The sequence below is a fragment of the Rhizobium sp. RM genome (assembly GCF_013390595.1).
Lineage (GTDB): Bacteria > Pseudomonadota > Alphaproteobacteria > Rhizobiales > Rhizobiaceae > Agrobacterium.
The window spans coordinates 1074818-1132488 of the sequence record NZ_JACAWV010000022.1; the positions used below are offsets into that span (position 1 = coordinate 1074818).

The 57671-nt window shown below is 57.2% G+C and carries 56 protein-coding genes and 1 pseudogene (2 of these 57 running past the window's edge); 26 read left to right on the plus strand and 31 right to left on the minus strand.

Annotated elements, in window-relative coordinates; genetic code table 11:
* On the minus strand, positions 1-798 hold the 5' portion of the coding sequence (locus tag HWX89_RS21725) for an O-antigen ligase family protein (protein WP_178340862.1). It extends 573 nt beyond the left edge of the window; only the first 798 of its 1371 coding nucleotides appear in the window; its start codon is at positions 796-798; the stop codon falls past the left edge of the window.
* Between the two features lie 425 nt (positions 799-1223).
* Between HWX89_RS21725 and HWX89_RS21730 the strand changes: the two genes are divergently transcribed.
* On the plus strand, positions 1224-2381 hold the full coding sequence (locus HWX89_RS21730) for a GNAT family N-acetyltransferase (protein ID WP_353505712.1): 1158 nt from the start codon (positions 1224-1226) through the stop codon (positions 2379-2381).
* A gap of 6 nt (positions 2382-2387) precedes the next feature.
* Here the strand turns inward: HWX89_RS21730 and HWX89_RS21735 are convergent, their stop codons facing one another.
* A complete protein-coding gene (locus tag HWX89_RS21735) occupies positions 2388-2606 on the minus strand; it encodes a hypothetical protein (RefSeq protein WP_138791208.1) in 219 nt (72 codons plus the stop codon).
* A 263-nt stretch (positions 2607-2869) separates the two neighbouring features.
* Here HWX89_RS21735 and HWX89_RS21740 point away from each other — a divergent pair, with 263 nt between their 5' ends.
* Complete coding sequence (locus HWX89_RS21740) at positions 2870-3709, plus strand: WecB/TagA/CpsF family glycosyltransferase (RefSeq protein WP_246705227.1); 840 nt, start codon at positions 2870-2872, stop codon at positions 3707-3709.
* A 233-nt stretch (positions 3710-3942) separates the two neighbouring features.
* The gene (locus tag HWX89_RS21745) at positions 3943-4218 is read left to right on the plus strand and encodes a hypothetical protein (RefSeq protein ID WP_138791210.1); all 276 of its coding nucleotides are present in this window, start codon (positions 3943-3945) and stop codon (positions 4216-4218) included.
* Positions 4219-4231: 13 nt separating this feature from the next.
* On the opposite strand, the gene HWX89_RS21750 is transcribed toward HWX89_RS21745, so the two are convergent.
* Positions 4232-4984, minus strand: a complete 753-nt coding sequence (locus tag HWX89_RS21750) for a polysaccharide deacetylase family protein (protein ID WP_138791211.1) — start codon at positions 4982-4984, stop codon at positions 4232-4234.
* 24 nt (positions 4985-5008) lie between these two features.
* Complete coding sequence (gene uppY, locus HWX89_RS21755; protein ID WP_138791212.1) at positions 5009-6304, minus strand: Wzy-type polysaccharide biosynthesis protein UppY; 1296 nt, start codon at positions 6302-6304, stop codon at positions 5009-5011.
* Between the two features lie 319 nt (positions 6305-6623).
* Here uppY and uppX point away from each other — a divergent pair, with 319 nt between their 5' ends.
* Positions 6624-7850, plus strand: coding sequence for a Wzx-type polysaccharide biosynthesis protein UppX (uppX, locus tag HWX89_RS21760; RefSeq protein ID WP_246705253.1), 1227 nt, complete (start codon positions 6624-6626; stop codon positions 7848-7850).
* A 16-nt stretch (positions 7851-7866) separates the two neighbouring features.
* Here the strand turns inward: uppX and uppJ are convergent, their stop codons facing one another.
* The gene (uppJ, locus tag HWX89_RS21765) at positions 7867-8808 is read right to left on the minus strand and encodes a polysaccharide biosynthesis UDP-hexose transferase UppJ (RefSeq protein WP_138791213.1); all 942 of its coding nucleotides are present in this window, start codon (positions 8806-8808) and stop codon (positions 7867-7869) included.
* A gap of 8 nt (positions 8809-8816) precedes the next feature.
* A complete protein-coding gene (uppH, locus tag HWX89_RS21770) occupies positions 8817-9728 on the minus strand; it encodes a polysaccharide biosynthesis endo-1,4-beta-xylanase UppH (RefSeq protein WP_138791214.1) in 912 nt (303 codons plus the stop codon).
* A gap of 179 nt (positions 9729-9907) precedes the next feature.
* Between uppH and uppI the strand changes: the two genes are divergently transcribed.
* Together uppI and uppG are read left to right on the plus strand one after the other, a co-directional pair.
* Positions 9908-10975 (plus strand): polysaccharide biosynthesis UDP-hexose transferase UppI, encoded by a 1068-nt coding sequence (gene uppI / locus HWX89_RS21775; RefSeq protein WP_138791215.1) that lies wholly within the window; start codon positions 9908-9910, stop codon positions 10973-10975.
* Entirely contained in the window at positions 10972-12051 is a 1080-nt protein-coding gene (gene uppG, locus HWX89_RS21780) for a polysaccharide biosynthesis glycosyltransferase UppG (RefSeq protein ID WP_138791216.1), read from the plus strand. The genes uppI and uppG overlap by 4 nt, the downstream gene beginning before the upstream one ends.
* A gap of 39 nt (positions 12052-12090) precedes the next feature.
* Here the strand turns inward: uppG and uppM are convergent, their stop codons facing one another.
* Positions 12091-13713: a polysaccharide biosynthesis protein UppM gene (gene uppM / locus HWX89_RS21785; RefSeq protein ID WP_178340864.1), complete on the minus strand. Its 1623-nt coding sequence runs from the start codon at positions 13711-13713 to the stop codon at positions 12091-12093.
* A gap of 252 nt (positions 13714-13965) precedes the next feature.
* On the opposite strand from uppM, the gene uppO reads away from it, so the two are divergent.
* From uppO to HWX89_RS21800, 3 genes are all read left to right on the plus strand, one after another.
* Positions 13966-15381, plus strand: a complete 1416-nt coding sequence (gene uppO / locus HWX89_RS21790) for a polysaccharide biosynthesis phosphomannomutase UppO (RefSeq protein WP_138791218.1) — start codon at positions 13966-13968, stop codon at positions 15379-15381.
* Positions 15382-15488: 107 nt separating this feature from the next.
* Entirely contained in the window at positions 15489-15890 is a 402-nt protein-coding gene (locus tag HWX89_RS21795) for a group II truncated hemoglobin (RefSeq protein WP_138791219.1), read from the plus strand.
* Positions 15887-16252, plus strand: a complete 366-nt coding sequence (locus tag HWX89_RS21800) for a DUF423 domain-containing protein (RefSeq protein ID WP_138791220.1) — start codon at positions 15887-15889, stop codon at positions 16250-16252. The genes HWX89_RS21795 and HWX89_RS21800 overlap by 4 nt, the downstream gene beginning before the upstream one ends.
* Before the next feature lie 16 nt (positions 16253-16268).
* On the opposite strand, the gene HWX89_RS21805 is transcribed toward HWX89_RS21800, so the two are convergent.
* From HWX89_RS21805 to HWX89_RS21815, 3 genes and pseudogenes are all read right to left on the minus strand, one after another.
* The gene (locus HWX89_RS21805; RefSeq protein ID WP_138791404.1) at positions 16269-16550 is read right to left on the minus strand and encodes a hypothetical protein; all 282 of its coding nucleotides are present in this window, start codon (positions 16548-16550) and stop codon (positions 16269-16271) included.
* Positions 16531-16854 (minus strand): annotated as a pseudogene (locus HWX89_RS21810) (DUF2325 domain-containing protein); the annotation flags it as partial. The gene HWX89_RS21805 and the pseudogene HWX89_RS21810, both read right to left, overlap by 20 nt.
* A gap of 256 nt (positions 16855-17110) precedes the next feature.
* Entirely contained in the window at positions 17111-17752 is a 642-nt protein-coding gene (locus HWX89_RS21815) for a TetR family transcriptional regulator C-terminal domain-containing protein (protein WP_138791222.1), read from the minus strand.
* A gap of 260 nt (positions 17753-18012) precedes the next feature.
* Here HWX89_RS21815 and HWX89_RS21820 point away from each other — a divergent pair, with 260 nt between their 5' ends.
* From HWX89_RS21820 to HWX89_RS21870, 11 genes are all read left to right on the plus strand, one after another.
* A complete protein-coding gene (locus HWX89_RS21820; protein WP_138791223.1) occupies positions 18013-19260 on the plus strand; it encodes a Zn-dependent hydrolase in 1248 nt (415 codons plus the stop codon).
* On the plus strand, positions 19257-19733 hold the full coding sequence (locus HWX89_RS21825; RefSeq protein WP_138791224.1) for a GNAT family N-acetyltransferase: 477 nt from the start codon (positions 19257-19259) through the stop codon (positions 19731-19733). The genes HWX89_RS21820 and HWX89_RS21825 overlap by 4 nt, the downstream gene beginning before the upstream one ends.
* Positions 19734-19867: 134 nt before the next feature.
* Positions 19868-21322: a dihydropyrimidinase gene (gene hydA / locus HWX89_RS21830; protein ID WP_138791225.1), complete on the plus strand. Its 1455-nt coding sequence runs from the start codon at positions 19868-19870 to the stop codon at positions 21320-21322.
* The gene (locus tag HWX89_RS21835; RefSeq protein WP_138791226.1) at positions 21319-21762 is read left to right on the plus strand and encodes an NUDIX hydrolase; all 444 of its coding nucleotides are present in this window, start codon (positions 21319-21321) and stop codon (positions 21760-21762) included. The genes hydA and HWX89_RS21835 overlap by 4 nt, the downstream gene beginning before the upstream one ends.
* Entirely contained in the window at positions 21759-22553 is a 795-nt protein-coding gene (locus tag HWX89_RS21840; protein WP_138791227.1) for an ABC transporter ATP-binding protein, read from the plus strand. Before HWX89_RS21835 ends, HWX89_RS21840 begins: the two co-directional genes overlap by 4 nt.
* 48 nt (positions 22554-22601) lie before the next feature.
* Positions 22602-23477 carry an ABC transporter permease gene (locus HWX89_RS21845; protein WP_138791228.1) on the plus strand — a complete coding sequence of 292 codons (876 nt, stop codon included), beginning with the start codon at positions 22602-22604 and terminating at the stop codon, positions 23475-23477.
* Entirely contained in the window at positions 23474-24346 is an 873-nt protein-coding gene (locus HWX89_RS21850) for an ABC transporter permease (RefSeq protein WP_138791229.1), read from the plus strand. The genes HWX89_RS21845 and HWX89_RS21850 overlap by 4 nt, the downstream gene beginning before the upstream one ends.
* Positions 24347-24368: 22 nt before the next feature.
* A complete protein-coding gene (locus HWX89_RS21855; RefSeq protein WP_138791230.1) occupies positions 24369-25361 on the plus strand; it encodes an ABC transporter substrate-binding protein in 993 nt (330 codons plus the stop codon).
* 368 nt (positions 25362-25729) lie between these two features.
* Positions 25730-26923, plus strand: a complete 1194-nt coding sequence (locus HWX89_RS21860; RefSeq protein ID WP_138791231.1) for an efflux RND transporter periplasmic adaptor subunit — start codon at positions 25730-25732, stop codon at positions 26921-26923.
* A gap of 13 nt (positions 26924-26936) precedes the next feature.
* Entirely contained in the window at positions 26937-30257 is a 3321-nt protein-coding gene (locus tag HWX89_RS21865) for an efflux RND transporter permease subunit (RefSeq protein ID WP_138791232.1), read from the plus strand.
* Positions 30258-30523: 266 nt separating this feature from the next.
* Positions 30524-31207, plus strand: coding sequence for a Crp/Fnr family transcriptional regulator (locus HWX89_RS21870; protein WP_138791233.1), 684 nt, complete (start codon positions 30524-30526; stop codon positions 31205-31207).
* Positions 31208-31274: 67 nt separating this feature from the next.
* On the opposite strand, the gene aidB is transcribed toward HWX89_RS21870, so the two are convergent.
* The 20 genes from aidB to HWX89_RS21970 all read right to left on the minus strand — a co-directional run bounded on the left by aidB (position 31275) and on the right by HWX89_RS21970 (position 47341).
* A complete protein-coding gene (aidB, locus tag HWX89_RS21875; RefSeq protein ID WP_138791234.1) occupies positions 31275-32090 on the minus strand; it encodes an AidB family quorum-quenching N-acyl homoserine lactonase in 816 nt (271 codons plus the stop codon).
* 4 nt (positions 32091-32094) lie between these two features.
* The gene (gene ureG / locus HWX89_RS21880; RefSeq protein WP_138791235.1) at positions 32095-32706 is read right to left on the minus strand and encodes an urease accessory protein UreG; all 612 of its coding nucleotides are present in this window, start codon (positions 32704-32706) and stop codon (positions 32095-32097) included.
* 100 nt (positions 32707-32806) lie between these two features.
* The gene (locus HWX89_RS21885; protein WP_138791236.1) at positions 32807-33478 is read right to left on the minus strand and encodes an urease accessory protein UreF; all 672 of its coding nucleotides are present in this window, start codon (positions 33476-33478) and stop codon (positions 32807-32809) included.
* A 3-nt stretch (positions 33479-33481) separates the two neighbouring features.
* The gene (ureE, locus tag HWX89_RS21890; RefSeq protein ID WP_138791237.1) at positions 33482-33979 is read right to left on the minus strand and encodes an urease accessory protein UreE; all 498 of its coding nucleotides are present in this window, start codon (positions 33977-33979) and stop codon (positions 33482-33484) included.
* Positions 33980-34115: 136 nt separating this feature from the next.
* Entirely contained in the window at positions 34116-34652 is a 537-nt protein-coding gene (locus HWX89_RS21895; RefSeq protein WP_138791238.1) for a peroxiredoxin, read from the minus strand.
* A 181-nt stretch (positions 34653-34833) separates the two neighbouring features.
* Positions 34834-36543, minus strand: a complete 1710-nt coding sequence (gene ureC, locus HWX89_RS21900; RefSeq protein ID WP_138791239.1) for an urease subunit alpha — start codon at positions 36541-36543, stop codon at positions 34834-34836.
* 4 nt (positions 36544-36547) lie between these two features.
* Positions 36548-37192, minus strand: a complete 645-nt coding sequence (locus HWX89_RS21905; protein ID WP_178340866.1) for a glycosyltransferase family 29 protein — start codon at positions 37190-37192, stop codon at positions 36548-36550.
* A gap of 4 nt (positions 37193-37196) precedes the next feature.
* Positions 37197-37616: a lysozyme inhibitor LprI family protein gene (locus HWX89_RS21910; protein WP_138791240.1), complete on the minus strand. Its 420-nt coding sequence runs from the start codon at positions 37614-37616 to the stop codon at positions 37197-37199.
* A 10-nt stretch (positions 37617-37626) separates the two neighbouring features.
* Positions 37627-37983 (minus strand): GFA family protein, encoded by a 357-nt coding sequence (locus HWX89_RS21915; protein ID WP_138791241.1) that lies wholly within the window; start codon positions 37981-37983, stop codon positions 37627-37629.
* A gap of 1 nt (position 37984) precedes the next feature.
* Positions 37985-38290, minus strand: coding sequence for an urease subunit beta (locus tag HWX89_RS21920; protein ID WP_138791242.1), 306 nt, complete (start codon positions 38288-38290; stop codon positions 37985-37987).
* A 35-nt stretch (positions 38291-38325) separates the two neighbouring features.
* The gene (locus HWX89_RS21925) at positions 38326-38583 is read right to left on the minus strand and encodes a DUF1272 domain-containing protein (protein WP_138791243.1); all 258 of its coding nucleotides are present in this window, start codon (positions 38581-38583) and stop codon (positions 38326-38328) included.
* Between the two features lie 9 nt (positions 38584-38592).
* On the minus strand, positions 38593-38895 hold the full coding sequence (locus tag HWX89_RS21930) for an urease subunit gamma (protein WP_138791244.1): 303 nt from the start codon (positions 38893-38895) through the stop codon (positions 38593-38595).
* A 22-nt stretch (positions 38896-38917) separates the two neighbouring features.
* Positions 38918-39748 carry an urease accessory protein UreD gene (locus HWX89_RS21935; RefSeq protein WP_353505717.1) on the minus strand — a complete coding sequence of 277 codons (831 nt, stop codon included), beginning with the start codon at positions 39746-39748 and terminating at the stop codon, positions 38918-38920.
* On the minus strand, positions 39676-40938 hold the full coding sequence (locus HWX89_RS26295; protein ID WP_138791246.1) for a CE1 family esterase: 1263 nt from the start codon (positions 40936-40938) through the stop codon (positions 39676-39678). Before HWX89_RS26295 ends, HWX89_RS21935 begins: the two co-directional genes overlap by 73 nt.
* 254 nt (positions 40939-41192) lie before the next feature.
* Entirely contained in the window at positions 41193-41888 is a 696-nt protein-coding gene (gene urtE, locus HWX89_RS21945; protein WP_138791247.1) for an urea ABC transporter ATP-binding subunit UrtE, read from the minus strand.
* Position 41889: 1 nt separating this feature from the next.
* Positions 41890-42651 carry an urea ABC transporter ATP-binding protein UrtD gene (urtD, locus tag HWX89_RS21950; protein WP_178340867.1) on the minus strand — a complete coding sequence of 254 codons (762 nt, stop codon included), beginning with the start codon at positions 42649-42651 and terminating at the stop codon, positions 41890-41892.
* A gap of 7 nt (positions 42652-42658) precedes the next feature.
* Positions 42659-43837, minus strand: a complete 1179-nt coding sequence (gene urtC / locus HWX89_RS21955; RefSeq protein WP_138791248.1) for an urea ABC transporter permease subunit UrtC — start codon at positions 43835-43837, stop codon at positions 42659-42661.
* Positions 43834-45438, minus strand: a complete 1605-nt coding sequence (gene urtB / locus HWX89_RS21960; RefSeq protein WP_138791249.1) for an urea ABC transporter permease subunit UrtB — start codon at positions 45436-45438, stop codon at positions 43834-43836. The genes urtC and urtB overlap by 4 nt, the downstream gene beginning before the upstream one ends.
* 213 nt (positions 45439-45651) lie before the next feature.
* Positions 45652-46941, minus strand: coding sequence for an urea ABC transporter substrate-binding protein (gene urtA, locus HWX89_RS21965; protein WP_138791250.1), 1290 nt, complete (start codon positions 46939-46941; stop codon positions 45652-45654).
* 202 nt (positions 46942-47143) lie between these two features.
* On the minus strand, positions 47144-47341 hold the full coding sequence (locus HWX89_RS21970; RefSeq protein ID WP_138791251.1) for a DUF2735 domain-containing protein: 198 nt from the start codon (positions 47339-47341) through the stop codon (positions 47144-47146).
* A 490-nt stretch (positions 47342-47831) separates the two neighbouring features.
* On the opposite strand from HWX89_RS21970, the gene HWX89_RS21975 reads away from it, so the two are divergent.
* The 4 genes from HWX89_RS21975 to HWX89_RS21990 all read left to right on the plus strand — a co-directional run bounded on the left by HWX89_RS21975 (position 47832) and on the right by HWX89_RS21990 (position 54301).
* A complete protein-coding gene (locus HWX89_RS21975) occupies positions 47832-48866 on the plus strand; it encodes a glutamine synthetase beta-grasp domain-containing protein (protein WP_138791252.1) in 1035 nt (344 codons plus the stop codon).
* Positions 48867-49118: 252 nt separating this feature from the next.
* Entirely contained in the window at positions 49119-49889 is a 771-nt protein-coding gene (locus tag HWX89_RS21980) for an SDR family oxidoreductase (RefSeq protein WP_138791253.1), read from the plus strand.
* 84 nt (positions 49890-49973) lie between these two features.
* Positions 49974-53375 carry a hybrid sensor histidine kinase/response regulator gene (locus HWX89_RS21985; RefSeq protein ID WP_138791254.1) on the plus strand — a complete coding sequence of 1134 codons (3402 nt, stop codon included), beginning with the start codon at positions 49974-49976 and terminating at the stop codon, positions 53373-53375.
* On the plus strand, positions 53372-54301 hold the full coding sequence (locus HWX89_RS21990; protein ID WP_138791255.1) for a response regulator transcription factor: 930 nt from the start codon (positions 53372-53374) through the stop codon (positions 54299-54301). The genes HWX89_RS21985 and HWX89_RS21990 overlap by 4 nt, the downstream gene beginning before the upstream one ends.
* 18 nt (positions 54302-54319) lie before the next feature.
* Here the strand turns inward: HWX89_RS21990 and cysQ are convergent, their stop codons facing one another.
* The gene (gene cysQ, locus HWX89_RS21995; RefSeq protein WP_138791407.1) at positions 54320-55093 is read right to left on the minus strand and encodes a 3'(2'),5'-bisphosphate nucleotidase CysQ; all 774 of its coding nucleotides are present in this window, start codon (positions 55091-55093) and stop codon (positions 54320-54322) included.
* A gap of 410 nt (positions 55094-55503) precedes the next feature.
* Between cysQ and HWX89_RS22000 the strand changes: the two genes are divergently transcribed.
* Both HWX89_RS22000 and livM read left to right on the plus strand, forming a co-directional pair.
* Positions 55504-56406, plus strand: coding sequence for a branched-chain amino acid ABC transporter permease (locus HWX89_RS22000; RefSeq protein ID WP_138791256.1), 903 nt, complete (start codon positions 55504-55506; stop codon positions 56404-56406).
* Between the two features lie 3 nt (positions 56407-56409).
* Positions 56410-57671, plus strand: partial view of a high-affinity branched-chain amino acid ABC transporter permease LivM gene (livM, locus tag HWX89_RS22005; RefSeq protein ID WP_138791257.1) — the 5' portion only. The gene runs 136 nt beyond the window's last position; the window shows 1262 of its 1398 coding nt (coding positions 1-1262); the start codon lies at positions 56410-56412; its stop codon lies beyond the right edge, outside the window.

The following is a 57671-nucleotide window of genomic DNA, read 5'->3' on the forward strand; positions in this document are numbered from 1 at the left end:
ATCGACCGTCGTCCCTACAGTCACGGTCGCGAAGACTGCGAGCAGCGCTGCAACGACCGTGTACCGCCACTTCGGCCAGCGGAGAATGAACCAGCCGACGGAAAAGATGATCGGCATCAACCCGAGCGCCGTCTTGCCACCGGATTTCACCAAAAAGACCAACGACAGCAGAAACACCGCTAGCCCGCCGACGAATGACCATTTCTTGCAGAGATAAACGCCGACGATAATCAGGATCGACATGACCGACGCGGCTTCATTCTTGTGGCGGAACACGCCGCGCCAGTCTCCGGCAAGCAGCGGTTCCAACGCGTCCGATGCCTGATGGATGGATCGTGATGGCAGAACGATGACGCCGAAATAACAGAGAAACAAAATGGCGAGCGTACAAACCGCAAGCAATGTGGAAAAGTGCCGCTCCGTCCGGGGCAACTGCAGGAAACCGGCGGCGAGAACAAAGATGATCGCGCACATCACCAGCCGCCGCAACGAGAACATAGGAGCCTCGCCAACAAGCGATGTGAAGGCATACCAGCCGAAAATCGCCACCATCCACAAACGCGGCGCAAAAATCAGTGAGAACGATCGCTCCTTCGCCATGAAGAGAATGAAGCTGAAAAGCAAGACGATCGCGGTAAACTGGTTCAGCAGGCTTGAGCCTGCGGCCATGGCAGAACCCGTATAGGTCGACGACAGGGAAATGTAGGGGGAATAGCCGACCGTGAAGTAGAAGAACGTCAGGTAGAAGAGCGCGTCCCGCCAGTAGCCGTTACCATGTTCTTCTTTCGCTTCGGCCATAAGAGGTTTTTCTCTCTCCCGTTTCAGCGCACCCGTCGTCCGGACCGACGTTGCTCATACCTTTCCGCAACGGCCCCGACATCCCTAACAAGGATTATAATATGATACACGGAAATCGTGCAGTCTTATTTTGGTTCGATCCGGTATGTTGAGCCTCTGAGATGCCAGCTTTGATGAACATGGTTAAATCGGCTGCGATCATTAGGGACCTGCCGCTTCAGCTTGAAGTTGCTAGCGGAATTGAACCAACAGGTGAGCATCCGACACAGGATTACCACCGATCAACAGCACTTGGGTGCTCGGCGACTATCGGAATTTCATTGCCAACGGCCTAAATCTCCGTTTTTATGTGTGATATTAACATTCCGAAATATATTTCCTGTTTTAGTAATGCCTAAGATATCGACAAGTGCGGGAATCTGACGGTGAACGTTCAGACACAGACCAGCAAGAGCGATGTAGGCAGAAGCTGCGAAGCTGGTGCCGGACATCGCACGTCCGGCGTGCGCCCCATGCACAAGGACGATGTTGACGCGGTTGAAAAGCTGATCAATTCGGCCTTCGGAAAAACGCAGCGCAATGCAACTTTCGATTTTCGTTCTTATATCCGGAACGTCTTTTTCGGCAGCCCGATCTACGACCCCGCTCACGGCAGTATCGTCTACGACATCGGCGACCAACAGATAACCAGCGTCGTTCTTGCCCTACCGATGCGTTTTGTCGTCCATCGTGAACGCATCGTCGGGCGTTTGCTGTGTGCCTTCGCTTCGGACGCTGAAAAAGGCGCTGCAGGTGCGGCGCGCCTTTCCCGAAGCATGCGACCGTCACAGCAGGACCTGTGCTTCACTGATACATCCTCGCCGGTGAGTGCCGATCACTGCCTCGCAATCGGCGGCATCATTTTGCCGGTTGAAAGCCTGCAATGGCACAAAGCATTGAAACCATTGTCGAGCATGGCATTGCGACTGGGTCGCCGGGTCAGATTGGCCGGTTCCAGACCCGTTCTTGCCGCACTTGGATTTGCCGACCGTGTCTTGCGCGGATGGAAGCGCGGGATACGACCGAAAGGCATCGAAGGCCTGACCGTCAGACCCGCCGATTTCGAAACATTCCGTCTGCATGCGCTGCCGATGATCGAGCGATTTTCCGTTCGCCCCGAATGGTCGAGCGAGGAATTCCATTGGCTGGTCGAGATGGCGAAGACCAATGAAAGCATGGGAAAACTGAACTGCCGCACTGTCGAAGATCGCGATGGCAAGGCGATTGGCGCGGTTCTGTACTTCGGGCATCCGGGAAGAACGGCTTATGTGCTGAACATCGTCACAGCGGCAAGCCGCGAAAACGATGTGCTAAGCCAGCTTTTCCGTCATCTCGATGATGAAAATTATGCCCATGTGACGGGCATGTCCCAGTCATTCCTGATGAACGCTCTCTATCGCCACAACCAGATGACCTTCCGACATCGAGGTTATTTCTGCGTGACGACGCGCGATGAGGCACTCAAGGATAGCGCGCTTCGTGGCGATATCTATGTCGGCGGCCTCGCCTCCGAAAGCTGGAGCCGACTTATTACGGACTTCTAGGCTCGCTTATTCTTCCTCTGGAACAAGCCCGTCATAGACTTCCAGCAAGGCGGCTGCGATCGCCGCACCGAGAGCGTTTCCTGCGTCGCGGATACCGGCTTCGTCCATATCGCGCACCGCGACTGCGAGGTCAGACGCTTCGCTGGCGACGATCAGCTTGGCGCGTTCGATAGCCCAGAGGCCAAAGTCTCCTCGGTTGTCGATGGATATGGTTTCCGTGCTCACAAGGCGTCTCCGTTTCGATCTGTCAGAACATTTTTTTATAAAACCAAACCGCCCTAAACCACAGAATGCGGGAATTTGCACGGCTTTCCCGCGAGCTTACCATTTTAGCAAGGCGAAATATGACCTTTCTCACAGGCGTTTATAAAAATATTAATGATAGTTATTCGTAGTGTTTGAAAGCTTGTGCCGTAGCATGCAAATGACCTAACAAAGAAACGATGGCCACCTTGGACGCCGGAAAAAATTCGACAGGGGAAAACATCATGGATGTGGAAAGGCCGAACATAATTTGGCCTACGGTCCCGCTTGCGACGCTACCGATCGTCGACGCAACCATGGAAGAAACCGCCGAGGACTTCATTCGCCGGGCGTCCACGCCGCGTGCGCCTGACGAGAAACCCTTCTATTCGACATCCGCCAACGGCCAGGTCATTGCGCTCTGCCACCAGGACGCCCAGTTCGACAGCATCTTGCGCCAGGCAGACCAGATCCACGCCGACGGCATGTCGCTGGTGATTTTTTCGCGACATTTCAGTGCCAGGGCACTGAGGGAGCGCATCGCAACCACCGACCTCGTCCACACCGTCGCCAAGCGCGCGGAAGAGACCGGCGCACGGTTTTATTTTCTCGGTGGTTCGGAGGACGTAAACCGCACCGCAGTCGCGGAAATGCAGAAGCTTTATCCGCGTCTCGTCTTTGCTGGTCGGCAAAACGGTTATTTCAAGGAACATGAGGAAGACGCTGTCGTCAAAAACATCGTTGCGTCGCAGCCCGATATTCTTTGGATCGGCTTTGGCATACCGCTTGAACAGCGTTTCGTCGCACGCAATCTCAACAAACTGGCCGGCATCGCAGTCATAAAAACCTGCGGTGGACTGTTCGACTTCATTGCCGGCAAGAACTCCAGAGCGCCACAATGGATGCAGGATATGGGACTGGAATGGCTCTATCGAGCCATGCTGGAACCCAGACGCCTTGGAAAACGCTATTTGCTTACGAACCCTGTCGCGATTTACGCAATGCTGAAGCATCGCGACAGGATGCCAAATAAATCCCGGTCCACGACACGTACGGATGCCAAGGAAGCAAAGAAAAGCAACTGAACCTTGCGGCTCAAAACAGTCAAACAAAAATCACAAGCTATTGAAATATTTAAATATTGGAAATAACGAGCAGGTCGAATCCAACAACGGCATTGCAAAAAAACAACATACTTTCCAGCAATACGCCTTCTAAAAAATGACCTGTAGGAAATTCGATTGCAACTCACGACAACAGGTCTACACTAAAAAGATATTATAAATTTATTCGAATCAAATGCATATTGGGGACGTCAATGTTGACTACGGCCATTTCTATTCTTGTATATGGCATCGGCACCGTTACCTCACTTGCCATGACCTATATCGAGGGCGCACGTCGAGATAAGGAGTGGGATGTCTACCGCATCAGCGGCATCATCCTGTGTTTCTTCTGGCCTCTGCTACTGCCGGTTTTCATCGTAACCGCCTTCTTGTCGATGTACGGACGAGGAAAGCGACATTCGGCCAGCAGCAAGTCTATCAGCGCTGAAAAAACGCTCGTCGCGCCGCGAATTTCCCCGCGCGCCTAAGACGGACAAGAGATCACAGACCAAGTGTGCTTGCAGCCGCTTCAACAGTCATGACCTTTGCCCCTCCCGACACTGCCGACCGAACAAGGTCGCGAAGCTTTGTCTCCGGGCATCCGTAAAAGCTTGGAGTCGATGAAACGTCATGGGTGAAAAAGATCAGCCATCCGCCAGTTTGCAGCACCTCGGCAAGCCAGCGATCGGCAGCATCGAGATAGGTCTGATCGGGCCTCAACTCAACAGCCGCAAGATTGTGCAGGTCGGTCCTGCCCTTATTGATGCCTGGCATGATGCTGCGCGCAGTTTTGAACCTTTTGCGCAGTAAAGGCTGCATTAACGGCGACGCCATACCGAAAGGAACGGAGAAGTTTCGAGGCCCACTCATTCCGTCGAACGCAGCCAGTGCCTTATCGTTTCGCTCCAGATCTGCCGCGAGCTCCGAGCGGGAAAAGCTTGAAAGTTTTCGATGGGAATAGGTATGGCAGGCGAGTTCGTGCCCCTTGGCAACGAGGTCAGCGCAGCCCTGAGCAGGGACCATTTTGCGCTCATTATCATACCCGTCGACGAAATTTCCGGAGATGTAAAACGTTCCACGAGCTCCCTCCTCCTCGAGAATGCGCGCTCCGTTTGTCCAGGAACTCTCCGGCACGTCGTCAAAAGTGAAAGAAACAATCGGTGAGGCTGCCTCGACCTGTACGGCCGGCCCCGGAAAATATCGCACGAGCCGGTTGTTAATCCGGTCGGCCAGCGTCCCTATTTTCTGCGTCATCCACAGCCCCCCGGCGTGTCTGAGTTACTGTCCTTCTTCAAGTACATTGTGAGCCTGATGTCTCAAACAATACACGGCAATCAGAAGAGAAGACCAGATAGGCCCTGTTCCGGTAAAGAAATTACTCTCAAGGCACGAAGAAAGAAGGGCGTAGACCCAGATTCGCGCAAAAAGTGTTGTCAGTGCGGGATAAGTGCCACGGTCGACGGCGCGTCTGAAGTTGTTCGCCGGTATGATGACCAGCCATATGATAGTGAGGATGAAAGCCGGAATTCCGCCATTCAGCAGGCTTTCGATGTAACCGTTGTGTGCGTGATAGGCGGAAACAGCCCAGGTCCCGGCAATATCGCCCTGCGAAAGAAGCCTCTCGCTTGCCCAGAATGCCTGGAAGCCCTGACCGAAAATCGGCGATTGCGCAAACGTGTCAAAAGACAGACGCCATATGTCCGTTCTGCCTGTGAAGGTGGAATCGATACCAACGCTCTCCACCAGATTCTGGATGCTGGGAAAATAGGTTGAGCCAACTGCGAGAATGTTGAGAAAGGCCAGCAGGCCGCCGATCATCAGCAGCGTACGGTTGGCATGTCGTTCCATAATCCAGACGAGCGCAATGGAGACGGGCAACAACATCGCCGCAGTCTTGCCATTGGTTTTCCAGAGGAAGAAACCCGCCAGCAGCGCGATGGCGATACCCCCCATTGTCGACCAGGCGCTGCGCAAATAAAGCCCGATCATGAAAAGGATAATCATCGCCGGCGCGGCAGCATTCTTGTGATTGAAGACGCCGCGCCAATCACCCGCGAGGGCTTTTTCATCAAGATCGTATGGTTGGTGGATCGCCCGTGAACTCAAAAAAATCACGCCGAGATAACATACCACCAGAAGGATGATCGCAAAAATGGCCATCATCCGATCGAACTGCTTGCGATCCTGCGGCATCACCACGAGGACACTGGTGATAAAGCACAACAGACCCGTGAAAGTAAGCCGCTGCAACGAAGTGCCGGGCTGCGCGCCAACAACGGAGCAGATCGCCAGCCAGCCAAACAGCAGCAAGATCGGCAATCGGGGTCGCAGCAGCAGGCCCGTCAATCTGTGGCGCAAGGCAAACACGCCGAGCAGCGCTGCGATAGCCAGCCCCAGAAGTTGATTGGCCGCCGCATGCGGAACAGGCGGCGCTGCGAGATTTTCAAACGGTGCGACGGAAATCCAGACATAGAGCAGCGTGACGACAAAAAAAGCCGCATCACGCCGGCTGCCGCCAAGCGGAATAGCGCCATCGCTCAAGCGAACCGGCTGCGTATCAGCGAAACGCGGCATTTTCGCCTGCCTCCGGCGCAGCTAAACGGATCATTGCCCTGCCTTGCGATGAACAGAGACGTTCTTTTTGGGAATCTGTCGTGTTCGAACAGCTATAAACGGTCGTTATCATCATTATTGTGCAATTGCTTTAACCCTCTCTTACCGCAGAACGGCTAAGACAGGGGAAATTACCGCTCAAACCATTTAGATGTGCAAGTCATTTTAGCGGGACAGCCATGTTACATGACGTAACCAGGCAACGTCTGAACACAGGGAGACTTAGGTGTCGTTCAACACGCCGCGGCTCGGCCACCTGATAAGACTGGGATTGTCCTATATGGCGTCCGGTGGCGCGCTTTTGATGTCCAGCGCCGCCCAACTCCTGACGTTCGCCCTGCTTGCCCGTCATCTTGGCGTTGAACAATTCGCGCTTTATGCATCCATCACCGCCGTGACCAACCTCGGCGTCCAGATCTGCGGTATCGGCGCGCAGGAATCCCTGATCCGACGCGTCGCCCAGGACCGCAGCATGTTCCCTGTCATGCTCGGCCACAGCTATATGCTGAGTGCTCTGACAGGCGTGATACTGACCGTTATTGGCATGGTCACGATTCCGGTCTTCTTCCCGACTTCGGAAAACCTGCTCGATACCCTGATCACGACCTTCCTGATCCTCTTCACCAATCTCGTTCTTCTGAAGGTCATTTCGCTTTCGACGCAGAGTTTCATCGCTCACTCCGACTTCGGTTCGGCCAACAAGCTTGAAGTGATGTTTGCTGTCGCACGAACCCTTGCAGCCATATTCGCCTGCCTTGTTTTCAAGGTCGAAACGGTCGAAGCATGGGCCTTGTGGAACCTCGCGGCACATTTGATCGCAGCGGTGATTTCGGTCAAAGCAATCGGCAGGCTCGGCAAGCCGATCTACCGCCTCGTTCGCGAAGAAATCCGAATCGGCATCCTGTTTTCCACGCAGTTCCTGTTCAAGGCGGTACGCGGCAATGCCGATATTCTCGTGCTGGGCGCAATCGCCAGCGCCGAAGTTCTTGGCAGCTATTCGATTGCTCGCCGTATTCTGGACAGTTCTTACCTGTCTGTGGAAGCCCTGAACCGGTTGATCTATCCAGGCTCGGCGTCCGCGGCACTGCAAGGCATTACCAAGACCATCGAGCGTGCCTATAACGTTCTGAAAGCAGCACTGTTCATTGCCGTCGGCAGTGCTACCGCGATCTTCATTATCGCACCGTTCCTGCCCCTATTGTTCGGCGACGAATATGTATCGCTGCCGATCATCACCCGCGTTCTGTGCTGGGCCGTGCTGCCCATGGCCGTTGCTGCCACCGCGCTCGAGGCGCTCGGCGCGTCCGGACGTCAGGACATCCGTGCCAAGATCTGGAACAGCGGCAACCTGCTCGGCTCTGTCGTCGTCGCCTTGTCCACCTGGTACTTCAGTATTTCCGGAACGATCGGCAGTTACTTCCTGGTGGAGATTGCCATCGCGGCAGCCGTCTGGATCGCGCTTCTGCGGCTGCGTCGTCGCAGCGAAGCCTTTGCCGGAGCGGAATAAGCCCGAGGCTGAGACTTCAGGTCTTCTTGGCGGCCTTGTAGGGGTTCAGCGTCACACCCACACTCGCCATCATACGACCGACGGACATCAGTGGCGGATGCGTAGCGGGCAGAAGCGATCCGGTTTTGGCGAAAGCCGAAACCGCACGGATCACTGAAAGACCAAGGCTGACAACGTTTTTCGCGCCCAACAGCAGACCACCCTGCAATCCGGGACGATGCGCGCGGTCAATGCTGTAATTGATGATGCCGGTTCTGAGCGATCGTGTCATGATCCAGCGCGGCGCCATACGGGTTTCCGGCACATATTCAATGATGACGGCATCCGCGCTCCAGGCGAATTTGAAACCGGCGCGACGGCAGCGTGTGAAGAAATCCATGTCGCCGCCACCAAGGAAGTTGAACTGTACGTCGAATTCGGGCTTGTCGAGACCGTCGAAAACCCGGCGAGAAATCAGGCAGTTGCCGGAGCCATGAATCTGATCCACCTCGCCCGTTGGCGCTTCGATGGAGCCGAACAGAGGATGTGCGAGAACAGACTTTGGAGCGGGCGCGTCGAATTCGCGGTTCACCGGACCGCCAACAATATCGACACTGAAGCATTTCGCAGTTTTGACCATCTCGGCCAACCAGACGGGTGAGGCCGCCTCATCGTCATCGATCATCAGAAACCATTGCGCGGACGGATACGTCTGACGTGCGGTTCGAAACGCGGTGTTGATCGCGTAACAGTTGCCCTGCGTCGGTTCGACCAGAGTCTGCCCGGTAAAACGGGTCTCGGCAAAAAACTGGCGCGCGACGCCAAGTCCGGCCTGCCCCTCTCCGTCATTGTCCACGACAACGATGGCGAAGGGGAACTCCACCTGCTGGGCGGCAAGCGACTGGAGTGTCTTGCGCAGGCCTTCAGGTCTGCGGAAACTTGGAATGCACACCACCGCCTCCGGACGAATCTCGGTCATGAACGCTCCTATATCCCGGCGATGGCTGCTGCGGAAAAAATGACCGCCCGCAGGCTCTGGCGCGGACGATGGATGAAAGTGTCGGCAAGCGCCGAGAATGCCTCTTTATACCGGCGAGCGCGGAAGGCCTGCGCGACGATGTAGGCATTCATGTGGGTTTCCGATTTGTGGCGAAGCCGCGCCAGTTCCCGAGGGCTGACTGCAGCGACAATAGCAGGATCTGAGAAAACCGCCCGCACAGCGGGCTCGCAATCCTTGAATGTCAAAAGACGGTTCATCATCACGCTTGTTCGATGGACGCGATAGTCAAGAATATGGCAGCCCGGCAGATAAACGAAACTGCCCGCTGCCGCCAACCTGCACCAACCGTACCAGTCCTCTGCATAGCGCAATGTCTCGTCAAAGCCGCCAAAGTCCTGAAAAATGCGGGTCCGCACCAGCATGATGCCGCCATTGACGATGAAATTCCCACCCAGAAGAGCGGGAAGAACATTGCCGCTCGGTTTTTCCCGACGACGGATGAGATTGCGGTGACCGATCTTGGCCCCGTCTTCGTCTATCCGTTCGTAGTCGCCGTAGACGGCCACCACATCGTCATTGGAAATTCCCGCACAAAGCGCGTTGATGGCATCCGGTTTCAGGCGGTCATCAGCATCGAGAAACATGGTCCAGGTACCACGCGCCTGCGACAAGCCGAAATTGCGAACCGCAGAAACGCCCTGCCTGCCCTGCGGACGGGTCAGAAGCTTCACGCGAGCATCGCTGAAACTCTGCACCTTAAGGGCCGTATCGTCGGTGGAACCATCGTCAACGACAAGAATTTCACAGATGCTGGCGCCCTGCATCAGAACACTGTCGATTGCTTCCACGATGTAACGCTCGCCATTGCGAACGGGGATGACAATCGAAACGGCAACCAAGACCTTTACTCCGTGACGTGTAAAGCAGACTTCGCACAGTGAAGTTACTACCGGATTAATCGGATCGACGGTAGTTTTGGGAACGGTATAGCCAGCATTAACCTTGCGGCGTTTTAATATGCAATTGGTAAGGTCACGCTGTTATAAATTGGGAAAATCGATTGCGGAGGCTGGGGTTAATGCCGATCGGACGTCGAAACTTTCTGTACGGTGCGGCAAGCGCGGGTTTCGTGCAGGCATTGCCCGATATTGTGCATGCCGCGCAAACGAAACGCGCGGCAAAAACCGCTCCTTACGGCGCGGCAGTTTACCTTCCTGACCTGCAAGCTGACAGCCGGGTCGGTGAAGCCGTCGTCAAATATTGCTCACGGATCACGCCCGTCACGGAAATGAAGTGGGAAATCATGCGGCCTTCGGAAGAAGTGTTCGACTTTTCCGCAGCCGATGCACTTGCCAACTTCGCCCGGCAAAACAAGCTGTCCATGCACGGCCATCCCCTGATCTGGTATGCGTCCAATGCACCCTGGCTGTCATCGATCAGCGGTTCAAAGGTCGAAAAGCTGATGGAAACGCACATCGTCAAGACGATGGAACGTTACAAGGATGTCGTTCGTAGCTGGGATGTGGTGAACGAACCCATCCCTGACGTTCCCAACAACGCAAAGTCTCGGCGCGATGCCTGGTATTACGGTGCGGGATCGGACGCCATTGCCAAGGCGTTCAAGATTGCTCACGACGTTGATCCGAAAGCGCAACTCGTGCTCAACGAATATGATGTGGAATTCGCGGTCGAAAAATCGCCAGCAAAACGCGCTGCGTTCCGCAACCTCATTCTGGAACTGCTTGACCAGGGGGCGCCGATCAACGCGGTGGGATTACAGGGCCACCTGCGTGGCGGCTGGCCGATCGCCAAGGATGAACTTGCCGCTTTCGTCACCGAAATGCGCGGCCATGGCCTCGACGTTCTGGTGACGGAACTGGACGTCATGGACCAGACCCTGCCCTCTCCGGAAGCTGAACGTGACATGCTGATAAATTCGCAGCTTCGGGATTTTCTCGAGGCGGCCTCAGCCGGCGGCCCGCTTTCCTCCATCACCACCTGGGGCATTTCCGACCAATATACCTGGATACGCTGGGCCTACCCCCGCAAGGACGGAACTGCCAACCGCCCGCTGCCGCTGGACTGGAGCTTCAACGAAAAACCCATGATGACCATCATCAACGAATTCCGGAGCCGCGGCGCATGAATGGTGAAATACCCCTGCCGCCTGTCAGCAAGGCGCTACAGGTCAATCTGCACCCCTTCGATGCCCCACATGCAGCTCTGACACTTCCTCACCAGCTCCGGGTATGGGGCGGGCAGGTCGACCGTATTCTGCTGACTGTCGACACCGGGCAAGTCGGCGCGGGACGTTATAAGGGCAACGGCTTCGAGCCGGCCAGAAAACGTTTGTTCGACATGCTGGATGAAATGCAGGCGAACTACCCGCACCTGCACATCGATGAGGTCGACTACAGCGAAAGCGCCCGCAAGGCGGTGACCGACACTTTCTTTTCCCGCTCAACGATACCCTATCCGGCAAAGGCGTTTGATGGGGGACCGTTCCATGTCTATTTCCACGGGTTGAGGCGTGCCAATGCGCGGTATGTCTTGCACATGGACAGCGACATGATGTTCGGCGGAGGCAGCCAGAGCTGGTTCGATGAAGCAATCGAACTTCAAAAAGACAATCCTGACGCGCTCTGCATAACGCCGTTTTCCGGTCCGCCGACTGTCCGCGGCGATCTCGACATCACCCGCCATGTCGGCATGCCTGGGGTCAAGAACATTCCGATCCCGCGTAAACTTCCAGTACGCACGCCCACCTGGCGCTTCGCGACGGTCTCGACTCGCCTTTTCATGATCGACATGGAGCGTTTTGCAAAAAAGGTCACGTCGCTGGAGCTGTTGCGACCGGACGTAAAACGCCGCATCCGCTCCGTGGCTTACAACCAGCAACCGATTTCAATGCCGGCGGAAGAGGTGCTCAGCGAAAACATGATGCGGCTCGGTGTCTACCGGCTGGATTTTCTGGGAGAGGGCAAGGGCATGTATTCTTTGCACCCGCCTTACCGTTCGCCGGAATTTTATGCCGCCCTGCCCTCGATCGTCGAACGCATCGAAAAAGGCGATATTCCCGAAGAGCAACTTGGCGACTTCGATATCAACGGATCGATGGTGGACTGGACCAGTGCTCTCGCGGCCAAGACGAAAAGCAAACGTTACGCCAAGGCACTGCGCCATCTGATCACGGCGAACATCCAACGCTTCGGCAAGGCCTGACCGGCCTGCCGAAAAGGACCTGCGATCAATGGTGATGAATTACGCGTAACGCGCCGCAGTGTCTTCATGATCGTTGCGGCGCAGATAACGCAGCAGACCAAGCGCCACAGCAATACCGATGCCAAGGAACACACCTCCGGCACCACCGGCGATCAGAAATGTCAATTTGCTCGGCGGCCAGCTTCTGGAGTTCGGCTCGACCGGTTGCGAAATGACCCGAACATTGGTGGAATCAATCGCCTGCTGCTCGGCGATCTGGCGTGAACGTGTCAGGTAGGTTTCGTAGATCGCCGCCGCAGAACGGGCGTCTCGGTCCAGATCCCGCAACCGCACCTGCGCTTCGTTGTCGGTAAAGACATTGGCGCGCTCGGCAACGGCTTTCAACCGCAGAGCATCGAGAGACGAACGGGCCTCAGCAACATTGAGTTTGGCGGCCTGGAGAATACGCTGCGCTTCTTCCTGCATGCCACGTTCGAGCATATCGCGCTCGGCACCAGCCGTCGCAAGCCTTGGATGACGTGCACCATAGGTCAGCGTCATCGCGCCGATCTGCTGTTGCAGGGTACTGTACTGGGCACGAATCGTGTTCATCGTCTGGGAATCGAAGATCGCAGCGCTCTGGGTACGGTTCTGGGCAATCGCCGCGTCCATCTGCTTGAGACGGGATTCTTCCTGGATCACCCGTTGCTGCGCGGCCAGAACCTGCGCGTTGAGCTCGCCGGACGTCTGATCGCTGACAAGCTGACCATTGTTTTCCTGCAAGCCGTTTTCCCGCCGGAAGTCGGCCACACGCTTTTCGGCTACCGTCACGTTCTCACGCATTTCCTCCAGCCGAGCCTTCAGATCGCCGACAACCCGTTGACTGCTATCGGAGTTCATCTGGAACAGTTCGCTTTCGAACGCCTTGACGATAGCCTTGGACACCAGGACCGATTTTTCCGCATCGTTTGTCCAGACCGAAAGCGTCACGACAAAGGATCGCGGGTCGCGTTCTGCCGCCACCCTGTCACCCAGCGAACGCAAGGCGCCGATCTTGTTGTCGCCGTCTTCGGGACGCGAAGAGAACATGGCTTTTAGCCGTGCAATCGGCGGCGGATTGATGAATTCGCTATCCTGATCGAGTTTCAGCTCATCGACCACCCGCGCCAGAACATTGCGCGACGTGATGGTGCGAAGCTTGCTTTCAACTTCGAGAATTTGTGTATCGCGCTGCTGATTGGGCGAAAACACGCCATCGTTGACGACGTTCAGGTTGGACGGATTGACGACGATATCCGTGTAACTCGTGTAACGCGGTGGCGTCATGTAGGCATAGGACAGAGCAGCAGTGACACAGAGAATGATCGCCAGAACGATCCACAAGATACCATCGCGCAACCACGATAAGATGTCATCCACACCGATCCGATCGATGTATTTCAGACCGGGCAAGGCGTTCGACAAGCCGGCGCTGGGTGATGATTTCGTCGCCGGTTTTGCTGCACGCACATGCTCAGCGGCGGGCGTTGCCTTTGGCTCAAGATGCTCTTTCAGCACCGTGCGCTCGAAGACCTCATCATCATCGACGAGATCATCCAGCAGCGAACCCTGCGATTGTGCGGGAGGTGCTTTTTCATCGAGCGGACGTGTCTGCTTATGTCCCGCCTTTTGAAGCCTGTACATCAGCCAATCCAACTCGAACAAACCATAAAGAAGGTCTCAAAACGTGTTATATGCTCGCCAAAACCCCATTGGTCGGCAAGTCTAAGGTGAACGGGTGAATTTTAGGTTACCCTTTTATCCGCACATCTTTCCGTATTTGTGGCTGCCATGAAAGTGATGATTGACTTCCATGGATCGATACCGTTCTTTTCGTCGTTATATATTTATATTATCCATTTGAACCTCAATGATTTTACCGCAATGGAGTTTGGCATGAGCCTGAAATTTGGAACGAGCGGCCTTCGCGGTCTCTCTGTCGACCTGAAGGGAAAAGCCTCTGCCGTTTATGCAACGGCATTTGCGCGACACCTTCTGAAATCAGGCCAGGCAAAGGCGGGCGACCCCATTCTCGTCGGTCGCGATTTTCGCGATTCCAGCCCCGATGTTTCGGCCACCTGTATCGGCGCCTTGAAAAAAGCGGGTCTCGTGCCGCTTGATTGCGGTACCGTGCCGACACCGGCGCTGGCGCTTTATGGCCTGTCGTTGAAAGCTGCGGCATTGATGATTACCGGCTCGCACATTCCGGCCGATCGCAACGGGATCAAATTCTACCGCCCCGACGGCGAAATCGACAAGCAGGACGAAACCGCGATTGCCGCGCTGGCGAAAGACGTCGAGGCAGAAGGCATCACTGATGAAGCAGCCGCCGCAGAAGACCGGTCTTCCGTTGTCGCGGAACTCTTCTACGAGCGCAATATTTCGCTGCTGCCGACAGGGGCCCTTTCCGGCCTGAAAATTGGCGTCTATCAGCACAGCACCGTCGCTCGCGATCTGTTTGTCGATGTTCTCGCCCATTATGGCGCCGATGTCGTGCCACTCGGCCGCTCCGAAACATTCATTCCGGTCGATACCGAAGCCGTTTCACCCGAGACCCTCGACCTTCTGAAAAAGTGGTCCGCTGAACATAAGCTCGACGCGATTGTCTCTGCCGATGGCGATGGCGACCGCCCGCTTCTCGCCGATGAAAAAGGTATTCCGCTGCGCGGCGACCTGATCGGTCTGATCACGGCCAATTTCCTTGAAGCTGGCGTTGTGGTCACACCCGTGACGTCCAATTCCGGCATTGAAGCAAGCGGGCATTTCGCAGTTACCCGCACAAAGGTCGGATCTCCCTTCGTCATCGCCGGCATGGGAGACGCACTTGCAGCCGGAAAGAACGGTGTGATGGGATTTGAGGCCAATGGCGGCCTGCTGACCGCTTCAACCTTCACCGTCAACGGCAAGCCATTGGCGCCTTTGCCGACCCGTGACAGCTTCCTGCCGGTCCTTGCCGTTCTGCTTCTTTCTGCCGAGCAGAAAAAACCATTGTCCGAGATCGCCAGTGCCTACAACTTGCCGGTTGCTGCGGCGGACCGCCTTGAAAACTTCGCGCAGGAGAAAAGTGCCGCACTGATGTCCTATCTGCGCGCGTCGAAGGACAATCTGGCAAAATTCCTCGAGCCGGTTGGTGCCGTGAAGGCCACCAGCGATATCGATGGCTTGCGTGTCGCGTTGACGAATGGCAGCACGATCCACTTCCGCCCCTCGGGCAATGCGCCTGAAATGCGCTGCTACGTCGAGGCAGCCAATCAGGACGAAGCCGAAACGCTGCTTCACAAGGGCCTCGATCTCATCCGCAATTTCGGTTGATTTGCGAGTTGAGAAAAACGCGAGGGGCCGAATGACGCACCTCGCGTTTTGATGTTGCTCTTGCTGCAACCGGGCGCGATAAGAACCGGTAAGAGCGGGAGGCCAACTTGAGCGGCGAAACCATTACCCTTTACGAAGCCATTGGCGGCGATGCCACAGTGCGCGCCCTTTCAAAACGTTTCTACGCGTTGATGGATACTTTGCCGGAGGCTGCTCGGTGCCGGGCCATCCATCCAGCCGATCTCTCTGGTAGCGAGAGCAAATTTTATGACTATCTGACCGGTTATCTTGGCGGACCACCGGTCTATGTCGAAAAATACGGACATCCGATGTTGCGGCGTCGCCATTTCGCTGCACCGATCGGTCCGGCGGAACGCGACGAATGGCTGCTCTGCTTCCGTCGCGCCATGGACGAAACAATCGAGAATCCAAAACTCCGGGACATCATCTGGGCACCGGTCGAGCGGCTGGCACTCCACATGCAGAATCAGGAAGAAAGCGCATCATGAAGAGCGAGAGACTGCGTTCATTTATCCTGTTTTTGGGAAGCGTTCTCGGCGCTTGCGGCGTCATGCTGGCAGCGGCAGCGACCCACACCGGCGAGACCTACATGCTGGGGAAAGCCTCGGCCATGGCGCTTGCTCACGCGCCGGTCCTCATCGCGCTTTCCGTCGGCTGTGAACGCATCAGAACGGCGATGCCCGCAGGCTTGGTGCTTGGCATCGGCACAGCGCTTTTCGTCGGCGACCTCGTCTCGCGGCACTTTTCCGGTAACAGCCTGTTTCCATTCGCGGCACCGGCTGGCGGCATTGGCATGGTCGCAGGCTGGTTCGTTCTGGCAGCCGGCGCGTTCATGAAGCCGAAAAACTGATCCTATCAGCCGTTTTTTACCGGCGAAACTTCAAGATGTTGCGACCCTCGGCAGCGTCTCGACCGGGGTCGAATGTCGAGGCCTCTCCCGGCTGACGTGTCCTGAGATAAGGGAAGTTCACCACATTGCTGGCGTGTCTGGCGGCACGGTTGCGCCGCTCACGCTCTCCGACGATTTCGAACATTTCGGTCAAAACCGGATCGGCGGCCTGTTCGGCCATTTTATGAAGCTCGACGCGGCAGGCTTCACCTGTCGCGTCGGCGTCTCTATCCGTAACGTTATTGCGCTCTTCGCTCATCGCTTGCGGTCCGTTCATTCATCGTCTGAAGTGCACGCTCCAGACTGGATTTGCTGCCGTTGCGCAGCGGAATGAACGTCTTGCCGAATTTCTTGCAACCGGACTTCACCCGCAGACACGCATCGTGGCTGATACAGTCGATCGGGCAGAAAACGCAGTCGACGGAAGGAAGAACGGTATCGATGCGGGAAACCGCTTCGCGCAACCCACCATCGTGATGAATGAGTTCCGCACCGAAATTGCTGGCGATCTGGCGAAGATGCGCGACCTGACAGTCACGGCCGCCAACATAAAGAAAGCTTTTCGGGCCGGAGGGCTGGGTATCGACAACATCTCTTTCGGACTGCTGCGATGCCTTGCCCTGCTTGCCGCCGCGATCGGCCTTCTTCTTTTCCTTGCGTGCCATGCACTCACCTACCGGTTGTCTGTTGCACTCTGATCGTCAGAGCCTTTTGATCGGAATGCCGGCACCATAATAAAGATGAGTTTTAGAGTAAAGTATAAAGGTGATAATTTTTATCATGTTTTAGCCCATAACTTTTCCGCGTGGAAAATCAGAGCTAATCGCCGATTTTCAACCCACCCATGAAAAGTTGCTCGAGATGACGGGCAGCATCCTCAAAACGGCCTTCGCCGGATTTCTCGTCGCCGAGGACAGCACGCACCTGAACATCGAAGTCCGCGTAATGCTGGGTTGTGGACCAGATGGAAAAAATCAGGTGATAAGGGTCGCATTTGGCAATCCGACCCGCCTTGATCCAGACGCGGATCACCTCCGCCTTTTCATCCACCAGTTGTTTGAGCGGCCCCTTCAACTCATCTTCTATATGCGGTGCGCCCTGCAGAATCTCGTTGGCAAACAGACGGCTCTCCCGCGGATAGTCCCGCGACATCTCAAGCTTTCGGCGGATATAAGACCGTATTTCGCTTTCTGGATTGCCCGTCGCATCGAAAGCGCGCAACGGATCAAGCCAGGTGTCCAGCACACGCTCGATCAGAGCCCGATGCATGGCCTCTTTGGTACGGAAATAATAGAGCACATTGGGCTTCGACATGCCCGCCGCCTCGGCGATCTGGTCAATGGTGGAACCACGGAAACCGTTGACCGAAAAAACGCTGAGCGCCGCCTCGAGAATGGTTTCCTGCTTCTCTTCCTGAATACGCGTGCGCTTCTGTGTTTTTGCTGCTCGCGGTTTTGCCATCGGCGCTCTCTGTTTCTTTTTAATGCATCTGCTAAAAGGGCTAGATTAAAAAATAATCACAGCGCACAGTTTAGGCAAAATCATTGCGATTCGTCACAAAAATCCCTTGCTGACATTTTCGCGAATTTGCAATGTTTACCAGTCGGTCAATTTATCCGCCATCATTATCGCAAGGCAATGACCTTGTTCGTACAGGCGAAAAATGGGAACGGCACGAGCTTTGCATCCGCAATAACAACAAACTGCGAGGACAACACTTCATGGCAGCGGGTAAGAATTTGGCGGTTGATACCAATCGCCTGTGGGACAGCTTGATGGAGATGGCGAAAGTCGGACCCGGCATTGCTGGCGGCAACAACCGCCGGACGCTGACTGACGAGGATGCCGAAGGTCGCAGCCTGTTCCGACGCTGGTGCGAAGAGGCCGGGATGAGCGTCGGCGTCGACAGGATGGGCACGATGTTCGCAACCCGCCCGGGCAGCGACCCGGACGCCCTGCCCGTCTACATGGGCAGCCATCTCGATACCCAGCCGACAGGCGGGAAATTTGACGGCGTGCTTGGTGTGCTTGCCGGACTGGAGGTCGTCCGCAGCCTCAACGATCTCAACATCACCACCAAACATCCGATTGTCGTGACAAACTGGGCCAACGAAGAAGGCGCACGGTTTGCACCTGCAATGCTGGCATCAGGCGTGTTCGCCGGTATTCATACGCTCGATTACGCCTATGCGCGTACCGATAGCGACGGCAAGACCTATGGAGAAGAACTCAAGCGCATCGGCTGGCTCGGCGATGAAGAGGTCGGCGCGCGCAAGATGCACGCCTATTTCGAGTATCACATCGAACAGGGACCGATTCTTGAGGCCGAAGAAAAACAGATTGGTGTCGTTACCCATTGCCAGGGACTGTGGTGGCTGGAAATCACGCTGACCGGCAAAGAAGCGCATACAGGCTCCACACCGATGGCAATGCGTGTCAACGCCGGACTGGCAGCCGCCCGCATTCTTGAAAAAGTGCAGGACGTCGCCATGGCCCACCAGCCGGGCGCCGTCGCTGGCGTCGGCCGAATGAACTTCACACCGAATTCCCCCAACGTCCTGCCCGGTAAAGTGGTCTTCACCATTGATCTGCGCACCCCCGATCAGTCGAAACTCGACAGCATGCGCGCCATTTTCGAACAGGAAGCGCCGAAGATTGCCGCCGAACTCGGGGTTGGCTGCTCGATTGAGGCCATTGGCCATTTCGACCCTATTGCCTTCGATCCGGTGCTGGTGGACCGTGTTCGCACCGCAGCCGACAAATTGGGCTACAGTCACATGGATATCATTTCCGGCGCAGGCCACGATGCCTGCTGGACGGCGAAACTGGCACCAACGACCATGATCTTCTGCCCCTGTGTTGACGGCCTCTCCCACAATGAAGCGGAGGAAATCTCCCCTGAATGGGCAGCAGCCGGATGTGATGTCCTTCTGCATGCCGTGCTTGAGACGGCGGAGATCGTGGCGTGACTGTGACAATTGCAATTGAGCACCCGAACCAGCCCGACGTAGTGGCGCTGATTGGGCTTTCGGACGAATACATGGCGTCGCTTTATCCGCCGGAAGGCAACTTCGCCGTTGACGTGGATGCCCTGTCCAAGCCGGATATTTCTTTCCTGGTCGGAAGACTGGATGGCAAGGCCGTCGCCTGTGGCGCGATCAAATGGTTTGAGGATGGCAGTGCCGAACTGAAGCGCATCTTCGTGCATGACGACGCACGCGGTCACGGCATCGGCCGCAAGATCATGGCGGCTCTGCAGGCACTGGCAACGGAACGTGGCGTCGACCGGCTTTATCTCGAGACCGGTCCGCTGAATGTCGAGGCAGTCGGTCTCTACGAAGCTCTCGGTTATCAGCAATGCGGGCCTTTTGCAGACTACGAGGAAAACCCTCACAGCCTGTTCATGGTCAAGGACATTCAGCAGCAGGGGGCGAAGGCATGAGCATGCTTTCCAGACGGAGGAGGCATTTCAGTGCTTCGCGGCTCCGCACCAAACCACGACCAGACATGATGTTCAGTCCTTGAGATCATAAATCTCGGGTGATTGACTGCGGCAATAAATAAGGGGAACGACCAATGGCCACAGTGATCAAGAACGGCACCATCGTCACGGCCGACCTGACATACAGGGCGGACGTCAAAATTGACGGCGGCAAGATCATCGAGATCGGCCCCGACCTCCTGGGTGACGAGGTGCTGGACGCGACCGGCTGCTATGTCATGCCAGGCGGGATAGACCCGCACGTGCATTTGGAAATGCCGTTCATGGGCACCTATTCCGCTGATGATTTCGAAAGCGGCACGCGTGCGGCGCTGTCTGGCGGAACCACCATGGTGGTGGACTTCTGCCTGCCGGACCCCGGCCAGTCGCTTCTCGATGCCTTGCAGCGCTGGGACAACAAGGCAACGCGCGCCAATTGCGATTACTCATTTCACATGGCCGTGACATGGTGGGGCAAACAGGTCTTCGATGAGATGAAGACCATCGTTGAAGAAAAGGGCATCAACTCTTTCAAGCACTTCATGGCCTACAAGGGCGCACTGATGGTGAATGACGACGAGATGTTTGCCTCGTTCTCGCGCTGCGCGGAACTGGGCGCTATACCGTTCGTGCATGCCGAAAACGGCGATATCGTCGCCCAGATGCAGGAAAAACTGATCGCGGAAGGTAACAACGGTCCGGAGGCACACGCCTATTCGCGTCCTGCCTCTGTCGAGGGCGAGGCAACCAACCGCGCCATCATCATTGCCGATATGGCCGGAGCACCGCTATACGTTGTGCATACCTCCTGCGAACAGGCGCATGAAGCGATCCGCCGTGCCCGGCAGAACGGCATGCGGGTTTTCGGCGAACCGCTGATCCAGCATCTTGTCCTCGACGAACGCGAATACGCCAGTGCCGACTGGGATCACGCTGCCCGTCGCGTCATGTCGCCACCCTTCCGCAACAAACAGCATCAGGACAGCCTTTGGGCGGGCCTCGCCGCCGGCTCCCTTCAATGTGTGGCGACAGACCATTGCGCCTTTACCACGCAACAGAAGCGCTTCGGCATCGGCGATTTCCGCAAGATCCCGAACGGCACCGGCGGCCTTGAGGATCGCATGCCATTGTTGTGGACGCATGGTGTTGCGACAGGACGGTTGACGATGAACGAGTTCGTCGCCGTCACCTCGACGAACATCGCCAAGATCCTCAACATCTACCCGAAGAAAGGGGCGATCCTCGTCGGTAGCGATGCCGATATCGTCGTCTGGGACCCTCTGCGCGAAAAGACGATCACTGCCGCCGGTCAGCAATCAGCAATCGACTACAACGTCTTCGAGGGACAGAAGGTCAAGGGCCTGCCGCGCTTCACCCTGTCGCGTGGACTGGTCACCGTCGAAGAGACAACCATCAAGACACAGGAAGGACATGGCAAGTTCGTTGCTCGCGATCCCTACCCCGCCGTCAACAGTGCGCTGTCGACCTGGAAGGAACTCGTCGCGCCGCGCAAGGTGGAACGCACCGGCATCCCCGCGAGCGGAGTGTGACTGTGAGCACTGTATCAAAACCTGAAATCGTAATTGCGGCAGCCATCCTGTTGAATGACAGGCGGGAGATGCTGGTGGTGCGCAAGCGCGGCACCACACAGTTCATGCAGCCGGGCGGCAAGATAGATGCCGGTGAAACAGCCGAAGAAGCTCTGCATCGGGAACTGGAAGAGGAGATCGGCCTTGTGCTTCCTGCCAATACGGCAAGCTATAAAGGTGTTTTTCGCGAAGAAGCGGCCAACGAAACGGGCGCAGATGTCGTCGCCCATACCTTCGTTGCCCGCCTTACGGCCGGCGTCCTGCCACGGGCCGAAATAGAGGAAGTTCGCTGGCTTGCCATCGACGGCGTGTCCGGACTGCCGCTTGCCAAACTTACCGAAACACAAATGCTGCCGCTGGCGCGTGCGGCCCTGGCGGAAAGTGTGAACGAACCCCGATGAATACGTCCTCTTCATACTCCGTCGTCTCGGCAAAAAATCTGGGCCTGACCTTTGAGACGAATGATGGCCCCGTGCACGCGCTGTCCAACGTCAATCTCGAGGTTGGCAAGGGTGACTTCGTCTCCTTCATCGGCCCTTCCGGATGCGGAAAGACCACCTTCCTTCGGGTCATCGCCGATCTCGAAAAACACACATCCGGAGAGATCGCCGTCAATGGCACAACGCCGGAGAATGCCCGCAAGGATCGCTCTTACGGCTACGTGTTTCAGGCCGCAGCACTTTATCCGTGGCGCACCATAGAAAAGAATATCGCGCTACCGCTCGAGATCATGGGCTACACCAGGGCCGAACAGCAGGAGCGTATCGAGCGTACGCTTGACCTCGTCAACCTCGCCGGTTTCGGCAAGAAATATCCCTGGCAACTCTCTGGCGGCATGCAGCAACGCGCATCGATCGCCCGTGCCCTTGCCTTCGATGCCGATCTCCTGCTGATGGATGAGCCGTTTGGCGCATTGGACGAGATTGTGCGCGACCATCTGAACGAGCAGCTCCTGAAACTGTGGGATGCGACCGGCAAGACGATCTGCTTTGTCACGCACTCCATTCCCGAGGCCGTTTATCTTTCCACCAAGATCGTTGTGATGTCGCCACGGCCAGGTCGGGTAACAGACGTGATCGAATCCACCCTTCCGCGAGAGCGCCCACTGGAGATCCGCGAAACACCGGAGTTTCTGGAAATTGCCCACCGCGTTCGAGAAGGGCTGAAGGCGGGGCACAGCTATGAGGGCTGATCTCACGCACAGACGGCCCCCATTGCTCTTGAAAAGAAGGGCCCAGCAATGACCCTTTTTCGCGACCGTGTTCTGCCTGTCGTCACCGTCGTTCTCGCCATTCTCGTCATCTGGCATCTGGCGGTCGTCTACCTCAACATGCCATTCGCCCGTGATCAGTCTGCACGCGCCGGTCAGGAAGCAGGCTTCTGGCAGCTTCTGCCGCAAACTTTTGCGCAGGAGCGCCCTGTTCTGCCCGCGCCCCACCAGATCGTCGCCGAGCTTTGGGACACCACCGTCAATAAGGCGATCACCTCCAAGCGCAGCCTCGTCTATCACTCTGGCGTAACGCTGTCGGCTACCCTGCTGGGTTTCGCCATCGGCACGGCTCTCGGTATTCTCTTTGCAGTCGCTATTGTCCACAACCGCGCCATGGATCGTTCCGTCATGCCGTGGATCATCGCCAGCCAGACGATCCCGATCCTTGCGGTCGCGCCGATGATTATCGTTGTGCTGAACTCCATCGGCATTTCGGGTCTTTTGCCCAAGGCGCTCATTTCCACCTATCTCAGCTTCTTCCCAATCGTTGTCGGCATGGTGAAGGGTCTGCGCAGTCCCGAAACCATCCAGCGCGATCTGATGCACACCTATAATGCGTCACCGAGCCAGATTTTCTGGAAGCTACGCTGGCCGTCCGCCCTGCCCTACCTCTTCACCTCACTGAAAATCGCGGTCGCTATCTCGCTGGTTGGCGCAATTGTCGGTGAATTGCCGACCGGTGCTGTCGCCGGCCTTGGTGCCCGCCTGCTCTCCGGCTCCTATTACGGCCAGACCGTGCAGATCTGGGCGGCTTTGTTCATGGCTGCGGCCGTGGCTGCCATACTGGTTTCGATTATCGGCCTTGCCCACACGGCGGTGCTGAAAAGAATGGGAGAGAGGCCATGAGCAATCCCGGCTGGTTTGTCTTCGCCATCGCCTTTTGGGTTATCGCATGGTGTCTCAATGAGTGGCTGGTGCGTCGAAATTTCACCATGCCCGCCGCCAGACGAACGGTCGGAATTGCGGTACCGCTGCTGTTCGGCCTTGCGCTGATCGTTTTGTGGGAGGGCATCGTTCGCGGCTTTTCCGTTCCGCCGATCTTGCTGCCTGCGCCAAGTGCCATTTTTCTGCGGTTGATATCGTCATTGCCGACCCTGTGGGCGGATTTCCGCCAGACCTTCATCAAATCCGTGCTGACAGGATATGTGCTAGGCTGCGGGTTGGGCTTTGCCGTTGCCATTCTCATCGACCGCTCACCATTCCTGCAACGCGGCCTACTGCCCATCGGCAACTTCGTCTCAGCGCTACCAGTGGTCGGCATCGCGCCGATCATGGTCATGTGGTTCGGTTTCGACTGGCAATCGAAAGTGGCGGTTGTCGTCATCATGACCTTCTTCCCCATGCTGGTGAACACCGTGCAGGGGCTTGCTGCATCCAGTCACATGGAGCGAGACCTTATGCGCACTTACGCGGCAGGCTGGTGGCAAACACTGGTGAAGCTGCGCCTGCCCGCGGCATGGCCCTTCATCTTCAACGCACTCAAAATCAACTCCACGCTGGCATTGATCGGTGCCATCGTTGCAGAATTCTTCGGCACGCCGATCGTCGGCATGGGCTTCCGAATTTCTGCGGAAATGGGCCGCAGCAATGTCGATATGGTCTGGGCCGAAATCGCCGTCGCGGCGTTGGCCGGCTCCGGCTTTTACGGTCTTGTGGCGCTCGCAGAGCGGGCCGTCACCTTCTGGCATCCGTCCGTCCGTGGGGGACGAACGTAAACAACGAAAAAAGGGAACAGCGATGAAAACAAGACTAGCATCTCTTCTTCTTGCCGGTGCGGCGATGATGACGGCCTTCAACGTTCAGGCCGCTGAAAAACTGACATTGCAACTGAAATGGGTCACTCAGGCACAGTTCGCGGGTTATTACGTCGCCAAGGACAAGGGTTTCTATGAGGCCGAAGGTCTCGATGTCGACATCAAGCCGGGCGGCCCGGATATCGCACCGGCCCAGGTTCTGGCCGGCGGTGGAGCAGACGTTATCGTCGACTGGATGCCATCGGCGCTTGCGACCCGCGAAAAAGGCGTGCCGCTCGTCAACATCGCCCAGCCGTTCAAGAAGTCCGGCATGATGCTGACCTGCCTCAAGGAAACCGGCATCACAAAGCCTGACGACTTCAAGGGCAAGACACTCGGCGTCTGGTTCTTCGGCAACGAATATCCGTTCCTGTCGTGGATGTCGCATCTGAAGATCCCCACCACCGGTGGCGCGGATGGTGTGACCGTACTGAAGCAGGGCTTCAACGTTGATCCGCTGCTGCAGAAGCAGGCCGCCTGCATTTCCACCATGACCTACAACGAATATCTGCAGGTTCTGGAAGCTGGCATCAAGGCTAGCGATCTCGTCACCTTCAAATACGAAGATGAGAGTGTCGCCACGCTCGAAGATGGCCTCTACGTGCTGGAAGACAAGCTGAAGGACGCAAAGTTCAAGGAAAACCTCGTTAAGTTCGTTCGCGCTTCCATGAAGGGCTGGAAATGGGCGGAAGAAAATCCGGATGATGCCGCCGATATCGTCCTGGAAAACGATGCCTCCGGCGCACAGACGGAAGCTCACCAGAAGGGCATGATGACGGAAGTGGCCAAGCTGATCGCAGGTTCGACAGGCGCTCTCGACAAGGCGGATTATGACCGTACCGTCAAGACGCTGCTCGGCGGTGGCTCCGATCCGGTCATCACCAAAGAGCCTGTCGGCGCCTTCACCACCGAAATCAGCGAAGCTGCGCTGAAATAAATCTCTGCTGTTTGAAAGCATTGTAGATGCGCGGTATGTTTATATCGCGCATTTTTTCTATACCCCGGGTTCGCCAGCCATAAGTTTCAATATGTTGCGTTATACAAAAATGTATATCAAGCATGCCTGTTGACCGGATTGATTTGCACCCGGCAAAGAACTAGAGTCCCCGCCACAAGACTGCACTTTTTGATCTTGTATAAAAAGCACCAAAGCTGAGGTGCTTGAAGATTCGCGTTGAGGGGCGTTCGAATCGGGAGGATTGAAAAGCAAGTATTGTACCCCTTGTTTCAGATTCATTGTCGCATGTCCTTGTTGTGGAAGCCTTCGGCTGTAGGAAATGCGAGCAGATTGGCGGACTAAGACACATGCGATACAAATCAAAGCTTGGCCGGGTTGCTGTCCTTCTCCTTTCAGTGGCGATCTTGCCGCTTCCGGTGCTGGCCGAAGGTGAAAATCAGCCTTCCGCAGCACGCCAGAACCTGCCCTCCATCGTCGTTGTCCACGCGGCCGAGCGACCGCTCGTGGATCGCGTCATTGCAACCGGCACCATCAAGCCAGTGGACGAGATTTATGTGCAGCCTCTGGTCGATGGCCTCTCCATCGATAAGCTGAACGCCGATATCGGCGACCAGGTGAAAGCCAATGCGGTTCTTGCCGAACTCTCTACAGACAGCCTGATCCTGCAGAAGAGCCAGTACGAGGCCAATAAGGCCAAGGCTCAAGCCTCGCTTACCCAGTCCAAGGCGCAGGTCCTTGAGGCCGAAGCCAATCTGAACGATGCCATTCGTCAGCGTGATCGCGCCGCAAGACTCGGCCAGACCGGTTCCGGCTCAGTTTCCCAGGTCGAACAGACACAAGCCGCAGCAGAGGTCGCAAAGGCACGCCTGGATGCCGCCAAACAGGCCGTTTCGGCGGGTGAAGCGGACATCAAGGTTGTCGATGCCCAGATCGAGGACGTTGATCTGCGGTTGACACGCACGGGCGTCAAAACTCCCGTTGCCGGCATTGTCTCGGCGAAAAATGCCAAGGTCGGCGCCGTCGCCAGCGGTGCCGGCACCCCGCTCTTCACCATCATCAAGGATGGGGCCATCGAACTGGTCGCGGATCTCTCCGAAACCGATATCCAGAAGATCAAGGTCGGCCAGAAAGCCTATTTGACGGTTGCCGGCGGAAGCGCGAAAATAGAAGGCAAGGTACGGCTCGTCTCGCCGACGGTGGATGCAACCACGCGCCTCGGCTCCGTGCATGTCGTATTGCCGGTTGATAGCCCGGCGCGTGCCGGCATGTACGCCAGCGCCGAAATCATCGTCGAAGAGACAAAGGCGCTCTCCCTGCCTCTTTCTGCCGTGACAGCGGGACGCCAGGGCTCGACGACGCGCAAGATCGAAGGTGATGTCGTCAAGCAGGTCAAGATCGAAACCGGCATCGAAGACGGCGGTTTCATTCAGATTGTCAGCGGCATCGCGGCTGGAGACATGGTTGTCGAAAAAGCTGGAGCATTCGTCCGTGATGGCGACCGGATCAAACCGGTAGAAGCCCAGACCACTGCGTCCAACTGACTGAGGGAATGATATGAATTTCTCTGCATGGTCAATCCGCAACCCGATTGCGCCGCTTCTGGGCTTTGCGCTGTTGATGTTCCTCGGCATGCAGGCGTTTTACGCCCTGCCGATCACCCGTTTCCCCAATATCGACGTTCCCGTCGTTTCCGTCACCGTGACCCAGAGCGGCGCATCGCCGTCGGAACTGGAAATGCAGGTGACGAAGGAGATCGAGGACGCTGTTGCCGCGATCAGCGGCATCGATGAAATCCAGTCGACCGTGGTGGACGGGCAGTCGACCACGACGGTGATGTTCCGCATTGAAAAGCCGACTGAAGAGGCTGTTCAGGACACCAAGGACGCCATCGACAAGATCCGCAGCGACTTGCCGGCTGATATCGAAGAGCCGATCGTCACCAAGATCGACGTCGAGGGGCAGGCAATCCAGACCTTTGCGGTTTCCTCGCCCAACATGACGCTGGAAGAGCTGTCCTGGTTCGTGGATGACACGATCAAGCGCTCGCTTCAGGGCAAGTCTGGCGTCGGCAAGGTTGACCGCTATGGCGGCGCAGACCGCGAAGTGCGTGTCTCCCTCAACCCGGCCAAGCTGGACGCCTATGGCATCACCGCCACTGAGGTGAACACGCAGCTTCGTGGCACCAATATCGATCTCGGTTCTGGTCGCGGCCAGATCGGCGGCAACGAGCAGACGATCCGCACGCTGGGCGACACGCGCAACGTGGCAGACCTCTCCAATACGACCATTGCGCTTTCAGGAGATCGTTTCGTCAAGCTCTCCGAACTCGGCACCGTGACCGACACCTATGAAGAGCCGAAATCCTTCTCGCGCTTCAACGGCAACCCGGCCGTTACCTTTGCGGTGTTCCGCGCCAAGGGTGCCAGCGAAGTATCCGTTGCCGAAACGGTAGCCGAAAGTCTCGACCAGGTCCGCAAGGACAATCCGGATGTTTCTATCCAGATGGTCGATGATGCGGTCTATTTCACCTACGGCAACTACGAAGCAGCACTCCATACGCTGATTGAAGGCGCGATCCTCGCCGTCATCGTGGTCTTCCTCTTCCTGAAGAACTGGCGCGCCACCCTGATCTCGGCTGTCGCCTTGCCGTTGTCAGCGATCCCGACGTTCTGGATCATGGACATGTTGGGCTTTTCGCTCAACCTCGTCAGCTTCCTGGCTTTGACACTCGCCACGGGTATTCTCGTCGACGATGCCATCGTGGAAATCGAAAACATTGCCCGCCACATCAAGATGGGCAAAACGCCTTACCGGGCAGCGCTCGAGGCAGCGGATGAAATCGGCCTTGCGGTGATTGCGACCAGCTTCACCATCATCGCCGTCTTCGTGCCCGTGTCCTTTATGCCCGGCATACCCGGCCAATACTTCATTCAGTTCGGCCTGACGGTTGCCTTCTCCGTGTTCTTCTCACTGATGGTCGCACGCCTGATAACGCCATTGATGGCCGCTTATCTGATGCGTGCCGAAGACGCGATGGACGACCACCACGACAATGATGGCAGGCTGATGAAGGCCTACACGCGCATGGTCACAGCCACCACCCACTATTGGTGGTCACGCTATCTGACCTTGCTGGGTGCCATCGCTTTCCTCGTCGGCTCCGTCTTCCTTCTCAGCGGCGTTCCCGGCAGCTTCCTGCCGCCGGATGATGCTTCGCGTGTGACGTTGTCCATCGAGTTACCACCAAACGCGACACTGGATGAGACCGACCGCACGACGACAGCCATCTATCACGCCATCCGCGACATCAATGGTGTGGAGAGTGTCTTCGTTCTTGGTGGCGCGTCGCCCAAGGGTGATCTCGAACTACGCCGGGCAACCGTCAACGTCATTCTCCAGCACCTCGATCATTCACTCGTCAAAATGTTGGTGAACAAGGGGCTGGGCTCAATCCCGCTGATTGGCCAATACCTTCCCAAGGTCGAAGAAACCGGACGCACACGCCCGCAATGGGATGTCGAACGCGATATCTTCGCAAAGGTGAACGCTATCCCGGATGTCCGGATCATCAAGCTGAACGACCGTGCGGAACGTGAACTGAGCTTCAACTTCCTGTCCAAGAACGAACAGGATCTGAACGACGCCGTTGGCGTGCTGGAATCGCATCTGAGAGGATCGCCCATCCTCGCCAATGTCAGCTCGGAAGGCGCTCTGCCACGTCCTGAACTGCAGATCCGCCCACGCAAGGATGAAATTGCTCGCCTCGGCATTACGCCGCAGCAGATTTCTCAGACGGTACGCGTGGCAACCATCGGCGATATCGATGCGCAGCTTACCAAGATCTCTCTCGACGATCGGCAGATCCCGATCCGCGTGCAGGCGTCGCTTGATACCCGCCGTGATCTGGCAACCATCCGGGCGCTGAAGATCAAGACGGCATCAGGTTCTCTGGTCCCGCTCTACAGCGTCGCCGATATCGACTATTCGGAAGGTCCAAGCTCGATCAAGCGCAACGACCGTAACCGCGTTGTCTCTATCGGCTCCGATGTTCCCTTCGGTACCGCTCTTGATACCTCGACAGCCGAATTCAAGCGCATCGTTGAAGAGACAAGGCTGCCGCCGACCGTCCGTCTCGCGGAAAGTGGCGATGCCAAGGTGCAGGGAGAAATGCAGCAAGGCTTCGTCAATGCCATGCTGCTCGGTCTGATGCTGGTGCTGGTGGTGCTCATCCTTCTCTTCAAGGATGTGATCCAGCCCTTCACCATCCTGTTCTCGTTGCCGCTCGCCATCGGTGGCGTAGCGGTAGCGCTCATCATCACGCAGAACGCACTGTCGATGCCCGTTCTGATCGGCATTCTGATGTTGATGGGTATCGTCACGAAAAACGCCATCCTGCTGGTGGACTTCGCCATCGAGATGCGCCGACACGGTATGGAGCGGGTTCAGGCCATGGTCGAAGCGGGCCGCAAGCGCGCCCGCCCCATCATCATGACCTCGATTGCCATGTCGGCCGGCATGTTGCCATCAGCGCTTGGTGTCGGCGAAGGCGGCTCGTTCCGTGCACCTATGGCCATTGCCGTGATTGGTGGCATCATCGTCTCGACCGTGCTTTCGCTGATCGTCGTGCCCGCGTTCTTCCTGATCATGGACGACCTCTCGCGCCTGCTCGCTCATCTCTTCGGCCGCTTCGTCGGCAAGAAGGAGCACGAGGACCCTGCACTGTCCAACGAGGAACTGTCGGGCATCGCCCGTGAAAACAGTCTGGCACTTTCTTCCCTGGAGGCGCGCGTCGCCAATATGGAGAAGGGTGGAGCAGAAAAACCGGGTGACAAGGGCGGAAAGATATTACGTCTGCCGCCATTGGCTGCCGAATAAATCAAAGACGACGCCGGGCCCAAAACCCGGCGTTTTCATTTTGCGGTCCGGCAAAAAAATCGAACGAATGTGACAGGCACGTCCGCCATTTGATCGAAATCAATTCCCTTTCCTCCATAGCTGCTAGTTTCATCGGCATCGGAAATTGCCGGTCGAGGGACGATGCGATGAACCTTTTTCAAACAAGCGTCGGGGAGCGGGAACAAACAGGCTTCCGCGTTGCTTCGAACAACCCGGCAAACGGGTTGGGCGGGGGCCGCAGGGATATGAACAAGACAGTCAAGCTCAGCAACAAGGACCGTAACATCCTGCTGCGCGCGCCGTTGCTCGGTATTGCCGATGACGCTGCGGCCTTGCGGCTGATAGACGCCGCATCCGTAGCAAGCGCCACCGCACGCCATATCATTTTCAAGGAAGGCGAGAGCGCACAGCACTTCTACTGCGTGCTGACGGGATATGTGCGCCTTTATCGACTGGACCGGCATGGTCGAGAAGCCGACATTCGCATTTGCGGCCCGGGAGACACATTCAACGAATGCCTGATCTTCGGTAGCGACAGCTACCGCTTCAACGCGCAAGCGGCCGAAACCACCACACTCGCCCGTTTTGATCTGGAGAGGATCAGGTTCCTAGTCGATCAGGAACCGGCAATCGCCAAGGCCATCATGCGATGCTTGTCCAACAACGCGCTTGGCAGCATGGAATGTATCGCCAATGATCGCTTGCAGACTGCGCCGCAGCGCGTCGCCCATTATCTCGTGACCCACGGCCCTCGTGATGCCGCATCCTTTTCGCTGCGCCTGCCCTTCCAGAAGAGCCTGCTCGCCGGCAAGCTTGGCCTTGCTCCGGAAGCGTTGTCGCGCGCCTTCTCGTCGCTCAAGAAGGCAGGCGTGACCGTCAGAGGGCGCATCGTGCAGGTCAACGACGTCGCAGCGCTGAAACAAATCTAGAGTTCTTCGGGGGAGGACGAAGGGCGGGATACCGAAAGGTGTCCCGCCTTGCTTTTGTCGCTACCCGTCAGTACGCAATGAAACGATACGCGTCGTTCTCACGGGTGACGTGGAAAAACCCGCCCAGATGACCACCGGACACCAGCCAACCGTTCTCGGCAGCATCGTTCAGCGCTGTGAGGCGTGTGTCATAGGCAAGCTGCGGATCGATATCGTAAATGAAACCAATGGCCGGATCGGCAGCCTGAAGATCAGTGCTGTGCAGAACATCGCCCCACAGCAACAGCTTGCTTGCCCCTTCGCCAATCAGGTAGCCCGTTTGACCTGGCGTGTGTCCAGGCAAGGAAATTGCCTCGATCCCATCGGCAATGCGCCCCGTCGGTATCGGTCTCACCATTTGCCCGCAGATATCGAGAATTCGGGCCGCGATATCGAAGGCGCCTTGCCGCGCGGGTGGAAGCTTCTGGCGCTCACCTTCATTCGTGAAAAAAGCGAGATCCGCTTCTGGAATCCATATTTCCGCATTCGGAAAATAAGGAGCGCTCCCATTGAACAGGCCAAGCGCATGATCGCCGTGGATATGCGTCAGCAGGATACGTTTGATGTCCTTCGGTTCAATGCCCGCCGCAATCATCGCAGCACGTGCGTGTCCGTAACTGTCACCCCACGCGGTTCCACAACCGGCATCGACCAGCGACAAACCGTCTGAATCGGACAGAACGAAACAATTGACGTCGACATCCACAGTTTGGCCATCGAAGGCGGAAAGCGCCGTCTTCAGAGCCGCCTCTCCTTCACGATGAATGAGATGGTCAATCGGCGCCTTGTAGACGCCGTCGACGAACCGCAGGACCTCGTAGGGTCCGAAATGAAGCGCAGGCATTTTCTTACAGACCGCCCTGTTGTTTGAGGAAACCGACGATGCGGTCGACGCCGTCGCCCCGCTTCATGTCGGTGAAAACGAACGGCATTTCCTTGCGCATCCGTGTCGCATCACTTTCCATCACGCCGAGATCCGCGCCGACATAGGGAGCGAGATCCTTTTTGTTGATCACCAAAAGATCCGATCGGGTAATACCGGGCCCGCCCTTGCGAGGAATTTCTTCCCCTTGGCAAACGGAAATCACGTAGATGGTAATATCGGCAAGATCCGGCGAAAACGTCGCGGCCAGATTATCGCCGCCGGATTCAATGAAGATCACATCGAGATCGGGAAAGCGTTCATTCAAGCCGGCAATCGCCTGAAGATTGATTGTCGCATCCTCACGGATCGCCGTATGCGGGCAACCGCCGGTCTCGACGCCGACAATGCGCTCCGAAGGCAGTGCCTGCATGCGCACAAGAGCTTCGGCATCTTCCTTGGTATAGATGTCATTGGTGACGACTGCGACGGAGTAATCGGCGCTCATCGCCTTGCAGAGCTTTTCAGTCAGCGCCGTCTTGCCGGAACCGACCGGCCCGCCGATGCCGATGCGAAGCGGACCATTTCCCGATTTCATGATGTTGTTCCCTTCAAAATGCTTCGTTTTGTTTTACCTTAACGCGTCGCGCCACCGCTTCAAGGGCGCCATGCTGCACCGCACCAAACCACTGGTCATTTTATGAGCGGAAGAGCCGCGTCGTCTGTGTCTCGTGACGCATCGTCGCCGTGTCTGCGATAATCGTCGCGCTGCCGAGGTCGTCAAGCGTTGCGAGAGCCGCCCTCTTTGCCGTTTCCGCCACCCGCTTCTCACTCAACGCAAGGATGGAAACTCCATCGGTCTGCCCGGCAATACCGAGCCGGATGCCGGCCGAGACAACTTGCGACACACCTGAATGCAGGTAGGCAGCGATGGCGTCCACAAGCGGCACACCATGTGCGCCCGCCACAGCGCCAACGGTGATGGGATAAGGCGCCTGTTTCGGCAGGTGCTCGAAGACCGGATGCGGCCATGCGCGGGCAGCCGCGGCAAAAGCATTGCCGAGCAGCAGCGTCTCTCGATATCGCTCCGCGGAGCCTGCCAACGCCAGGGCAAGATCCGCCGTATCCTGCAAGACTGCGCCATCGCCGTAATGGCGCCAGCCATTGCTCAAGAACACGGCATCATTCCAGAGGGCTCCATGCGTCAGCAGAGTTTCCACCCAGTCACCGAGACTTGAAGCATCCCGCACCCTGCGATCCTCGACAGCTTTTTCCAAACCACCGGAGTAGGAAAAGGCCCCGACGGGAAACGCTGGCGACAGCCACGCCAGAAGACGCAACAAAGCGCCGACGTCACGATCGTCGCGCATGCCTCAGCCGTGGTCGTGGTGATGATGACCATGATCATGGTCATGATGGTGCCCGTGCGAATGGCCGCCATGGGCGTGGTAAGCGCCGCGAACCGGCTGGAACGGCTCTTCCACATCACGCACCGTGGCGCCGAGCCCCTCCAGCATCGCCCTGATGACATGATCACGCAGGATGAGAATACGCTCGTCCTCGATCTGCGCGGCCAGGTGACGGTTGCCGAGATGCCAGGCCAGTTCGATCAGATGAAGGCGATCCCTGGCCTTGATTTCAAAAAGCTTTTCATCGGCGGCACGAACCTCGACCAGATCGCCGTTTTCCACCACCAGCAGATCGCCGTGGGCAAACAGCACCGCTTCCTTCAAATCCAGCATCACCATTTCATCGTTCTGAAGATGCAGAAGCTTGCGGCGAAGATGACGCTGATCATGGGCAAGCGTCACGTAACCGGACGGCTCGTCTGCAGGGGTTCCGGCAGGAAGATAAGAGGTGACGCGCAGCATGATGGATCCATTCAGAAACAGTCTTGGGGCTCGATTTTTGGCGGATTGCGAAGCCAATTTCAAGGCACCATTATCGCCAAAAAGACAAAGGCCCGGCATTGCTGCCAGGCCCCGTCGAAAAGCTGGAAAACCGCAATCAGGCTGCAGCGCGCGCCTTGAGGCTTTCCAGAATGTTCTGCGGCGAGGAAACGCCGTAAGGATCGGATTCGCAATTGTCCGAATAGCCTTCTTCCTCAAACCACTGCTCAACGACACCGTCGTTAATGACAGCAGCGTAGCGCCAGGAGCGCATGCCGAAACCGAGGTTGTCCTTGGCGACCAGCATGCCCATCTTGCGGGTGAACTCACCCGAACCATCAGGAATGACCTTGACGTTTTCGAGGTTCTGACCCTTGGCCCATGCATTCATCACGAACGCATCGTTGACCGACAGGCAGTAGATTTCGTCAACGCCGAGCGCACGGAAATCGCCTGCCAGCTTTTCGAAATCGGGAAGCTGGAAGGTCGAGCAAGTCGGCGTGAACGCACCCGGCAGCGAGAAGAGAACAACCTTCTTGCCCTTGAAGTAATCGTCCGAGGTCATGTCCTGCCAACGGAACGGGTTCGGGCCGCCAACGGCCTCGTCGCGAACGCGCGTGCGGAAGGTAACGGCGGGCACTTTCTTGCCGAGCATGTCTGATCTCCTTGTCTGGCGTTATGGCGCGGCAGAGCTTGGGAACAATCCGCGCGGAATTTATGGGCTTCGCTTATCGCAAAACCTGCTGCGATGCAGCAGAAAAAACGCAAAAATCGTCCACCGGACAACTGCTATGCACAATTGTCATCCCTGCGAACGACCGAGCCCGCAAAATTCCTCAGAACAGGAAATAACGCTGCGCCATTGGCAAAACCGTCGCCGGTTCGCAGGTCAGCAATTCTCCATCGGCACGCACTTCATAGGTCTCCGGGTCTACCTCGATATGCGGGGTCAGCGAATTGTGGATCATCGATGCCTTGGAGATACCACCACGAACGTTCTTTACCGCCAGGAGCTTCTTGGCGACACCGAGACGCTGGGCGAGACCGGCATCAAGCGATGCCTGCGACACGAATGTGACGGAAGAGTTGGTGCGCAGCTTGCCGTAAGCGGCAAACATCGGCCGGTAATGCATCGGCTGCGGCGTCGGGATCGAAGCATTCGGATCGCCCATGGGCGCCGCCGCAATCGAACCGCCCAAAAGAACCATATCCGGTTTCACGCCGAAGAACGCCGGGTTCCACAATACCAGGTCGGCGCGTTTGCCGACCTCGATCGAACCGATCTCGTGGGAGATACCGTGTGCGATGGCCGGGTTGATGGTGTATTTCGCGACATAGCGACGAACGCGGAAATTGTCGTTCTCGCCGGTTTCTTCCTTGAGGCGGCCACGCTGGCGCTTCATCTTGTCGGCCGTCTGCCAGGTGCGGATTGCCACCTCGCCGACACGGCCCATGGCCTGGCTGTCGGAGGAAATGATCGAAAATGCGCCGATATCGTGGAGGATATCTTCAGCGGCAATGGTTTCCTTGCGGATTCGGCTTTCGGCGAATGCGATGTCTTCCGGGATAGATGGCGACAGGTGGTGGCAGACCATCAGCATGTCGAGATGCTCCGCCAGCGTGTTGACCGTATAGGGCCGCGTCGGATTGGTCGAAGACGGAATGACGTTCGGATTGCCGCACACCTTGATAATATCGGGCGCGTGACCGCCGCCCGCACCTTCGGTGTGGAAGGCGTGGATGGTGCGGCCCCGGATGGCGGCAACCGTATCTTCAACGAAACCGCTTTCGTTCAGCGTATCGGTATGGATCATGACCTGCACGTCGAAAGCATCGGCAACCGTCAGGCAGTTATCGATGGCCGCGGGCGTTGTACCCCAGTCCTCATGCAGCTTCAGCGAAGAGGCACCAGCCAGAATCATTTCCTCGAGCGGCGCAGGCAGAGAGGCATTGCCCTTACCGGCCAGCGCGAGGTTCATCGGGAATGCATCGAAGCTTTCGATCATGCGCTCGATGTGCCATGCGCCGGTGCAGGTGGTGGCAAGCGTACCATGTGCGGGACCGGAGCCGCCCCCCAGCATGGTCGTGACGCCGCTCATCAGCGCTTCTTCGATCTGCTGCGGGCAGATGTAATGGATATGCGCATCCATGCCGCCGGCCGTCAGTATCTTGCCTTCGCCCGCAATCGCCTCGGTCGAAGGGCCGACAATAATCGTTACGCCCGGCTGGGTGTCGGGGTTGCCCGCTTTGCCGATAGCATGAATGCGACCGTCCTTGAGGCCGACGTCTGCCTTGTAGATCCCGCTATGATCGACGACCAGGACATTGGTGATGACGGTATCAACCGCCCCTTCCCCACGCGTCGCCTGGCTCTGTCCCATACCGTCGCGAATGACCTTACCACCGCCGAACTTTACTTCCTCGCCATAGGTCGTGAAATCCTTCTCGACCTCGATAAACAGTTCGGTATCGGCAAGACGAACCTTGTCACCGACGGTCGGGCCAAACATGCTGGCATAGGCGGCACGGGAAATCTTGTAAGGCATGGGCTCAGGCTCCTTCAGACGCGGAGAAAATCGATGTATCGGAAATTCGGATCAGTCGTCCCTCACGGGTGAGGGCATCGACCAGTTGTCGTTCGGCGGCAAATGGGTGCAGGCTCCAGCCTTCATGGCCGAAACCGGCAATCGCAACCTCATCATCGGAGGTTCGGCTCTCTTCCAGAACATGCGCGATGGCAACCATGCCGCTGCTCGGGCAGACGTAAGGTTCGGGCAAATAGGCCTGCAAGGCCGCATCCAACCGCTCGTGAACGGTACGCGGGATAACAATATGGGCCTTGCCGGCTTCCTCAGCGAAGGCCGCAAAACCAGCGCTATAATCGGCACAGAAATCGGCCAGTTCCGGCCAGTTCTTCAAGATCTCGGGTTCCATGTCGGAAAATTTCGCCGGATCGCGAACCGACCAGATCGCAGATGCCTGTTTTACGCTGTCATTGTTGCGCCACTCGGCGCTTTCCGTCATCGCCTTACCGGGACGACCGGTGTTGCAGACGGCAACAATGTCGGTACGATTGCCACCCGATCCGACTGAACGGCAATCGTTGAAGCGGATGACCACGTCGGAAAGGTCGATAAAATCGGCCGCTCCGCGTGGTATCTCTCCGTTTCCAACGATCATGATGCGCCGCGCCATAACGTCAGAAACCTTCCGAAAGCTGGCGCAATTCCGTGGCCCGTTCACGGCTCATATCGGCGAGGCAGGAGGCAATCAGCATCGGCTCCATCGTTCCGCCTCGGGCCTGAAACCCATGGAAATCACAATTGGCATCACGGAACGCAACCCAGGCACGCTGCGCGGCAACAAGGGCTTCGGTCGCACCTTTTCCGGCCGCATCGGCAGCCTTGTCGCGCTCGGCAAGCACCTTGCGCAGCTTCTGATATTCGGCGTTCAGTTCCTTGTCGGCCTTGTCGTAGTCCTGCCCGGCGCACATGGTCATGGCGCTTTGCGTTTGCGGAGCGGTACAATCAAGCGCTTCCTCAGCCATAGCAGGCAAGGATGCACCATCGACAACGAACAACATCGTGGTTACGGCAAAGCCGTGCATCAAACGTTTCATGGCTTTCACCTCACAACGAGGCGCCATCATACGCCTGCGGTTTCAACGCGCGCGGATCGACTCCATCGAGACAATTCGCGTTGACTGCCACCATCGGAGTTCCATCCGGCCCGTCAGCGTAAGCAAAACTTTCGATCCCGCAGGTCGAACAAAAGAGATGATGGATATGATGCTTGTTGAAGAGATATTCCGTCAGCTTGCCTTCGCCAGAAAGCAGGGTGAACTTGTCCTTCGGCGCAAAAGCGAGCGTGGAACCGAGGCGCTTGCAGCGCGAGCAGTTGCAGACAACAGTGTGGTCAAGATCGGCATCAACCTCGAAGCTGACCGCACCGCACTGGCAACTTCCATGATAATGAGCGGTCGCCATCTCAGAGTTTCCCCATGACCTGCTGGCGGAAACCGTACACTTCCCGTTTCCCCGAAAGCGGAACCAGCGTAACCTCGCGTTTCTGGCCAGGCTCGAAACGAACCGCCGTGCCGGCAGGAATATCCAGCCGCATACCGCGAGCCTTGTCGCGATCAAAGGCGAGACCAGCATTGGTTTCCGCGAAATGATAATGACTGCCGACCTGCACCGGGCGGTCGCCCGTATTGGCGACAGCAATCGTCACGGTCGGTTGACCGGCGTTGAGTTCAATGGTGCCTTCAGCGGCAATGACTTCGCCTGGTATCATGGTGTTCCCCTTTTTGTCTCAAGCGACTTTTTATTTCAGGCCGCCCGAACCGGCATACAACCTTCCGCCTTCAAAACACGTTTGGTCGAGGCCGGATTGTTGACAAGCTTGGCGGCGGGACGAATTGGTCTGCGAACCAGTTCACCACCGCAGTTCGGGCAGATGCCGGAGAGAGTGCCGGCCGCGCAATCGGCGCAATAGGTGCATTCGAAAGAGCAGATCATCGCGTCCGGGCTCTCTGGCGGGAGATCGCGATCGCAGCATTCGCAATTAGGCCGAAGTTCCAGCGCCATGGCGCCTCCTTATCGAATGGGTTCGTGCACTGTCACGAGCTTGGTGCCATCGGGAAACGTCGCTTCCACCTGCACATCGTGGATCATTTCCGCAATGCCTTCCATGACCTGAGCGCGCGAAATCACATGCGCACCGGCCTCCATCAAATCCGCCACGGCCCGGCCATCACGCGCGCCTTCCACAACGAAATCGGTAATCAGCGCAATGGCTTCCGGATAGTTCAGCTTCACGCCGCGTTCCAGCCGGCGCCGTGCCACCATGGCGGCCATGGAAATCAGAAGCTTGTCTTTTTCTCGAGGGCTAAGGTTCATCGTCGTCCCAAAATATGAAGCTTTACAGATTCCAGACTTTCGGCACTGACGCGCCATTTCGCAAGAGCGAAATGACCGGGAAGAGTATTTTTCTGAGCGAGAAGCCGTCGGTTGCCGAAACGCGGATGACAAGCTTGCCCTGCCACTCACTCGCCCCGCCATGATCGCCAATGATGTCGCGGATTTTTGTCAGGTAAGATTCGGCAAGCGGACCGATATAGAGGATCGTTGCGAAGGCGACCTGGCCGGACAGCACGGCAGCTTTGGCCGTCAGGTCAGCAATATCGCCATCAAGCAGCAATTCCTCGGCATGAACGAGCTGTCCGCCATGGCGAATGCGCCAGCGGTCACGGAAAAGGCCAGTATTCATGGCCTCTCCCATCGCCTGGCGACCGAGCAGCACGGCCTCGACGGCTATGAACTCGGCGGATGCGTCAATATCCGCTTCCAGCCTGCGGGTCAGCGATGACTGATCGAAAAGGATGGTTTCCTGCGGCAGCCAGTGAAGCTTTGCACCTGGGCCTGCAGACATGCGGGCGGTGACGGCAGCAGTGCCCGACGATGCCTTGTAGACTTTTTCGCAGGCCTGGGTCGTCACCACCAGCGACGTGCCTCCAGCGGCTACCGCTTGCCATTCGATCTGGTCGCCACCCGTCAGGCCACCGGAAGAATTGATGAGGATTGCCTCGATCTCGTTCGAAAACGTATCCGGCAAGCGGATCTTGGCGCAGCCTTCCTGAAACAGTTCGTCAAGACGGCTGCGTCCTTCGACTGCCTTTGTTACAATGCGTCCTCGCCCGCGGGCGCGTTGTTGAGGGGCATGTTCACTGCCTTGCTGGCCGGAAGGGCGGATGCTTTGCTGCTCTGACTGCACGATGTCTCCGGGGTGGTTGCGGAAGCGGTAACCACCTTCGCAACGCAGTCTTTTTTCACGACCGCATCCACCACCAGTTGCCCTTCCGTATTACGGAAGAAATCCCACATTCTTTCAGCCGCATCAACCGTCCGCGTCACCTCGCCTGTGGGCATTTTGCGCTCGACCGCAGCTTCGGCCTTGACCGTCGGGGTCGGCTCGCTGGCGCCCGGCTTGCGGGTCACGATGGCGGATGCCGCCAGCACTTCCGCTTTCATGGTCGCGCGCGGCCAGGCATGGTCCCAATTGTCGATGACATAGGAATGGATACGCGCGCCAGACTTGCATACGTCATAGGAATTGACGATGAAACTTTCACCGGACTTGCTCTTTGCGCCGCCCTTGCAGCCATCCAGCTCCGCCCAGCGTTTCAGCGCCGTTTCACCACCATATTGCCAATAGGCCTTCCCACCGCCCTGATAAGGGTTGGCCGGGTCCTTGGTTCCCGCAAACGCAATGATCGACATAGGCCGGGCAGGCTTGCAGCTTGCCGCATCTGGCGCCCATTTGCCCTCTGCCTCTACCGGATAACCGGCGCGCAGCGACGCGACAAATCCTGCGGCCGAAAAATCGTTGCTGCCATTGCAGAGGAACTGCGACAGCATGCGTCCGCCACCGGAGTAACCCGAACCGAAGAAACGCTCCTCGTCGACGCAGAACTTGCCCTTCACCATGGCGATCGCATCGTTGATGTAGGAGACTTCATCCAAGCCGCCGGGACGTTTCGTAACACCGGGAACATTCCAGGCATGGGTGCCCGGCAACTCGCCATTCAGGCTGCCCTGCAATGCAACGACGACAACACCGTCACGCTCGGCCAGTTTGTCCCAGCCACTGCGGTCAAGCTGACCATTCGCGTTGCTGTTGGAACCGTGAAAATCGAAAACCACCGGCAGCGGTTTGTTTCCATCATAAGCGGATGGAACAAAATAGACACCCTGGCGTTCTGCGCCATTGGACAGGATGGAAAAGTCATGTCGACCCGGTTTCATACCGGGTCCGGGAACCTGACCGCAGGTCGACGCCGACGCTGCGACACCTGTGCTTGCGCAAATCGCAAGACCGATGGCGAGAGTACGAACAGAGCGGAACAGCCGGGCGGACCGGACAACTGCAAAGTCTAGATTCATTGACACGCCTTTATTGGGCACAGTTCCCCGACGATACGTCGGACGTGCGTGGAATGTAAGGGATCAACTGTCGCAGCGTGCGAATAGACTATCTCTGTGTCTCGCATGCAGCATTTGCGCTGCCAATAACACAGGCTGTTCTTCAATAAAATGCAAAAATTGCGCATGAAAGCTATGCAGAGCTGCATAGTCTTTCAAAATATTAATCGCCCGTTTGTATAGCGTGATCAGCGGGCGATGATCTCAAGGCAACTTTATACTGTCAGGTGACGTCGTGCTTCCGGCGTATCCAGCGTCTCAGCCAACCCTTCATGCACGATCTCGCCGCGATCCATGATATAGACATAGTCGGCAAGCTCACGGCAGAAGTCGAGATATTGCTCGACCAGCAGGATTGCCATACCGGTGCTGTCGCGAAGATATTTGATCGCCCGGCCGATATCCTTGATGATCGACGGCTGAATGCCTTCGGTCGGTTCGTCCAGCACAAGGATCTTCGGACGTGTTACCAGCGCCCGGCCGATGGCGAGCTGCTGTTGCTGCCCCCCCGACAAATCCCCTCCGCGTCTGGAAAGCATGGATTGCAGGACAGGAAACAGACTGAAAATATCGTCGGGAATGAAGCGCTCCTTGCGCGGCAACGGCGCATAGCCGCTTTCGAGATTTTCCTGAACGGTCAACAGCGGGAATATTTCGCGCCCTTGCGGAACATAACCGACACCGCGCTTGGCCCGCTGGTAGGGAGCAAGACCGTTCAGTGTTTCACCGCCGAAGCTGATCGATCCGGCGCTGATGGCGTGTTGACCGGTGACGGCCCGCAACAGCGAACTTTTCCCGACCCCGTTACGTCCCAGAACGCAGGTGATCTTGCCCATTTCCGCATTGAGCGAAATGCCGCGCAACGCCTGGGCTGCGCCATAGTGAAGATTGATGTTTTCGACGTTCAGCATATCAGCGCCCCAGGTAGTTCTCGATCACCTTGGGATCGTTCGAGACAAAGTCGATCGATCCCTCGGCCAGCACGGAGCCTTCAGCAAGGCATGTGACTTTCACGCCGAGCTCACGAATGAAACCCATGTCGTGTTCAACCACGACCACCGACCGCGTCTTTGCGATCTCCTTCAGGAGCACGGCTGTTTCGGCCGTTTCCGCATCGGTCATGCCTGCAACCGGCTCATCCACCAGAAGCAGTTTTGGCTCCTGTGCCAGCAACATACCGATCTCGAGCCACTGTTTCTGACCGTGCGAAAGATTGGCCGCCAGGTCGTTGCGACGATGTCCAAGACGCACTGTCGCAAGGATTTCCTCGATACGCGCCTTGTCCTCATCCGTCAGCCGATAGAACAGCGTGGCGAACACACCGCGCTTGCGGTTCAGCGCCAGTTCCAGATTGTCCCAGACCGTATGGCTTTCGAACACGGTCGGTTTCTGGAATTTTCGCCCGATACCGAGCTGCGCGATATCCGCCTCGTCTTTCTTCGTCAGGTCAACGCTGTCTTCGAAAAGCACAGTGCCTGTGTCAGGGCGGGTCTTGCCGGTGATGATATCCATCATCGTCGTCTTGCCGGCACCGTTCGGGCCAATGATGGCGCGAAGCTCGCCGGGCTCGACCACGAAGGACAGGGAGTTCAGTGCCTTGAAGCCATCGAAGGATACGGAAACGCCATCGAGATAAAGCAGGCTTTTCGAACGGTTTTCGGAAATCGTGTTCATATCAACCTCACTCCGCAGCCTGCTGCGCGACTGCTGCGGCGTCATCGTTGCCCGCGTCGCTTTCGCTCTGCCGCTTTGCAACCAGACGCTTTTCCCGCCGCCCGGCCAAGTAATGCTGGATGGTGCCAACGATGCCCTTGGGGAAGAACAATGTGACTGCGATGAAAAGACCACCGAGCGCAAACAGCCAGAATTCAGGAAATGCACCGGTGAAATAGCTCTTGCCGCCATTGACCAGCACCGCACCGATGATCGGCCCGATCAAGGTCCCGCGACCACCGACGGCAGTCCAAACCACCACTTCGATGGAGTTGGCTGGAGAAAACTCACCGGGATTGATGATGCCGACCTGCGGCACGAACAATGCACCGGCGATGCCGGCGATCATCGCCGAGACGACGAAGGTGAAGAGCTTGATGTTCTCGACACGAAAGCCGAGGAAACGGACGCGGCTTTCCGCATCGCGCACACCGACCAGCACCTTGCCGAACTTGGAATTGACGATGCCGGCTGCGATCAGCAGCGAAACCGCCAGCATGATCGCCGTCATCGCAAAGAGTACGGCGCGCGTACCATCCGCCTGCACCGAAAAACCGAGGATATCCTTGAAATCCGTCAGGCCGTTATTGCCGCCGAAGCCCATGTCGTTGCGGAAAAAGGCAAGCAACAACGCGTAGGTCATGGCCTGTGTGATGATCGATAGATAGACACCGTTGACACGGCTGCGGAAGGCAAACCAACCGAACACGAAGGCAAGCAGCCCAGGCACAACCAGCACCATCAGCGCTGCGAACCAGAACATGTCGAAGCCATGCCAGAACCAGGGCAGTTCCTTCCAGTTCAGAAATACCATGAAGTCGGGCAGCACGGGATGACCATAAACACCGCGGGTGCCGATCTGGCGCATCAGATACATGCCCATGGCGTAACCGCCGAGCGCGAAAAAGGCGGCGTGGCCAAGCGAAAGAATGCCGCAGTAGCCCCACACCAGATCGAGCGCCAGCGCCAGCATCGCATAGGCGAGATATTTGCCGAGCATCGACATGATATAAGTCGGTACATGCAGCGGGTGATCTGCAGGCAAAAGCAGGTTTGATGCCGGAATGAGCAGCGCGACGGCCAGAATGATGCCGATGGCGATGGAGATGCGCCGGTCGAGCGCTTTGATGAGGAAGCCGGTAATCATGCTTCGATTGCCCTTCCCTTGAGTGCGAAGAGACCGCGCGGCCGCTTCTGGATGAACAGGATGATGAGGACGAGCACGAGGATTTTACCGAGCACCGCACCGACAGTCGGCTCCAGGAACTTGTTGAAGACCCCAAGCGACAGCGCGCCAACCAGCGTACCCCAAAGATTGCCGACGCCACCAAACACCACCACCATGAAGCTGTCGATGATGTAGCTCTGGCCAAGGTTCGGCGACACATTGTCGATCTGAGAGAGAGCAACCCCGGCAAGCCCGGCGACCCCTGATCCGAGCGCAAAGGTAAAGGCATCGACCCAGGGGGTCTTGATACCCATCGATGATGCCATACGGCGGTTCTGGGTCACGGCACGCATTTCGAGCCCGAAGGACGAACGCTTCAGCAACATGAGCAGCGCGAAAAACACCGACAGCGAGAAGGCGACGATCCACACGCGGTTCCAGGTGAAGTTCAGATAACCGATGCTGAAGGAGCCGGACATCCAGCTCGGGCTGCCAACTTCACGGTTGGTCGGGCCGAAGATGGAACGCACACCCTGTTGCAGGATAAGCGAAATACCCCAGGTCGCGAGAAGCGTTTCGAGTGGACGCCCATAGAGGAACCGGATGACACCGCGTTCCATGACCAGGCCGATGGCACCAGTGACAAGAAACGCAACCGGAAGCGCAATTGCCAACGACCAATCGAACAGGCCAGGAAAACTGGAGCGGATGACGTCCTGCACCATGAAGGTCGAATAAGCGCCAATCATCACCATTTCGCCATGCGCCATGTTGATGATGCCCATCACACCAAAGGTGATGGCAAGACCGATCGCCGCGAGCAGCAACACGGAACCGAGCGACAGACCGTACCAGACGTTCTGAACATTATCCCAAAAGGCCAGCGAGCCTTCGATGCCCGCAATCGCAGCATCGATATCGGGTTTCAGGCTTGCATCAACGGAAGATGATGCGGCCATGAGAATGCTGATTGCATCGCGACCGCCAATGTTCTTGATGGTTTCGATCGCGGCCTTCTTCTGGTCGGCGGGACGGTCTGAGGAGAGCAACGAAACCGCTCTCGCCTCTTCCATGCGGGCGCGCACCTCTGCATCCGTTTCCTTGGCGAGGGCGGCATCGAGCAATTCGAGATTTTCTGCACTTGGCGCTTTCAGGACCGCGTCCGCTGCTGAAAGCCGCACGGATTTCTCCGGGCTCAGCAGCGTCAGACCGCCAAGTGCCGCGCGAATGACGCGGCGCAGATTGTTGTTGACCTTGACCTTGGTAACGGCGGCCTTGGGGGCTTCACCGGCACTCTCGCCGGAAAGCGGATCGATCAGTGTGAAATTTGGCCCCGTGGCCTTGACCATGAAGACTGCGTTGTCAGCCTTTCGCACATAGAGATCACCCGCGGCAAAGGCTTCAAGCGGAGCAACGACGCGCGGATCTCCGCTGGCGGCAATCTGGCCGATCAATGTTTCAGCCTGCTTGAAATCCGCCGTCCCGAGCGCATCGATCAGCGCTTTCGGCTCACTCTGCGCCGCCGCCGGCATGGCCAGACACATCAGCACGCCGATAAAGGTCAACACACGAAGAAACATAGTCCCAAGTCCCCCTTGGAAGCCCTCCCGTCTGGAAGGCAGCTTTACTTCTCTCCGCCATGCCGGAATTGATCCGGCAAACTCCGTTAGCCGCGCAGATGCACGGCTGCCGGGTTCCGGTCTGAAACCGGAGTGACGGCCCACGGCTCATGCCGCAGGTCATTGGAATGAGAGGCGCTTTGGCGCGCCTCTCTGCATGCATTCGAAATCAGATCAGCTGCCCTTGCCGCCGCACTTGCCAGTCGCAACGTTGAAGTTGCCGCAGGACATCGGCTTGCGCCAATCCGAGATCAGGTCCTTGGAGTCAGGCAGATAGTCCGACCACTCATCGCCGACCACGGCAGGCGTTTCCTGAACGACTTCGAACTGGCCATCAGCCTGAATTTCGCCGATCAGGACCGGTTTGGTGATGTGGTGGTTCGGCATGACGGTCGAGTAACCGCCTGAAAGGTTCGGAACCGAAACGCCGATGATCGAGTCGAGAACGGCGTCCGTATCGGTCGTACCGGCAGACTCGACTGCCTTCACCCAGGCATTGAAGCCGATATAGGCAGCTTCCATCGGGTCGTTGGTCACGCGCTTGTCGTTCTTGGTGAACGCATGCCAGGTCTTGATGAACTCAGCGTTGACCGGAGCGTCGACGGACTGGAAGTAGTTCCAGGCAGCCAGATGGCCGACCAGCGGCGATGTGTCGAGACCGGCAAGCTCTTCTTCACCCACGGAGAAGGCCACAACAGGAATGTCTTCGGCCTTGATGCCCTGGTTTGCGAGTTCCTTGTAGAACGGCACGTTGGCGTCACCGTTGATGGTGGAAACCACCGCGGTCTTCTTGCCTGCAGAACCGAACTTCTTGATGTCGGACACGATCGTCTGCCAGTCGGAATGACCGAATGGCGTGTAGTTGATCATGATGTCCTCTTCCTTGACGCCCTTGGACATCAGGTAGGCCTTCAGGATCTTGTTGGTCGTCTGCGGGTAGACATAGTCCGTACCGGCCAGAACCCAGCGCTCGACACCTTCGGTGTTGGCGAGATAATCAACGGCAGGGATGGCCTGCTGGTTCGGAGCGGCACCGGTGTAGAAGATGTTGCGCGAGGATTCCTCACCCTCGTACTGTACCGGATAGAAGAGAATGGAGTTCAGCTCTTCAAAAACCGGAAGAACGGACTTGCGCGACGAAGACGTCCAGCAACCGAAGACGGCGGCAACCTTGTCCTGGCTGATGAGCTGGCGAGCCTTTTCAGCAAACAGAGGCCAATCGGACGCAGGATCGACCACCACAGCTTCGAGCTTCCTGCCCAGAACGCCGCCCTTCTTGTTCTGCTCTTCGATGAGCATCAGCATGGCGTCTTTCAGCGTCGTCTCGGAAATTGCCATGGTGCCGGAAAGAGAATGCAGAACGCCCACCTTGATCGTGTCATCGGCAGCAAATGCGCCGTGGAACGCCGTGGTGGACAGAATGGCGCCGAGCAATGCGCCAGTCAGCGTTTTTCTAAATGTCATCGGAAGAACCCCTCTCCTTGTTTTAGCCTCTATGGGCATCGGCAGCGCTTGAGACCGCCGCTGGAGGAGACTATCGATCTCGCAGACGCGAAACCGTATACGTCAATTGACGTAGGTGGGGTGGCGAAAGGTGCAGCAACAAAAGACGAAGCCGCGCGACCGGAGGCCGCGCGGCTTACAAATGAAATCGGTTTAACTGCGATCAGGAGTTCGGTTTGTCGTTTCGCTCTTCGTCCCGGATCGCCTCGTCGTGATACCACGAGCCGAAATCGATGTGCGGCGCCCTTGCTTCTTCCTCAAGAGCACTCAAACCGCTCTTTCGAAACTTGGAAACGCCTGCGCGTCCGCCAACGGGGAATTGATAGATCGTTGCAGTCTCACGATGAAAGCCGGTCGCCATTTCGAACTTCTCACTTTCTTTGCATCGAAGCGCTTCGCTGTATGAAGCAAACTTCCGAGCCTCGGATTCGCTCCACTTGATTAAAAAAAAATCACGTTGCGAAAAATATAGGCATTAATCGCCGCTCCGGCAAGAAAAACCATTCCAGAAGCGCCGGATTTCAAGGCATTTGCCAAACGAACGAACGAACCGCCAATCTGTGCGCCGCAGCAGCCGTTCTGCAGCCGACGCCAGGCCTATGCATAAGAAATCACTCATGAATCATAAGGGGTGTTTTTGCTTGCTGCGGCGCAGCATTACGTCGGCGGCGATGTGGCATCGGCGTTTTCCAGATCGGCACCAGAAAGATTTTTCGAAAAAATCGGCAAACAACACCAATCTGGCACGCAACATGCATCTGTCATGGCAGCCCTTGATCGCGAGAGCGGCTTCCGGCGGCGAAAGCACCGGGGCCTCAAGGCTTCGCATTTTTACCTATGAGAGGTTCGTAATGACTAAGTTCAAACTCGAGTACATCTGGCTCGACGGGTACAAGCCGGTACCAAATCTGCGCGGCAAGACGCAGGTCAAGGAATTCGACGAATTCCCCACGCTCGAGCAGCTCCCGCTTTGGGGCTTCGATGGCTCGTCCACCCAGCAGGCTGAAGGCCATAGCTCGGATTGCGTACTGAAGCCTGTTGCGATCTACCCGGACCCGGCCCGCACGAACGGCGCTCTCGTCATGTGCGAAGTCATGATGCCTGATGGCGTTACGCCGCACTCTTCCAACAGCCGCGCAACCATCCTTGACGATGAAGACGCGTGGTTCGGCTTTGAGCAGGAATACTTCTTCTACCAGGACGGCCGCCCGCTCGGCTTCCCTGAGCAGGGTTACCCGGCTCCGCAGGGCCCGTACTACACCGGCGTTGGCTACAAGAACGTTGGTTCGGTTGCTCGCGAGATCGTTGAAGAGCACCTCGACCTCTGCCTCGAAGCAGGCATCAACCACGAAGGCATCAACGCCGAAGTGGCCAAGGGTCAGTGGGAATTCCAGATTTTCGGCAAGGGCTCCAAGCGCGCCGCCGACCAGATCTGGATCGCTCGTTACCTGCTTCTCCGTCTGTGCGAACAGTACGGCATCGACGTAGAATTCCACTGCAAGCCGCTCGGCGACACCGACTGGAACGGCTCCGGCATGCACTGCAACTTCTCCACGAAGTTCATGCGTGAAGTTGGCGGCAAGGAATACTTCGAAGCCCTCATGGCTGCGTTTTCCAAGAACTGGAAAGAGCACATCGACGTTTACGGCCCGGACAACCACCTGCGTTTGACCGGCAAGCACGAAACGGCTCCGTGGAACAAGTTCTCCTACGGCGTTGCTGACCGTGGCGCATCGATCCGCGTCCCGCACTCTTTCGTCAACAACGGCTACAAGGGCTACCTTGAAGACCGTCGTCCGAACTCTCAGGGTTGCCCGTACCAGATCGCTTCCATCGTTCTGAAGACGATCGCGGAAGTCCCGACAGCAAAGTCGGCTGCTGCCTGATAAACAAGAAATGGCGTCGTCTTCAAACAAGACGACGCCATTTTTGCGTCTTGCGCACACCGCCAACTCCTGGAGCGCCAGCGCTCATCGTTTTTCCTTAAAACAAGAGCACAAAAAGGCATCAGCCCTTTACGGAACAGCTCAATCGAACGGCTGAGCCACGAGGTGACCTTTCGCCAGTTCACTGCGGCAGCGTATCGTGCGCGCTGGAAAATTCCCGCAATACGGGCCCGCAATACAGGAAGGTGAACGATGAGCATTCTCCGGAAATTCTCCCTTGAAAACCGCACAGCGATCATCACCGGCAGCGGACGCGGCCTCGGCTTCGAAATCGCCAAGGCCTTTGCCGAAGCTGGCGCCCATGTCTGGCTGACTGGTCGCAGTGTTGAGACGCTGGAAACAGCGGTCAAGTCCCTTCGCGAAGCAGGCGGCAAGGCCGATTATGCCGCTTTCGACATTGCCGACACGGCGGCAGGCGGCAGTCTCGTTCGGCGCGTCGTGGACGAGGCCGGACATCTCGACATTCTCGTCAACAATGTCGGCGCACGCGACCGCCGCCCTCTGGCCGAGTTCAATGACGAGGATATTCTCGACCTTATCCGCACCGACCTTACCTCTTCCATTTCGCTGTCTCGCGATGCTGCCGAAGCGATGAAGGCAAAGGCTTACGGGCGCATCATCACGATCACCTCCATCCTTGGCTACATGGTCAGACCAGGAGACGCGATCTACCCCGTCGCCAAACAGGGCCTCACAGGTTTGATGCGCTCCATCGCTGTAGAGTATGGAGCGCAGGGCATCACCAGCAATGCAATCTCGCCTGGCATGTTCGCCACGGAAACCAACGCCGCACTTGCCGAGAACCCTGAAATGATCGCTTTTGCCAAGCTACGCGTCCCGCTGGAACGCTGGGGCAAACCTGATGAAATTGCCGGCGCGGCGCTGTTTCTGGCCAGCGACGCATCCTCTTTCGTCAATGGCCACGTATTGACGGTGGACGGCGGCATGTCGGTCCGGCTCTGACGCGGTATTCCCTTGCAAAAACGGCCCTTTCGCCCGAAAGTGCACAATTGAACATCACTTTCGAAAGAGCGCTGGTTTTTAGGCATGGCCGCACGGCAACGCATCATTCCCGTCAGGCGCGAATATAACCGTTGGGTCGCCAACCAGACGCTGGAAGACTACGCCCTGCGCTTCACGGCCAAAAGCGCGCGTCAGTTTTCGTCCAACCGCATCTCGCATACAGCCATCGGCGCGATTTCCTTTCTCGCGCTGGAGGCTATCGGCGGGGCCATCACCCTTTCCTACGGCACGACGAATGCCTTTTATGCGATTGTCGTCGCAGCAATCGCCATGCTCGCTGTTGGACTGCCGATCAGTCGCTACGCCATCCGCCATGGCGTCGACATCGATCTGCTGACGCGCGGTGCAAGTTTCGGCTACATCGGCTCAACGATTACCTCGCTGATCTACGCCGCCTTCACCTTCATGCTGTTCGCCATCGAAGCGTCGATCATGTCTGGTGCGCTGGAACTGGCACTCGGGATTCCGCTCTGGATCGGCTACATCATTTCGGCCGTCATGGTCATTCCGCTCGTCACCCACGGCGTGCGCCTCATCAGCCGTTTTCAGATCGTTACCCAACCCTTCTGGATCGTGCTGAACATCCTGCCGTTCATCTTCATCGCCGTCATGGACTGGGAGAAATTCGACCTCTGGCGTGCATTTTCCGGCATCCATCATGCCTCCGGACCGCCCGGAACCGTGGCTCCCTTCAACCTCGTCGAGTTTGGCGCAGCCTCTGCCGTCATTCTCGCGCTGATGTCACAAATCGGCGAGCAGGTGGACTTTTTGCGCTTCCTGCCCGCCGAAGGCCAGAGCCGGTTGCGTCACCGTATCGCTGTGTTCCTGGCCGGCTCCGGCTGGGTGCTCGTGGGCGTTCCGAAACTGCTGGCCGGATCCTTCCTCGTGGTCTTGACCTTCAGTTCCGGCATCTCCGTCGACCGTGCCGCCGATCCTGCGCAGATGTATCTGACTGCCTTCGGCTACATGATCCCCAATCACACGGCGGCAATGTTGCTCATGGTCGCCTTCGTCGTGGTGTCGCAGCTCAAGATCAATGTGATGAACGCCTACGCGGGCTCACTTGCCTGGTCCAACTTCTTTTCCCGCCTCACCCACAGCCATCCGGGCCGCGTCGTGTGGCTGGTGTTCAACGTGGCGATTGCCCTGTTGCTGATGGAACTCGGCATCTACCGTCTGCTGGAAGAAACCCTCGGCATTTTTTCCATCATCGCCATGGCCTGGCTATGTACCATTTCGGCCGATCTTTTCGTCAACAAGCCGCTCGGCCTCGCCCCGCCCGGTATCGAGTTCAAGCGCGCTCATCTCTACGATATCAATCCGGTCGGCGTCGGCTCTATGGCGCTTTCGGCGACCATTGCCTTGATGGCGCATTTTGGTGTGTTCGGTAGTGTCGTCGCCTCGCTTGCCCCCTACCTCACCCTGATTGTCGCGTTCATCGCTTCCCCACTGATTGCCTGGGGAACGAAAGGAAAATTCTACCTGGCCCGCAAACCACGGCAGAAGTGGCATGAGGAAAGCTCGATCACCTGTTCGATCTGTGAACATCCATTCGAGCCAGAAGACATGGCATGGTGCCCGGCCTATGCCGCACCCATCTGTTCGTTGTGCTGTTCGCTGGACAGTCGTTGCCACGATATGTGCAAGCCAAAGGCCAAGCTCAATTATCAGGTCGCCACCGTCGCGAAGTCCTTTCTGCCGGATGATCTGGTGGCAAAACTGGCGACGCGGCTCGGGCGATACGCCATGGCGGCCGCCATCGCCGTCACGACAATCGGCGTCATTCTGGCGCTGATCGCCCATCAGGTCGGCACCGCCTCTCCGGCAACGGCTGACGTGGTGAACCGCACCATCCTCATCGTCTTTTTCGTCTTCGCCGTCATTGCCGGGATCGTCTGCTGGTTCCTGGTTCTCGCCCATGACAGCCGGGTGGTGGCGGAAGAGGAATCGTCACGACAGAACACGTTGCTGCTGAAAGAAATCGCCGCACACAAAAAAACCGACGCCGCTCTTCAGGATGCCAAGGAAACGGCCGAAGCCGCGAACCGCGCCAAGAGCCGTTACGTGGTGGGCCTCAGCCACGAATTGCGAACACCTCTCAATGCCGTCCTGGGTTACGCGCAAATCCTTGAGCGCGACGAAACGATCCCGCCGCCACGTCAGTCCGCAATCAGGGTCATCAGGCGTTCCGCCGATCATCTGTCCGGTCTGATCGATGGTTTGCTCGACATTTCCAAGATCGAAGCAGGCCGTCTGCAGGTCTATTCCAACGAAATCAACATTCAGGATTTTCTCGACCAGATCGTCGATATGTTTCGCCCGCAGGCACAGGCAAAGAGCCTGGAGTTCAAGCATGAGCGCGCCCGCAGCTTGCCGCAATATGTCCGAACCGACGAAAAACGCCTGCGCCAGATCCTCGTCAATCTGCTTTCCAATGCCATCAAATTCACCGACGCGGGTGTCGTCACCTTTGATGTCGCTTATCGCAACCAGGTGGCAACCTTCACGGTAACAGATACCGGACGCGGCATTGCCGAAAAGGATTTGAGCCGCATCTACGAACCTTTCCAGCGTGGTGAGGCCGAAAGCGTTCGTCCCATGCCGGGGCTCGGCCTTGGTCTGACCATCACCCAGCTTCTGACCAATACGCTCGGCGGAGAAATCGCCGTGGCAAGCGAGAAAGACAAGGGGTCGACTTTCCGCGTCCGGCTGATGTTGTCAGCCATCGATCGACCAAGCACTGCACCGGCAGCGGAAAAAACCATCCGCTCCTATTCCGGACCTCGCCGCACCATCGTTGTGGTCGATGACAACGAGGATCATCGCGAGCTGATGCGGGAAGTGCTTGTACCGCTGGATTTCGTGGTCCTGACCGCACAGAGCGGGCCGGAATGCCTCACCCTGATTGAAGGCATCAAACCCGACCTTTTTCTCATCGATATTTCCATGCCCGGCATGACCGGCTGGCAATTGGTATCGAAGCTGCGCGATGCCGGGCAGACAGCGCCTCTCATCATGCTTTCGGCCAATATCGGCGACGGAGCCATTGCCGGTGCGGGAGAGGACAACCACAACGACGCCATCGCCAAGCCGGTCGACATCCGCCAGCTTTGCGACAAGCTTGCCGTGCACCTCGGTCTGAAATGGATTTACGAGACGGATGCGCCAACCGTATTGGAAAAACCGATCAGGGCGCCAGTCATCAACCCTGGCGCGATCCATATTCAGGATTTGCAGCGCCTCGGCGAAATCGGCTACATACGCGGCATCGAAGCAAAACTCGCCGACCTTGCCCGCAATGAAGACAACCGGCCCTTCACGGAGGAACTGGGAGCCTATGTGCAGGCATTCGATCTCGCCGGATATGCGGATTTCCTCAGCGGCTTCGAAGACCGGGACAAAAACAGGAAAGAACGCAAGGCATGAGCGAACCGTCGACGGCGCACCCCAGAGATATCGTGCTTCTGGTCGATGACAGCCCGGAAGCCCTCGGTTTCCTGACCGAAGCCCTGGAGCAATCCGGCTTCTCGGCACTGATTGCAACATCGGGGCAAGCGGCGCTGAACATTGCCGAACGTATTACGCCCGACATCATTTTGCTCGATGCCGTCATGCCGAACATGGACGGTTTCGAGACGTGCCGCCGCCTGAAGTCCAACGCTGCGGTGGCACAAGTGCCGGTGATTTTCATGACCGGACTGACCGAAACCGAACATGTCGTGCGAGCGCTGGAATCCGGCGGTGTCGATTATCTGACCAAGCCGATCAACATCGATGAGTTGCGTGCCCGTATCCGCGTTCATCTTTCGAACGCCCGCTCGGCACAAAGCGCCCGCGTGGCGCTCGACGCCGCTGGTCGCCATCTGCTTGCGGTGCGCGCCAGCGGTGCGATCCATTGGTCCACACCGCAAGCGACACGGCTCGTCAATGCCGCGACCGGTCGCGATGACGGGCTTGAGATCATCGTCAGCCATATCGCCGGCTGGCTTGCCGATCGGGCCACCGTCGACACAGGCCGCGACACGCCTTTGACGATCACGCAAGCCGGACGCCCTGCCCTGCAGCTATCTTTTCTTGGGGCCATGGGACCGGACGAATATCTGTTCCGTCTGACAGCCGCGAACGAGAAATCGGGCGATCATCTTCTGAAAGAACATTTTGCGCTGACGGCCCGCGAATCCGAGGTGCTCTTGTGGATCGCCAAGGGCAAATCCAACCGCGATATCGGCGATATTCTCGGTCTCTCCGCGCGTACCGTGAACAAGCACCTGGAACAGATCTACGTCAAACTCGGCGTCGAAAACCGTGCGTCAGCAGCCGTAAAGGCAGCTCACATCCTGCATCAGGGATGAGCACGACTTGGGCGATACCTAAGCCGTCATGCCCTCGGCAATGAAATCCGGATTGGCAAGCGCATCCTCGCCTTCGCCCCTCACCTCATAGGCAAGCGGACGACCCGAACAATCGAGTGTTCTGCCACCGGCGGCACGCAGCACCGCATCGCCTGCTGCCGTATCCCACATCATGGTGCGGCTGAAACGCGGATAAATGTCGGCCACACCCTCTGCCAGAAGACAGAACTTCAGCGACGAGCCAACCGAAACGCAATCCTTGAGGCCATGTTCGGCCACGAAGGCTTCCGTCTTTGCAGTACAATGCGAACGGCTGATCAATGCCACTGGCGAGGCCGCCCGCATGCGGGCGCGAATGGCATGGCGCGCTTCAATCGCACCTTCCGTTGACACCGTCAGCTTCTCCGCATTTTGGTCTTCACCGGTCCACGCTTGTCCCCGGCAAGGCGCGTAAACAACGCCCGCAACAGGAACGCCATTGCGGATCAGCGCGATATTGACGGTAAAATCGTCCTTGCCGGCGATGAATTCCTTCGTTCCATCCAGCGGATCGACAAGAAAAAACTGCTCGGCAATCTCTGGAACGGCACCATTGGAAACCGCTTCTTCCGCAATAACTGGAATATCGGGAAAGTTGCGCGCCAGCGCTTCCAGAATGATCGTTTCCGCCCGCTGATCGGCCTCCGTTACCGGCGAACAGTCGTTCTTATAGGAGACATTTGGGCCGGCCTTGTGCACTGCCATAATGGCTTGCCCGGCATCAAGTGCGGCCTGCGTCAATATCTCGATCATCCGTGAGCCCTTGTCAGTTTCGGGGCGCGTCAATACGTGCGGCACCGGCACCCCATTCGCGATGCGGTCGGCAAGGGCAGAAGCCGTTTGCGCTTTGTTTGTGGACCCTGACGCTGCCACTTTCGCTACTCCTTTGCAAACGCCCCGTCAAATAGTGGCATTTGGAATTCTATAAATAAGCATTTACCCGCCATTTTTTCAGCATTTCCTGCCAAAATCATGATCCATTTGATCGGGAAGCAGGCAGTGCGTGTGGAAATTCTAAATATTGTGCAGAAACGCGGGTTTTTGACTTCACATTTCCACCGAACACGATAAGGGTTTGAGAATGGGGGCGGCGCAATAAGTTTTCCCCCATAATTAACATAAACGAGGCGTGGCTCAGTAGAGGCCATACCCGGGGGAAAGACATGGAGTACTTTATCCAGCAGCTCATAAACGGGCTGACTCTGGGATCGATTTACGGTCTCATCGCCATTGGCTATACGATGGTCTACGGCATCATCGGCATGATCAACTTCGCACATGGCGATATCTTCATGCTCGGCGGCTTTGCAGCCTTGATTGTTTTCCTGATCGTCACATCTTTCGTCGCCGGCATCCCGGTGGCACTTCTTTTGATCCTGATGATGGTCGTGGCAATGCTGATGACCGGCCTGTGGAACTGGGCAATCGAGCGGGTGGCCTATCGCCCGTTGCGTGGCTCGTTCCGTCTGGCGCCGCTGATCACCGCGATCGGCATGTCGATCGCGCTTTCCAACTTCATCCAGGTAACGCAGGGTCCGCGTAACAAGCCGATCCCGTCGCTGGTGACGGACAGCTATCATTTCGGTGCGATCACCATTTCGCTCAAGCAGTTGATCATCGTTGTGGTGACGTCTGTTCTCTTGTTCGCGTTCTGGTACATCGTCAACAAAACGCCTCTCGGACGCGCACAGCGCGCCACCGAGCAAGACCGCAAGATGGCGGCACTGCTCGGTGTGGACGTTGACCGCACCATTTCAATCACCTTCATCATGGGCGCCGCACTCGCTGCCGTGGCCGGTACGATGTACCTCATGTACTACGGCGTGGCCTCGTTCAACGACGGCTTCATCCCCGGCGTAAAGGCGTTCACCGCCGCCGTTCTGGGTGGAATCGGCTCGCTTCCGGGTGCGGTTCTCGGTGGTCTCCTGATCGGCCTTATCGAGTCGCTCTGGTCTGCCTATTTCTCCATCGCCTACAAGGACGTAGCCGCATTTACCATTCTGGCTTTCGTGCTGATCTTTAAGCCGACCGGCATTCTGGGTCGTCCGGAAGTGGAGAAGGTGTAAGTCATGGCCAATATTGTTTCAGACAAAGAAGAGCCGAACAACGCCATCCTGGCCACGGCCGTCAAGGAAGGCCTCATCGCAGGCGCCGTGGCGCTCGGGATGTTCATCCTCTACGTCGGCATCATCACCTATCAGGACATCAACAACCAGTTGATCTGGGGCACACGCTGGGGGCTTCTGGCTATCTTCGTCGGCATAGCCGCTCTCGGACGTTTCCTGATGGTTGGTTTTGTCCAGCCGCATCTCGATCGCCGCAAGCTTGCCAAAGCAAAGAAAGGCATTCTTGAAATTTCTGAAGAGAAGGGCTTTTTCCATCGGCACTTCCTCAAGATTGCTCTGGCCGTCCTGCTGCTCTACCCGATTGTTGCCGTTCAGCTTTTCGGCTTCCAGGGCTCACTGAAATACGTCGACAACTTCGGCATCCAGATCCTCATCTACGTCATGTTGGCCTGGGGTTTGAACATCGTCGTTGGCCTCGCTGGCCTGCTCGATCTCGGTTACGTGGCGTTTTACGCCGTCGGCGCCTATTCCTACGCCCTGCTTTCGAGCTATTTCGGCCTGTCTTTCTGGGTGCTGCTGCCGATGGCCGGTATCCTGGCTGGTTTCTGGGGTATCATCCTCGGCTTCCCCGTGCTCAGACTGCGCGGTGACTACCTTGCCATCGTGACGCTGGCCTTCGGTGAAATCATCCGACTTGTGCTTCTGAACTGGACCGAGGTTACCAAAGGCACCTTTGGTATCTCCGGCATTGCAAAGGCTTCGGTGTTCGGCATCTGGTCTTTCGACGTTGGTGCTCCGAACAACTTCGCCAAGGCCTTCGGCCTGTCGATGTCGTCGGCTTACTACAAGATCTTCCTGTTCTACGTCATTCTGCTGCTGTGCATGCTGACGGCCTATGTCACGATCAAGTTGCGCCGCATGCCGATCGGTCGTGCATGGGAAGCATTGCGTGAGGACGAGATTGCCTGCCGCTCGCTTGGCATCAACACCGTCATCACCAAACTGACGGCCTTTGCGACAGGCGCGATGTTCGGCGGTTTCGCAGGCTCGTTCTTTGCAGCCCGCCAGGGTTTCGTATCGCCGGAAAGCTTCGTCTTCCTCGAATCCGCCGTCATCCTCGCCATCGTCGTTCTCGGCGGTATGGGATCGCTGACGGGGATCGCGATTGCTGCCTTCGTCATGGTTGGCGGTACCGAGGCACTGCGTGAAATGGAGTTCCTGAAGCATGTCTTCGGGCCTGACTTCACTCCGGAACTCTATCGCAT

What these genes read in the sequence shown, in the direction of transcription:
- uppX (WP_246705253.1), top strand. Translation starts at nt 6,624, where the DNA reads ATGGCGTCCGGTGGCGCGCTTTTGATGTCCAGCGCCGCCCAACTCCTG.
- HWX89_RS21750 (WP_138791211.1), bottom strand. Translation starts at nt 4,984, where the DNA reads ATGACGCAGAAAATAGGGACGCTGGCCGACCGGATTAACAACCGGCTC.
- HWX89_RS21990 (WP_138791255.1), top strand. Translation starts at nt 53,372, where the DNA reads ATGAGCGAACCGTCGACGGCGCACCCCAGAGATATCGTGCTTCTGGTC.
- ureG (WP_138791235.1), bottom strand. Translation starts at nt 32,706, where the DNA reads ATGAAATCGGGAAATGGTCCGCTTCGCATCGGCATCGGCGGGCCGGTC.
- HWX89_RS22000 (WP_138791256.1), top strand. Translation starts at nt 55,504, where the DNA reads ATGGAGTACTTTATCCAGCAGCTCATAAACGGGCTGACTCTGGGATCG.
- HWX89_RS21970 (WP_138791251.1), bottom strand. Translation starts at nt 47,341, where the DNA reads ATGGCGACCGGCTTTCATCGTGAGACTGCAACGATCTATCAATTCCCC.
- uppJ (WP_138791213.1), bottom strand. Translation starts at nt 8,808, where the DNA reads ATGACCGAGATTCGTCCGGAGGCGGTGGTGTGCATTCCAAGTTTCCGC.
- HWX89_RS21985 (WP_138791254.1), top strand. Translation starts at nt 49,974, where the DNA reads ATGGCCGCACGGCAACGCATCATTCCCGTCAGGCGCGAATATAACCGT.
- HWX89_RS21980 (WP_138791253.1), top strand. Translation starts at nt 49,119, where the DNA reads ATGAGCATTCTCCGGAAATTCTCCCTTGAAAACCGCACAGCGATCATC.
- ureC (WP_138791239.1), bottom strand. Translation starts at nt 36,543, where the DNA reads ATGCCTTACAAGATTTCCCGTGCCGCCTATGCCAGCATGTTTGGCCCG.
- HWX89_RS26295 (WP_138791246.1), bottom strand. Translation starts at nt 40,938, where the DNA reads ATGAATCTAGACTTTGCAGTTGTCCGGTCCGCCCGGCTGTTCCGCTCT.
- urtB (WP_138791249.1), bottom strand. Translation starts at nt 45,438, where the DNA reads ATGTTTCTTCGTGTGTTGACCTTTATCGGCGTGCTGATGTGTCTGGCC.
- HWX89_RS21885 (WP_138791236.1), bottom strand. Translation starts at nt 33,478, where the DNA reads ATGCGCGACGATCGTGACGTCGGCGCTTTGTTGCGTCTTCTGGCGTGG.
- HWX89_RS21930 (WP_138791244.1), bottom strand. Translation starts at nt 38,895, where the DNA reads ATGAACCTTAGCCCTCGAGAAAAAGACAAGCTTCTGATTTCCATGGCC.
- HWX89_RS21910 (WP_138791240.1), bottom strand. Translation starts at nt 37,616, where the DNA reads ATGAAACGTTTGATGCACGGCTTTGCCGTAACCACGATGTTGTTCGTT.
- HWX89_RS21860 (WP_138791231.1), top strand. Translation starts at nt 25,730, where the DNA reads ATGCGATACAAATCAAAGCTTGGCCGGGTTGCTGTCCTTCTCCTTTCA.
- HWX89_RS21840 (WP_138791227.1), top strand. Translation starts at nt 21,759, where the DNA reads ATGAATACGTCCTCTTCATACTCCGTCGTCTCGGCAAAAAATCTGGGC.
- HWX89_RS21855 (WP_138791230.1), top strand. Translation starts at nt 24,369, where the DNA reads ATGAAAACAAGACTAGCATCTCTTCTTCTTGCCGGTGCGGCGATGATG.
- HWX89_RS21925 (WP_138791243.1), bottom strand. Translation starts at nt 38,583, where the DNA reads ATGGCGCTGGAACTTCGGCCTAATTGCGAATGCTGCGATCGCGATCTC.
- HWX89_RS21915 (WP_138791241.1), bottom strand. Translation starts at nt 37,983, where the DNA reads ATGGCGACCGCTCATTATCATGGAAGTTGCCAGTGCGGTGCGGTCAGC.
- uppG (WP_138791216.1), top strand. Translation starts at nt 10,972, where the DNA reads ATGAATGGTGAAATACCCCTGCCGCCTGTCAGCAAGGCGCTACAGGTC.
- HWX89_RS21920 (WP_138791242.1), bottom strand. Translation starts at nt 38,290, where the DNA reads ATGATACCAGGCGAAGTCATTGCCGCTGAAGGCACCATTGAACTCAAC.
- HWX89_RS21805 (WP_138791404.1), bottom strand. Translation starts at nt 16,550, where the DNA reads ATGAGCGAAGAGCGCAATAACGTTACGGATAGAGACGCCGACGCGACA.
- cysQ (WP_138791407.1), bottom strand. Translation starts at nt 55,093, where the DNA reads ATGATCGAGATATTGACGCAGGCCGCACTTGATGCCGGGCAAGCCATT.
- HWX89_RS21740 (WP_246705227.1), top strand. Translation starts at nt 2,870, where the DNA reads ATGGATGTGGAAAGGCCGAACATAATTTGGCCTACGGTCCCGCTTGCG.
- HWX89_RS21820 (WP_138791223.1), top strand. Translation starts at nt 18,013, where the DNA reads ATGGCAGCGGGTAAGAATTTGGCGGTTGATACCAATCGCCTGTGGGAC.
- hydA (WP_138791225.1), top strand. Translation starts at nt 19,868, where the DNA reads ATGGCCACAGTGATCAAGAACGGCACCATCGTCACGGCCGACCTGACA.
- HWX89_RS21870 (WP_138791233.1), top strand. Translation starts at nt 30,524, where the DNA reads ATGAACAAGACAGTCAAGCTCAGCAACAAGGACCGTAACATCCTGCTG.
- HWX89_RS21815 (WP_138791222.1), bottom strand. Translation starts at nt 17,752, where the DNA reads ATGGCAAAACCGCGAGCAGCAAAAACACAGAAGCGCACGCGTATTCAG.
- urtC (WP_138791248.1), bottom strand. Translation starts at nt 43,837, where the DNA reads ATGATTACCGGCTTCCTCATCAAAGCGCTCGACCGGCGCATCTCCATC.
- aidB (WP_138791234.1), bottom strand. Translation starts at nt 32,090, where the DNA reads ATGCCTGCGCTTCATTTCGGACCCTACGAGGTCCTGCGGTTCGTCGAC.
- HWX89_RS21800 (WP_138791220.1), top strand. Translation starts at nt 15,887, where the DNA reads ATGAAGAGCGAGAGACTGCGTTCATTTATCCTGTTTTTGGGAAGCGTT.
- ureE (WP_138791237.1), bottom strand. Translation starts at nt 33,979, where the DNA reads ATGCTGCGCGTCACCTCTTATCTTCCTGCCGGAACCCCTGCAGACGAG.
- HWX89_RS21905 (WP_178340866.1), bottom strand. Translation starts at nt 37,192, where the DNA reads ATGGCGCGGCGCATCATGATCGTTGGAAACGGAGAGATACCACGCGGA.
- uppM (WP_178340864.1), bottom strand. Translation starts at nt 13,713, where the DNA reads ATGTACAGGCTTCAAAAGGCGGGACATAAGCAGACACGTCCGCTCGAT.
- HWX89_RS21745 (WP_138791210.1), top strand. Translation starts at nt 3,943, where the DNA reads ATGTTGACTACGGCCATTTCTATTCTTGTATATGGCATCGGCACCGTT.
- HWX89_RS21865 (WP_138791232.1), top strand. Translation starts at nt 26,937, where the DNA reads ATGAATTTCTCTGCATGGTCAATCCGCAACCCGATTGCGCCGCTTCTG.
- uppO (WP_138791218.1), top strand. Translation starts at nt 13,966, where the DNA reads ATGAGCCTGAAATTTGGAACGAGCGGCCTTCGCGGTCTCTCTGTCGAC.
- HWX89_RS21895 (WP_138791238.1), bottom strand. Translation starts at nt 34,652, where the DNA reads ATGCTCGGCAAGAAAGTGCCCGCCGTTACCTTCCGCACGCGCGTTCGC.
- uppY (WP_138791212.1), bottom strand. Translation starts at nt 6,304, where the DNA reads ATGCCGCGTTTCGCTGATACGCAGCCGGTTCGCTTGAGCGATGGCGCT.
- urtE (WP_138791247.1), bottom strand. Translation starts at nt 41,888, where the DNA reads ATGCTGAACGTCGAAAACATCAATCTTCACTATGGCGCAGCCCAGGCG.
- HWX89_RS21850 (WP_138791229.1), top strand. Translation starts at nt 23,474, where the DNA reads ATGAGCAATCCCGGCTGGTTTGTCTTCGCCATCGCCTTTTGGGTTATC.
- urtD (WP_178340867.1), bottom strand. Translation starts at nt 42,651, where the DNA reads ATGAACACGATTTCCGAAAACCGTTCGAAAAGCCTGCTTTATCTCGAT.
- urtA (WP_138791250.1), bottom strand. Translation starts at nt 46,941, where the DNA reads ATGACATTTAGAAAAACGCTGACTGGCGCATTGCTCGGCGCCATTCTG.
- HWX89_RS21845 (WP_138791228.1), top strand. Translation starts at nt 22,602, where the DNA reads ATGACCCTTTTTCGCGACCGTGTTCTGCCTGTCGTCACCGTCGTTCTC.
- uppI (WP_138791215.1), top strand. Translation starts at nt 9,908, where the DNA reads ATGCCGATCGGACGTCGAAACTTTCTGTACGGTGCGGCAAGCGCGGGT.
- HWX89_RS21975 (WP_138791252.1), top strand. Translation starts at nt 47,832, where the DNA reads ATGACTAAGTTCAAACTCGAGTACATCTGGCTCGACGGGTACAAGCCG.